The following is a 55,711-nucleotide window of genomic DNA, read 5'->3' as shown; positions in this document are numbered from 1 at the left end:
CGTGTTGGTCCGTGAGAACAGCATCGCCGTGCGGCCCGCCTTGGCCTTGGCGTCGGCGTCGGCTTCCACGATGCCCAGCGCGATCTTCTGGTTCGGCCAGATGAACACCCAGACGTTGAAGAACATCACGGTGGCGAGCCACATGCCCATGCCGATGAAGATGTGGCCGACGTCGGCGAAACCCTCGGTCGCGCCGAGCGTGAAGGCCTGGACAAGGTAGCCGCGGTTGAGGGCGAGGATCACACCGGCGACCCAGGTCAGCAGCGCGGCCCAACGGAACCAGAACAGCGCCTCCGGGGCGATGAACTTGGAGACCGCCGGCTTCAGCTCGGCCGGGATCTTGGCCATCTGCGGGATCTGGACGAAGTTGAAGTAGTACAGCAGGCCGATCCACATGATGCCGCAGAGGACGTGGATGAAGCGGAACACCGCCTGGAAGAAGATGGCGTCGGCCGAGCCGTAATGGCTGAAGTAGCCGGCGATGATGATCAGCGCGAGCACGAAGCTCACGAGGATGGTGTTGCGAAGATTTGCGAGTAGTCCAGCCATGGGTATGCCTCTACGATTCCTGCCCTGACGCTTAGCTATACGCAGTTTCACCGGAGGCTGCTAGTTGCCCGACACGCTCTCCACAGCGCCAAAAATCGCCTCCAGCTTGGCTGAAATCTCAGGGGGCAAAGGTGGCGCATGGATGGCGGCGATATTGGCCTTCAGATGGTCGATGCTGCCGGTGCCGGTGAGGATGACATGGGCCCCCGGCTCATGGCGGCAGAAGCGGTAGGCGGCCTCGACCTCCGAGCCGATCTCCAGATGATCGCGCAGGAACTTCAACGGATCGGCGGGATCGACGCTGCCCGCCACCACCTCGCCGCTGGCCAGCAGTTTGGCGACGGTGTCGCGCAGGGCCTCAGGGTTGCTCAGCGCCCGGCGCACCGCGAACATGATCAGCGTGCCGATATCGTGGGCCAAGGCCTGTGGGAACACCGTGCGCCGCGCGGAGGGGTTCAGCAGGTTGAAGCCCACCATGGCCACGTCGAACAAGGCCTCGGGCATGGCGCGGGCCAGCATGGCGTGGCGAGTGTCGGCGCCAAACGCCTCGGTGACGCCGATGTGCCTGATCTTGCCCAAGGCCTGCTGGCGCTTCAGCTCCGGCAGCAGGGTCTCCACGCAGGCCTCGTAGTGAGGCAGCGTCACCCCATGCAGATTGAACAGATCGACATGGTCGGTCCCCAGCCGCTTAAGGCTGCCCTCCAGGCTCTCGGTGAGGGCGTCTGGCGTGATCAGCTCCCCGTCGCGACCAGGACCGCCGCCGGTGGGGCTGGCCTTGGTGGAGATGAAGACCTCGCCTCGGCGCCCCTTCACGCCAAGGCCCACGGCCTCCTCGGTGCCGTACAGCCGGGCGGTGTCGATGAAGGTGATCCCGAGGTCGATGGCGGCGCTGACCACGCGCGACGCCTCCTGTGCGCTCGCGCCGCCGGCCATGCCCAGTCGGGAATGGCCGCCACAACCCAGCCCCGCGGCGCTGACGATGGCGTTGGTTCGGCCCAGCCGGACGGTCTGCATGGCGGCTCTCTACCTGAAAGAAGAGCTTAGATCGCGATCAGGGCGGCGGCGAGCCTGCGGCCTTCGGCGGTGAGCACATTGTACATCCGCGCCGCCGTGGGGGTGTCCATGAACTCCAGCCCGATGCCGGCCGCCGACAGGGCCTCGCGCACCGCCTTGGGCGGCAGGGCGTTGGCGGCCCCCATGCCCAGAAGCACGAACTCCACCTCCCGCAGGCCGGCGTCCAGCACCGCCGACAGGCTCTCGGGAGTCAGCTCAGCGAGGCTGGCCACCGGCCAGGCCTGGGCCAGGTCCTGGACGATCAGCACCGAGCCCTCGTGGCGCGCGCCCGACAGACGGAACCCGCCGTCGCCATAGGCGTCGATGGAGGGCGCGTCGCGGGCCACGATCTAGACCCTTTCCGGGTCAGGTTGAATCAACCTGACCGGATAAAAAGGGTCTACCTTCTTGAATTTAGAGCATGTCCGGGCGGCGAACCGGTGCCCACTTGCGCCTGACATGCTCTAAGGCCGCGCGCCCGCCGGCTTCATCGGCTCGGCCGCGTCGTCGCCGCGCTTCACACCCCACAGCAGGATGATCGGCAGGGCGACATAGATGGAGGAATAGGTGCCGATGATGATCCCGAAGACCATGGTGAACACCAACGGCAGCAGGACGGGACCGCCCAGGACGAGCGCGCCGGACAGGGCCAGGATCGCCGTCGAGCCGGTGATCAGGGTGCGCGACAGACGCTCGTTCTCGGACTTGTTGATCACCTCGGCCAGCGGGGTTGTCTTGTACTTGCGCAGGTTCTCGCGAAGCCGGTCAAAGGTGATGACCTTCTCGTTCATGGAATAGCCGATGACCGTCAGCAGGGCCGCGATCGAGGTCATGGAGAACTCGAAGCCGGTGAACGACAGCACCCCCAGGGTCAGCAGCACGTCGTGGAACACGGCCACCACGGCGCCGAGGCCAAACTGCAGCTGGAAGCGGAACCAGATGTAGCCGAGCATCAGCACCAGGGCGATGCCGAGCGCCATGAAGCCGCCCTGGATCAGCTCGCCGGAGACCTTGGCGCCGACCACCTCGACCTTCTTGAACTGGATGCCCGGGAACTCGGCGGCCAGCGCGGTCTGGATCTTGGTGGCGCCGGCCACCGCATTGACGTCCTCGGCGGTGCGGAACGACAGCATGGCGCCGTGGCTGTCACCCAGGGCCTGGACCTTGGCGTCCTCCCCCCCCGCGGCGGCCAGCGCCGTGCGCAGCTTGCCGATGGGCGCATCGCCCGGCGTGCGGATCTCGATCAGCGACCCCCCGACGAAGTCGATGCCCATATTCAGGCCCTTGGTGAAGAAGGACACGCCCGAGAGCACGATGAGGATCGCCGAGAGCACCGCCGCATAGGGCGCGAGCCCCACGAAGTTGAAGTGGAATTCCCGCGGGAGAAGGGTGATCAGGGGCCAACGCATGCGCATAACCTTCAAACGATCGGCAGGGTCTTCGGCTTCGTGGCGCGGAACCACCAGCCGATGAGCAGTTGAGTACCGACCACGGCGGTGAACACCGAGGTGATCACCCCGATCAGCAGGGTCAGGGCGAAGCCGCGGATGGGGCCGGCCCCGAACTGGAACATGATCAGGGCCGAGATGGCGCTGGTGATGTTGGCGTCGAGGATGGACACCAGCGCGCGCTGATAGCCGTGTTCGAGGGCGGAGATCGGAGATCGGCCCGCATGGGCCTCGTCGCGCACCCGTTCATAGATCAGCACGTTGGCGTCGACCGCCACGGCCAGGGTCAGGATCAACCCCGCGATGCCGGGGAAGGTCAGGGTGAACTGGAACAGCGACATGATGCCGAAAATCAGCAGCATGTTGACGATCAGGGCCAGCGCCGCGAACACCCCGAACAGGCCATAGGCCAGCACGATGAACACGATGATCGCGACGGCGCCGACCGCGAGCGAGATGGCGCCGGCCTTGACCGCGTCCGCGCCCAGTTCGGCGCCGACGGTGTTCTGCTGCTCGACGTTCAGGGGCGCCGGCAGCGCCCCGGCGCGGAGTAGAACCGCCAGGTTGTTGGCGCTCTCGGCAGTGAAGTTTCCGCTGATCTGGCCCGAACCGCCGGTGATGGCGCCGTTGATGACCGGCGCGGAGATCACCTTGTTGTCCAGTACGATGGCGAAGCGCTTGCCGATGTTCTGGGCCGTGGCGTCGCCGAACCGGCGGGCGCCCTGGCCGTTGAAGCGGAAGTTGACCACGGCCTGACCGGTCTGGCTGTCGAAGCCCTGGTGGGCGTCGGTCAGCATCTCGCCGGTGACGAGCGCGCGCTTCTTGATCAGGATCGGGGCGCCGCCCTCTTCGTAGGGCAGCAGTTGCGAGCCCGGGGGTACGCGGCCGGCGGCGGCCTCGGCCGGGGTCACGCTGTCGTCCACCATCTGGAAGGTGAGCTTGGCGGTCTGTCCGATGATGTTCTTGAGCTTGGTGGGATCGCTCTCGCCGGGCGCCTGGACCACGATGCGGTCGACGCCCTGACGGCGGATGTCCGGCTCCTTGGTGCCCAGCTCGTCGATCCGGCGGCGGATGATCTCGATGGACTGCTCCACCGCCTTGCCGGACTCGGCGATCAGCGCCTGTTCGGAGAAGACCAGGCGGATGCGCTGGTCGCCGCTGGCGCTGATCGTCACGTCGCGGCCGCTGGTGGCGCCGGCCATCGGCGCGCCGACGTTCTTGCGCAGCAGGTTGGTGGCTTCGGTCAGTTGCGCGGGATCGGTGATCCGCACGGAGACCGCGCCGTCCACCTGGCCCAGATCGGTGAACTCGATCTTGTCCTCACGCAGGGTGGTGCGGACGTCCTCGACGAGGTTGGTCAGCTTCTCGGCGCGCAGGGCCTTGGTGTCGACCTCCAGCAGCAGGTAGGACCCGCCCTGGAGATCGAGGCCGAGGTTCAGCTTCTTGTGCGGGAAGAAGCTCGGCAGGCTGTCGAGCGTCTTCTGAGGAAGCACGTTGGGCAGGCTGAACAGGAGGCCGAAGATCACCGACAACAGGACGGCGATCGTTCTCCAGCGCGACGGAGCGATCATTTACGGGGCTCTCAGGCCTTGGAATCGTTGGCCGGGGCGGGCTCGCCCTTGACCCGGACATCGGAGATCATCGACTTGACCACCTTGACGCTGACGCCCTGGGCGATCTCGACGCCGACTTCCTTGTCCTCGACGCGGACCACCTTGCCGATGACGCCGGAGTTCAGCACGACGATGTCGTTGCGCTTCACGTTGGAGATCATCGCCTGGTGGGTCTTCATCCGCTGCTGCTGCGGGCGGATCATCAGGAAGTAGAACAGCACGACCAGGCCGATAAGCGGCAGGAACTGCATCAACATTTCCTGCGGGCCGCCGCCGGCGGCGGCGCCGGCGGTCTGAGCGAAGGCGGGGGTGGCGAACATGGTCTCTCCGAAGTTCGTCATCGGGCCGGCGAAAAGCCGCCCGTTTTGAAGTCGGCGGAAGCTATGCGTTCGCCCTCGGTTTTGCAATGGAACGGCAGGCCCGCTAAGCACCAACGCCATGGATTCAGAGTTGAAACCCGTTCTCGAACGCATCGCCGCCGCTCTGGAGCGCCTGGCGCCCCCTCCCCGCGTCCCGCCGGTCTTCGAAGGCGCGCGGCTTTTCCGGCACGATAGCGCCTCCCACGCCTTCCATCCGGCCCCGGACTACGCGCTTCCGCTCGACGCCCTGGTGGGCGTCGACCAGCAGAAGGCCCGCTTCCTGGAGAACCTGCAGCGGTTCACCAGGGGGCTGCCGGCCAACCACGCCCTGCTGTGGGGGGTGCGCGGCACCGGCAAGAGCTCCCTGACCAAGGCCGCCTTCATGGCCGTGGTCCAGGATGCGCCGGACCTGAAGCTGGTGGAGGTGGACCGCGACGAGGTCACCGCCCTGCCCGCCCTCTTCGACACCCTGCGCGCGCGGCCCGAACGGTTCGTCGTGCTGTGCGATGACCTATCGTTCGAAGAGGGCGCGGCCGCCGCCAAGGCGCTGAAGTCGGCCCTGGAGGGCGGGGTCTCCGGGCCGCCGGCCAATGTGCTGTTCGTGGCCACCTCCAACCGCCGCCACCTGATGCCGCGGGCCCATGCCGAGGACCGCGGCCTGATCGCCACGGCCGAGGACGCCGAGGAGGAGGTCAGCGTCTCCGACCGGTTCGGCCTCTGGATCGGCTTCCCGCCGATGGACCAGGCGACCTATCTGGAGGCGGTGACGGCCTATGCGCGATCCCACGGCCTGATTGTCGCCGACCTGGAACGCCGGGCCCTGCAATGGGCGCAGCTGCGCGGCGGCCGCTCCGGCCGCGTCGCCTGGCAGTTCATCCGCGATCTGGCGGGGGAACTGGGCAAGACCCTGCCGATGTGAGGCGCTCTTTTCCTCTCCCACTTGTGGGAGAGGAGGTGGGACTACCGTCCCAGCACCAGCTTTGGATCGATCGGCCGGGCCCGTTCCGTCGGGGCCGGGGCGAAGCGGACCTCGAAGTGCAACTGGGGTTCGGAGACCCCTCCGCTGGCGCCCACCTGGCCGATCTGCTGACCCTGGACCACCTTCTGCTGCATCTTCACGTCCACGCGGGCGAGGTGCCCATAGGCCGTGACCCAGCCGTCGGCGTGCTTGATCAGCACCAGATTGCCGAAGCCGGGGACCTGGTCGCCGGCATAGACCACATCGCCGCCTGCGGCGGCGCGCACCGCTTCACCGGCGTTGGCGCGGATGTTCAAGCCGTCGTTGCGCTGCCCCGTCCCCTTCGGACCGAAGTCCGAAATGATGTCGCCCCGCAGCGGCCAATTGAACCGGCCCCGGCCCTGGGCCTGGATCTGGGCGTCGGTGAGCGGCCCCTGGTTGGCGGCCGGCGGGATCGGGAAGGTGCGGTTGGGCTGGGTCGGCGGCGGAGTGACCGGCCGCCTGTAGTCGTTGTTCGACGGCGGCGGCGTCACCGGCTGCGAGACCGGCGGCGAATAGGGCCGGTTCGGCGCCGGCATCTCCGGCGGGGTGTCGCGGCGCGGTTCGGCCGGCAGGGTCACCGTGGTCTTGGTGGTCTCCTTGACCGGGCCCTTGTCCTTGTAGCCGTCCGGCAGGGTGATCTTGCGGCCCGACTTGATGGAGTCGCCGACCTTCATGTCGTTCTCGGCGGCCAGCGCCTTGGGGGTCACGTTGAAGCGCTTGGCGATCAGGGTGATCGTGTCGCCCGAGCCGGCCACATAGGCCTTCACGGTCGTCTTGGGGCCCTTCAGCTTGTCGCCCTTGTGCAGGACGTAGGGCTCCTTGAGCTTGTTGTCCTCGGCCAGTTGCTTGCGCGTGGTGTCCATGGCGCGCGCGATGGCGTCCAGGGCCTGTCCATCCTTGACGGTATAGATCTGCGCCGGTCCGGCGACGTCCACCAGCTTGCCGGTGACGAAGGTCTTGGTGGTGGTCGTCGTGGTGGTGCGCGGCGGCTCGCGCTGCGGTTCCAGCCCGGGTTGGACGGCCGGCGGCGGCGTGAAGCTCGGCTGCCGCTGCGGCTGCGCGGGCGCCTGGGGCTGGAAGGTCCCGGGGGCCGGCGATTGCATCCCCGTGCCGGGAACCTGGACGCGGACGGTGACCGTGGTCGGGCCCTTATCCTTGAAGCCCTCGGGCAGGATCAACTTCTTGCCGGAGGTCAGCGGCTTGTCGACGCTCATGTCGTTGGCGTCGGCGATGGCCTGGCCGGTCACCGAGAAGCGCCGGGCGATGGCGTAGAGGGTGTCACCCTGCCCCACCACATAGGCCTTGGCGTCGCTGGAGGGACCCTTGAGCACCTTGCCGGGCTTCAGGACGTAGGGTTCCTTAAGGTCGTTGTCTTCGGCCAGCTGTTTGCGGGTCGTGCCCATGGAGCGCGCGATGGCGTCGAGGTTGTCGCCGCTCTTGACCGTATGGCTCTTGGGCGGGCCTTCGGCGTCCACCACCTTGCCGGTCACCGTCTTGCGGACGACGTCCTGCATGACCGGGGGCTGGTAGGTCGGGGGCGGCTGGTAAGTCGGGGGCGGCTGGTAAGTCGGGGGCGGCTGATAGGCCGGCGGCGCGGTATAGGGCGGCGTGGACGGCGTCACATAGGCCGGGCCATTGGGCACGGGGTCGAGCGGACGGCTGTCGACGGGTCCGCTGTAGGGGCCGGCCTGCGGGGCCGGCTCAAGCTCGGGCGCCGGCTGCGTCGGGACGCCCTGGTCGCCAGGGGCCGGCAGACGCGTCGGATAGCTCGGCCGCGCCACCTGGGCGTCCTCGCCGAACGGCGTATAGGTCGTGCAGGCGCTGAGAGACGTCGCCGCCAACAGGATCAAGGCCGTTCGGGAATAAGAAAGCGTCATCGCCGCTCCGCTCTATGGGTTCGGAATCAGTCGAGGCGTCGGAGTTAATGATGGGTTAAGGAGCCCGCCATCGCCAACCCACAAACTCGTAAGAATGTGGACGGCTAAAGCTCTCTGGCCACGCCGTCCAGCAGAGGCACGAACCGGACATCGGTCAGAACCTCGATGGTGAAGCCGCCCTTGCCGTCGCCGGTATAGCGTTTCAGGCTCTGGACCGGCCCCTTGCCGATCGGCGCCACCAACACCCCCGTTGGTTTCAATTGCGAAAGCAAAGCCTTGGGCTCATCTGGCGCCGCTGCTGTGACCAGAATGCGGTCGAAAGGCGCCTGCTCGGGCCAGCCCAGCCCGCCGTCGCCGAACCGGGTGATCACATTGGTGAGACCCAGCGTCTTGAAGCGCGCCTCGGCCTCGCCCATCAGGGTCCGGTAGCGCTCCACCGTATAGACCAGCCGCGCCAGCTTGGAGAGTACGGTGGTCTGATAGCCCGACCCCGTGCCGATCTCCAGAACCCGGTCGCGTTTCTCCAGGCCCAGGGCCTGGGTCATCAGGCCGACGATGAAGGGCTGGCTGATGGTCTGGCCGCAGGCGATCGGCAGGGCCGAATCCTCCCAGGCCCGTTCCTGGAACAGGTCTGGCGTGAACAGATCCCGCGGCGTCGACTCGATGGCGTTCAGCACGCCGGCGTCGCTGACCCCCTGCGAACGCAGACCCAGGATCAGGCGCGCCAGCCGCGTTTCGGGCGAGTCCTTCTCCGGTTTGACCATTGTTCCTGTCACCTACGCCTTGGGCGGGACGCCGCCCAGCACACTCTTCAGACGATGAACGGTCTCAAGGTGAGTCAGGTCGATGTGCAAGGGCGTGACGGAAATCTTTCCGTCGTAAATCGCTTTCAGGTCGGTTCCAGCGGCGGGGGACGACCGCTCCTGCCGGAAACCCATCCAGTAGTACTCGCGGTTGCGCAGGTCGGTGCGCTTCTCGGCGTGGCGCACATTGATGTCGCGGAAGGTCTGGCGGGTGACCTCGACCTCGGTGATCTCGTCCACCGGCCTGGCTGGAAAGTTGACGTTGATGATCACGTCCTTGGGCCAGCCGGTCTCCACCAGCTTCCTGATGATGCCCGGCGCGAACCGCTCAGAGGGCGCGAAGATGTCGTCGTTGCCGGTGGGCCAGCCGGTCTGGGACAGCGCGATGGAGGGGATGCCCATGGCCATGCCCTCGATGGCGCCGGCCACGGTGCCCGACAGCGTCACATCCTCGGCGAGGTTGGCGCCCCGATTGACACCCGACAGCACCAGGTCGGGCTTGGCGCCCTCCATCAGCTCGGAGATGGCCAGCATCACGCAGTCGGTCGGCGTGCCGCTGGTGGCGAAGCGCCGTGCGTCCAGCTTCCGCACCCGGACCGGGTCGGACAGGGTGAGCGCCCGGCTGGCGCCGGACTGCTCGTATTCCGGCGCGCAGATCCAGAGGTCGTCGGAGAGGACCTTGGCGATGTTCTCCAGGGCGACCAGGCCTTCGGCATGGATGCCGTCGTCGTTGGTCAGCAGGAGTCTCACGCCGCGCCGCCGATGTGGGTCAGGCCCGGCAGGTAGGGATGCAGGGCCTGGGGAATGGCGATGCGGCCGTTCTCGTCCTGATAGTTCTCCATCACCGCCACCAGGGTGCGGCCCACGGCCAGGCCCGAGCCATTCAGGGTGTGAACAAAGCGCGTGCCCTTCTCGCCGGCCGCCTTGGTGCGGGCGTCCATGCGGCGGGCCTGGAAGTCCCCGCAGTTGGAGCAGGAGCTGATCTCGCGGTAGCGCCCCTCCGACGGCAGCCAGACCTCAAGGTCGTAGGTCCGCCGGGCCGAGAAGCCCATGTCGCCGTTGCACAGCTTCATGGTCCGGAACGGCAGCTCCAAGGCCTTCAGCACCGCCTCGGCGCAGCCGACCATGCGATCATGCTCGTCTTCCGACTTGTCAGGCGCGGTGATGGAGACAAGCTCGACCTTGTAGAACTGGTGCTGGCGGATCATGCCGCGGGTGTCGCGGCCCGAGGCGCCGGCCTCGGCGCGGAAGCTGGGGGTCAGGGCCGCGAGCCGCAGGGGCAGCTCCTCCTCCGGGGTGATCTGCTCGCGCACCAGGTTGGTCAGCGAGACCTCGGCGGTGGGGATCAGCCAGCGGATGTCAGAGGCCTCCGCCAGATCGCGGGGTCCGAGAGCCCGCGTGTTCTCCAGGCCCGGAATGGCCACGAACTGGTCGTCGGAGAACTTGGGCAGTTGGCCCGTGCCGAACATCGCCTCGCTGCGCACCATCAGCGGCGGCGAAACCTCGGTATAGCCGTGTTCCTGGGTCTGGATGTCCAGCATGAACTGGCCCAGCGCCCGCTCCAGCCGCGCCAGCTGGCCCTTCAGCACCACGAACCGCGCGCCGCTCATCCGGGCGGCGGCCTCGAAGTCCATCAGGCCGAGCGCCTCGCCCAGGTCGGCGTGGTCCTTGGCGCCGCTGATCGCGTGGGGCTCGCCCCAGCGGCGTACCTCGACATTGTCGTGCTCGTCCTTGCCGGTCGGCACGTCGTCGGCGGGGATGTTGGGCAGGGCTGAGAGCAAATCGAACAGCTCGCCGCTGGCGGCCTTCTCGGCCTCCGCCTGGGCGGCGCCCGCGCCCTTCAGGCTCTCGACCTCGGCCAGCAGGCGCTGGGCCTCGGGTTCGTTCTTCTGGGCCTTGGCCTGGCCGATCAGCTTGGACAGTTCGTTGCGCTTGGCCTGGGCGGTCTCGGCGGCGGTCTTGGCGCCGCGCACCTTGCCGTCGAGCTCGATCGCCTGGGCCGCGGCCCCGGATCGTCCCTTCGCAGCCCAGGCTTTCTCGTAAAGCTCAGGGGTTTCGCGAATGGCTCGAATGTCGTGCATGGGGTCCGCCGTGGGGTAAGCGGCTTTCTCTAGAGCGCGCCGTCCCCTGGGCCAAGCCCCAGGGTCAGCGCCAGGCTGGAATTGGCGGGATCGAGAACCGATCCAATTCCAAGATCGTCATCCTCGGGCTCGTCCTGAGGATCCATGATCTCCGCGGCGCCGCAGAGGGCGCGAGGCTCGCCGCCGAGGGCCATCTTCTCGGCCGAGTCTATGGATCCTCTGGACGAGCCCGAGGATGACGGTCAGAGGGGAAAGTCGAGCGATATGCACCGCCCGGCCCGCCGTCTAGACCAGCGCCACGTCCGTCCCAGCGTCCTCGCGGGCGCGGCGGCGGTCGATCAGGGCCACGCACCAGATCGAGATTTCGTAGAGCAGGATGATCGGGGTCGCCAGCAGGGTCTGGCTGATCGGATCGGGCGGGGTCACCACCGCGGCCACCACGAAGATCCCCACGATGGCGTAGCGGCGGCCGGCCCGCAGCTGCTTGGAGTCCAGGATGCCCGCCATACCCAGCAAGGTCAGCACCACCGGCAGCTGGAAGCACAGCCCGAAGGCCATCAGCAGGGTGGTCACCAGGGTCAGGTAGTCCGACACCTTGGGCAGCAGTTCCACCGAGATCGCGCCGACGCCGACGATCTGCTGGCTCAGCGAGAACCACAGGACGAAGGGCAGGATCATGAAATAGACCAGCGCCGCGCCCAGCGCGAACAGCAGCGGGGCGGCGATCAGGAACGGCAGGAAGGCGTGCCGCTCCTTCTTGTAGAGACCCGGCGCCACGAAGCCGTAGATCTGGGCGGCCAGCACCGGGAAGGTCAGGATCACGGCGCCGAAGCCCGACAGCTTCACCTTGGTGAAGAAGAACTCCAGCGGCGCGGTATAGACCAGCTTCAGCGCGCCCGAGGCCAGGTTCGGAACCTCCTTGAGGCCCACCAGGGCGAGCAGCAGGTCGAAGGGGCCGGCGGAATGGGCCTGGTTCGGTGGCGTTTCCTTCAGATGCAGGAACTGCATCACGCTGTCGACGAAGCCGACATGGACCGCGCCCTGCTCGGCGAGGCGCTGGGCGGCCATCAGCTGGGCGGCCACCTGATAGGGGTGCAGCAGCAGGTAGTAGATCTGGGTCGAGAAGGCGAAACAGACGGCGAAACCGATGGCCAGGGCGCCGACACAGACGATCAGCCGGGAGCGAAGCTCCACCAGGTGGTCCAGCAGCGGGGCGCGGGAGGCCTCGATCTCGTCATCGACATCGCTCAAGAGACCGTTCCCTTCGCGGGCCGGGCGGCGGGCGGCTTCTTGGCCGCCACAGCCTTGGGCTTGGCGGCCGCCCTGGCCGCCGTGGTCTTGGCGGCCGATTTCGCAGCGGTGGTCTTGGCGGGCGTGGGCTTCGCGGCGGCCGCCTTGGGCGTGCGCGCCGCCCTGGGCTTGGCGGCTGGGATCGGGGCCGGCGTCACCGCCTCGGCCACCTCAGCCTCGCTGGCATATTGGTGGCTCATCGGCGGATGGAACTGGATGCCGGCGCTCTGCAGGCTGTCGCCGATCTCGTTGAACACCTGATTGATCTCGACGTTGGACGCCTCAGAGGCCGCCTGGTCGGCGATCTGGCCGCGGCGCATGGCCTCGACCTCCTTGCGCAGGTCGTCCAGTTCGGACTGGCGGGCCATCTCGTCGAAGCTGGCGCGGAAGTCGTCGGCCATGGAGCGCAGGCGCGCCACGAACTGCCCCAGCTTGCGCAGGAGCATGGGCAGATCCTTGGGCCCCACCACGATCAAAGCGACCGCGGCGATGACCAGCAGTTCCATCCCGCCGACTTCAGGAAGCATGCGCCACGCCTAAACGATGAAAACCCACGCCGATCAGGACCGGCGTGGGCGGAATTTCCGGAACGGCAGCCGACTAGCTGCGGGCTTCGTCTTTTTCGCTGGGCAGCGGCTTGGTGGTCGTCGTGGTGGCCACCTCGTCGCCGTCCTTCAGGCCGTCCTTGAAGGCGCGGATGCCCTTGGCGGCGTCGCCCATGATGCCCGACAGCTTGCCGCGGCCGCCGAAGAGCAGCAGCACGACCACCGCGACAACGATCCAGTGGATGGGCCCGAAAGCACCCATGACTTAACTCCTTTGCGCCTGCGCCCGGGGAGGGACGCGCGCCTGTTGCGATATTCCAGCCGAATATAGTCGTTTAGGTGACGGCGCGCCAATCGGTTCGCAAGTGTTCTTGCGTAGCCGGAATGACATGTGAGTTCCTTCTCCCCTTGCGGGGCAGAATGAGGGGTCGCGAGAGCAATCGAACCAAAGATCGTCATCCTCGGGCTCGTCCCGAGGATCCATGATCTCCGCCTCTCCGCAGAGGGCGCGAACGTCGCCGCAGAGGCCCACCTGCGCCACGGCGTCTATGGATCCTCGGGACGAGCCCGAGGATGACGATCACGGAGGGGCAAGCGCCCCCACCTTCGATCGGTCTCCGACGGGCCCCGTCCTCAAGCGGACAAGAACGCCTCACCCATCAGCTCACCTCTTCCTCCCCGAGGAAGTCTGTATGGAATTCGGGCGCCGCGTCGTCGTCCAGCGGGTCCTCGTCGGCCTCCAGTCCGCCCCCCGGATTGGGAATGGCGAAGTCCGGCGGCAGGTCGAGGCTCAGCAGGCCTGCGGCCTTCATCTCGGACATCCCCGGCAGGTCGGCGAGCGCCGCCAGGCCGTAGTGCTCCAGGAAGGCGTCGGTGGTGCCGTAGGTGACGGGGCGACCCGGCGTGCGGCGGCGGCCGCGCATCCGCACCAGGCCCAGCTCCAGCAGCACGTCCAGCGTGCCGCGGCTGGCCTGCACGCCGCGCACGGACTCGATCTCCGCCCGCGTCACCGGCTGGTGGTAGGCGATGATGGCCAGGGTCTCCTGGGCGGCCTTGGACAGCCGGCGGGGCTCCTCCCGCTCCTCGGTCATCAGGAAGGCGAGATCGGCCGAGGTCTGGAACCGCCAGCGGTCGGCGACGCAGACCAGCTCCACCCCCCGGCCCTCATAGGTCTTCTGCAGGGCGGCGATGGCGGCCTCGACGTCGGCATTGGCCGGCAGGCGCTTGGCGATGTCGTCCAGGCTCAGGGGCCCCGCGGCGGCGAACAGCAGGGCCTCGACCTGGCGCTCGGCGGGGTCGGTCACGCGGCGGCTCCCCGGCGGGCGCGCAGGAAGATGTCGGCGAAGGCCTCCAGCTGGCGGGCCTCCATGGCGCCTTCCTTCACCAGCTCCAGGCTGGCCGAGAGGGTGGAGGCCACATAGGACGCGCGGCTCGGTCCCGTCTCGGCGCTGGGCCGCATCGGCGCGATGCCCTGCAGCGAGGTCCAGCGCGACAGGTCGGGCAGCATCTCGCGCAGCCGCTCGCGGGCCTCCTCCAGCGGATAGGCCTGGGGCGTACGCGGCGTGTAGTGGCGCCCCTGCTCCTTCTTCCGCTGGGCGATATAGGCGCTCATCAGGCCGTAGAGGTCGCCCTCCAGCCGGTTGGACGGGATGATCTGGATGGCCTGCGGGTCGCCGCGCAGGAAGACCTCGCGGCCCAGCTGCGGCCCGTCGCGCAGGGTTTCGGCGGACTTGCGCATGGCGTCCAGCTTGGCCAGGCGGAAGGCCAGCTGTGCGGCCATCTCCTCGGCCGGCGGCTCCTCGGCCTTGGGCCGCTCGGGCTTGGGCAGCAGCAGGCGGGATTTCAGGTAGGTCAGCCAGGCGGCCATTACCAGATAGTCGGCGGCCAGCGAGAAGCGGATCCGCCGCGCCTGCTGCACGAAGGCCAGGTACTGATCGGCCAGCTTGGTGATCGACAGCTTCATCAGGTCGACCTTCTGGCTGCGCGCCAGGGCCAGCAGGACGTGCAGCGGACCTTCGTAGCCGTCCAGGTCGATGATCAGGGCTTCGCCGTCCTCGGCCGCCGTGGTCGCCGCCTCGAAGTCGAGATTGGGCTGAAAGGTGTTGCTCAAGACCAGCGTCCCTCGAAGGCCGCGTCGAATCGGGCGCGGGCTTCGGCAGCATCAAAGGGCTCGGGCACGCGGGCGATGCGGCCCAGCGCCGCGCGAGCCCGCTGGGCGGCGCGGCCGGCGAGCGGGCGCGTGCCGGCGATCACCGCGGCCATCTCAGCCATGTCGCCATTGCAGTGCAGGACCACGTCGCAGCCGGCCGAGAGCGCGGTCTTGGCGCGCGTGGTGAAGTCACCGCCCAGCGCCTTCATGGAGAGGTCATCGGTCATCAGCAGGCCATCAAAACCGATGGCCTTGCGGATCACCGTGCTGATGACCCGCTTGGAGGTCGTCGCGGGCCCGCGCGGATCGACGGCCGTGTAGACGACGTGGGCGCTCATCGCCATCGGCATGTCCGACAGCACCCGGAACGGCGCGAAGTCGTGGGCGTCGAGGTCCTCGTAGCTGGCGTCCACCACCGGCAGGTCGTGGTGGCTGTCGGCCATGGCCCGGCCGTGTCCGGGGATGTGCTTGATCACCGGCAGCACCCCGCCCGCGATCAGGCCCTCGCAGGCCGCTCGCCCCAGCTGGGCGACGCCCTCGGGTGTCTTGGCATAGGCGCGGTCGCCGATGATGTCGTGGGCGCCTTCGCTCGGCACGTCCAGCACCGGCACGCAGTCGACATTGATGCCGAGCGCCGACAGGTCATGGGCCAGCAGGCGGGCCCCCAGGCGGGTGATCTCCCGGCGCAGCAGGAGATCATTGGCCGGAAGCTCACCATAGGCGCGGCCCGGCGGATAGCGCCGCCAGTGCGGCGGCCCCAGGCGGGCGACCCGGCCCCCCTCCTGGTCGATCAGGATCGGCGCGTCCGGCCGCGCCACGCAGGCGCGCAGGGCCTCCGTCAGCGCGCGGACCTGGTCAGGGCTCTCCACATTGCGCTTGAAGAGGATGAACCCCCAGGGACGCACATCGCGGAAAAAGGCCTGCTCCTCTTTCGAAAGGGTCAGGCCCGCGCAGCCGAGGATGGAGGCGCTGATGCTCACTTCACGAAGCAGCTCTTGCCCGCGGCCTTGAGCTGATCGCAGAAGGCCGTCGCGTCCGCACGGCTCGCGAAGCCGGTGACGGCGGTACGGTAGAGGGTGGCGCCATCCTTCTGGATGGCCTCGACCCGCTTGCCCTTGCCCGCCGTGGCGCCCGGCGCGATGCGCGCGGCGTCGCTCCAGCCCTTGTCGGCCAGGGCGGAGGACGAGAAGGCGCCGATCTGCACCGAGGCCGCGCCGCCGGCCGTAGCCACGGGCTTCGGCGCGGCGGGGGTCGGCAGGTTGGGCTTGAGGGCCGGAACCGGCTTGGGCTCGGGCGTGATCGGCATGGCGGCGACCGGACCGGTCTGCTGCGGCCTGGCCACTGTCTGCGGCGGGATGGCGGCAGGCTTGGCCGCGGGTGCGGGCGTCACCACCACGGCCGGCGCGGGCGCGCGAGCGGCGGGCTGTTCCGGCGGGGCGGTGAAGTTCGGGGCGGCCGGGGCGGCGGCGCCCTCCGACGACTGATAGATCTGCAGGCCGGCGGCCGGGTCGACCGGCTGCTCCTCGGCCGGCGCGGGACCCTTGATGGCGCCGACCGGGGTTCCCACCGCCTGCGGCGCGGCGCCGGCCTGGCGCACGCCCGAGCGGTAGAAGACCACGATCGCCACCACCAGGCCGATCAGCACCAGGGCCGAGACGATCAACATCATCGGCGCCGGGCGGCTTCCCCGCACCGGCTGGCGCGCATCGAAGGACAGCGGCGCGTCGGTGGGCGGCGTATAGGCTCCGCGGTCGGGGTTGGTCATCAAAGGCTCCCAAGGGAATCAGTCAGCGCGCGCGAAACGAATCGCACGGCGTCAGCGGCAGTCTATCGAAGCGCGGCGGGCTTCGAACCGCCTCGGGCGCCTAATTCCAGACGTCGAGGTGGAAAAGCCTGCGATGCTCTTCGATGGCGAAGCGGTCGGTCATGCCGGCGATGTAGTCGCACACCACCCGGGCGCGGCCGGCGTCGTCGCGGTTCTGCGACCGGGCGAACCATTCCGTCGGCAGGACGTCGGGTTCGCTCATGAACAACTGGAACATCTCGGCCAGAATACGGCGGGCCTGGGAGCGGGTGCGGTTCACCTTCCAGTGCCGGTACATGCGGGCCATCAGGAATTCCCGCAGCCGGCCCAGGTCCTCCAGCATGTCGCGCGAGAAGGCCACCAGGGCGTGGTCCAGGTGACGGACCTCGTCGGCCGACGAAACCTTGGACGCCGTCGCCCGCCGGTTGGTCTCGGCCAGCACGTCGTCGATCATCGCCCCGATCATCCGGCGCACGGCCTCCAGGCGGATGATGCCGGGGTCGAGGTCGGGATATTCCTTGTAGACGCCCGCCAGGATCGGCCCGATCAGCGGCACGTCCAGCAGTTCCTTCAGGTGGAACAGCCCCGCCTGCACCCCGTCGTCCACGTCGTGGTTGTTATAGGCGATGTCGTCGGCCAGCGCCGCGCACTGGGCCTCGGCGGACGCCCAGGTATCCAGGCCGAGGTCGTACTCGGCGTCAAATTCGGTGATCGCCTTCCAGGACGGCTGGCTCAGCTTGGCCGTCACCGGGCCGTTGTGCTTGATGATCCCTTCCAGGGTCTCCCAGGTGAGGTTCAGCCCTTCCCAGCGCGGATAGCGCCGCTCCAGCTTGGTGACCACCCGGAAGGTCTGCACATTGTGGTCGAAGCCGCCAAACGGCTCCATCTGCACCTGCAGCTCGTCCTCGCCCGCGTGGCCGAAGGGCGGGTGGCCGAGATCATGGGCAAGCGCAATGGTCTCGGCGAGATCGGCGTCCAGCCCCAGCGCCGTGGCCAGCGAGCGCGCCACCTGCGCCACCTCCAGAGAGTGGGTCAGGCGGGTGCGGAAATGATCGCCCTCGTGGGCCACGAAGACCTGGGTCTTCTCCTTCAGCCGCCGGAAGGCCGTGCAGTGGATGATCCGGTCGCGGTCGCGGGCGAAGGGGGTGCGGTTACGGCTCTCGGGCTCCGCGACCTTGCGGCCCAGGGAGAGGGCCGGGTCTTCGGCGTAGGACGCGCGGGGCGGAACCGTCAAAGCCATGTATGCTCGCAAAAATCGGAAGGCCTCTTGGTGTGAAGCCCTGGGACCCTCATATAGTCCACACAGGACTTTTACGCATCATGACCACATCCGACCTCACCCTCTCCCCGACCGCGGCCCAAAGGCTGCATGACCTCAGCAAGGCCGAGGGTCATCCCGTCATGCTGCGCGTGGCGGTGGAGGGCGGCGGCTGCTCGGGCTTCCAGTACCAGTTCGACCTGGTCAGCGAGCCCCAGTCGGATGACCTGCGGGTCGAACTGGACGGCGCGGCGGCCCTGGTGGACGAGATGAGCCTGATCCTGCTCAAGGGCTCGGTGATCGACTATGTCGACGAACTGGCCGGCGCCGAATTCCGCATCCGCAATCCCAACGCCAAGTCCAGCTGCGGCTGCGGCGTGAGCTTCTCGATCTAAAAACCTCCGCTCATCCCGGCGAAGGCCGGGACCCAGATGCATCCACGGCGCTCAGGATTCCTGGCGCAGGTCGAGACTTACGACCTGGATCCCGGCCTTCGCCGGGACGAGCGGGTTTAACCTACCGCCCCCGCGCCCAACTTCGGCGCTGCTGGATCAGGAACGACCAGAGGCCCAGGCCGCCCAGGGCCGCCAGGGCGACGCCGCCCAGGAACACCAGCAGCTCATAGAGCCTGCCGCCCACCGAGGCGGCGTGGATCGGATAGACCGCGTTCTGGAACCGCACGCCGGGGCCGTAGGCCTGGGCGTCCGCCGTGCCGATCACCGTCGACGTCGCCGGATCGATATAGACCAGGGTGCGGCCGTTCGGGTGCCACTCGTTCGGCTGCTTAAGGCGGATGGCGGCCGGCGCGCCGGGTTTGGCGGGCCAGCTGGCCAGCCGCAGGGTCGCCTGCGGGAAGGCCGCCTGGGCGGCCGCCAGCGCCACCGGCCAGTCGATATTCCCCTGCCCCGCCCTGGGCGGTTTGGGCGCCTCGACGCCGCCGGGCGCCAGCCTGACCAGCAGGGCCTTGCTGGCGTCGTTGAAGATGATCATGCCGCCGGTCAGGCACAGGACGAACACCGGGATGGCCATCAGAATCCCCAGGTCTCGGTGCGACGACACCAGGTCCCGCCGCGCCAGGCTCCTGGGCCAGACCTTGCCGGCGAAGCTGCGCCAGGCCGGGAACCAGACGATCACCCCGGTGAGGCAGAGCACGGCGCCGGCCAGCCCCGCGACGCCGACCACCGTCTCGCCGCCCTCCCCTGACAACAGCCGGTGGTGGGCCTCGAACACCCATTGCTCGAGGCGCGCAGATCCCTTCCAGCGCGCCACGATCGTGCCGTCGGCGGCGGCGTAGGCCATGCCGTCGTCCTTATAGGTCAGCCTGTGGACGCCGAGACGCGGTCCGGCGAACATCATGCTGCGCGGCGACCCTTGCCCCTCCACCGCCTCGGCCGCGGCGCCCAGCACCGCGGGGGACGGCGTCACCACCATCCGCGCCTCCGGCACCGTCAGCTTCACCCAGTCCTCGCGCAGCACCAGCAGCGAACCGGTGAGGCCCAGGATCACCAGGATCAGGGCGAGGATCGCGCCGGCCCAGGCGTGCAGGGTGCGGATCAGACCCATCAGAAGCTCTTCACGATCCCGACGGTGACCGCGCGGCCCTGACCGGCGAAGTAGCGGGTGTTGTCGGTCGGGTTCGTCGTGTCGCTGTTATAGGTGATGTACTGCTCGTCCAGCAGGTTGCGGACGCCCAGGCTGACCACGCCGAACGGGGCGTTCCAGGCCGCCACCGCGTCCAACAGTTCATAGCCCTCGAAGTTGTTGGCCACCGGCTGGCCCTGGAAGTCGCGGGCCTCGAAAAACTGCCCCTGCAGGCGGAAGTCGAAGTCGCCATACGTGGCGTCGGCGGTCAGGGTCAGGCGGTCGGGCGAGATGTTGGCCCCGTCCAGGTCGGCGTCGACGCGGCCGTCTCCATTGGTGTCGGTGCGGCCCTCCAGGTGAGCATAGGCCGCGCCCAGGGTCAGCCAGTCGGCAGCCTTCCAGCGCAGGGTGGCCTCGACGCCCTCGATCTCGGTGCGCTGACGCTGCACGTCGAAGGTGCCGCCGGCGTTCAGCACCAGCAGGGCGCCCCTGTCCGACGACGAGGTAAACCAGGCCAGCGACCCGTTGACCGGTCCGTGTGAGAACTCCACCCCGAGCTCGACATTGTCGGAGACCACCGGATTGACGTCCAGATAGGTGTCGATGTCCCGGCCCGGGGTGTTGATGGCCCGCAGCACCCGGCCCACGTCGGGCATGGTGAAGCCCTGGGCGTAGGAGGCGTAGGCCGTGACCCCCTCGATGATCCGTACCGTGCCGCCGACATTGCTCAGCACCTCGGTGAAGCTGGGCTCGCCGCCGCTGACCTTGGTGTTGCCCGAGGAGGCCAGGGTCGTGAAGTCGCCCACCTCAAGGGTGGCGTTCTCCTGGCGCACGCCGGCCGACAGATGGATGCGCTCGCCCCAGACCGCCTGGTGCGCCTGCAGGAAGGGCGACAGGCTCTTATAGGTGGTCTTGGGCACCCAGACCCGGTTGGTCAGCACCAGTTCCTGATAGGTCTTGTCCTTCAGGCCATCGAGACCCACCAGCACCTTCAGGCCGGGGACGGCCGCGAAGCCGCGCTCGTAGTCCAGCTTGAAGCCCTGCTTCTGGGAATTGTTGGCCGACTGGTCGAACAGGGTGTTGATGGGGGCGATCCGCACGTCCTGGAACGTGCCGGTGATCGAGCCTCCGAACACCCCGTGATAGTCGTGGGCGAAGGCCTGGGCGGTCAGGGCGCCGCCAAACAGGTCGCCGTCCTTGTAGGTGACCGACGCCGAGGTGACCTCGTTGGCCGGGGGCTTGCCGCGCTGGACGCCCTTCACGGCGCTGGCCGGCAGGCCGGTGGCGCGGTTGCCGTTGACCAGCACGTAGTCGTCGCCCCCCTCCAGCTCGAAGTGGTTGACCATGGCCTCCAGGCGGCGCTCGTCGCCGAGATCCAGGCCGGCCTTGCCGAACAGCGACCAACTGTCGGAATTCTGCAGCTCGCCCTGGGTGGCGTCGATGCCGATGCGGCGGCCATCGGCGTCGAAATAGCCGCCGCGGCGCTCATAGGCGGCGCCGGCCACGACGTCCCAGGCGCCGAAGTCGCGGCCCGCCAGGCCGGCGGCCTTGTAGCTGAAGCTGTCGTTCAGATTCCCGTCGTCGAAGCTGGTCTGGGCCAGGACCTTTCCGGTCCAGCCCTGCCCGGACTTCGGCGTGGGGGCGGTGACGTAGTTGATCACCCCGCCCGTGGCGCCGACGCCCTGGATGGCGTTGGAGCCGAACACCACCTCGACGCGGTCGATGAAGAAGGGATCGATGGTGAAGCCGTCGCGGCTGTCGTCGCGCAGCGGCGTCGATTGCGGAACCCCGTCCACCAGATACAGCGGCGAGCGGCCGCGCAGGGTTTCGCCGGCCCCCGAAAGCTTCTGCCGCGTCGGCGAGAAGGACGGCGCCAGGGCCGAGACCACCTCGACCGCGCTCTGAGCCAAGGCCTGCTGCAGGCGCAGATCGTTGGCGCCGATGATCTGGATGGTGGAGGGCACGGTGGCGCGCGGCGCGTCGAAGCGCATGGCGGTGATCACCAGTTCGTCCACCGCCTTGTCCTCCGGGATCATCACCTGAGCCTGCGCCGGAGCGATCGCGGACAGGAGGGCGAGCGCGGTTCCTCCAAACAAGACGTTGCTCAGGCGGGTCATCGGCTGTTCCATTGTTGCGATTAAGTCTCAATCGCTCTCATGGCAGAGCGGGTCTGGCGGGTCAACCGAAGGCCGCCGTGGCCCTTAACATCCTCGCCTAGCGACCCGCGTCTAGCCTGGAATGAACTGCAGGATCGCCGCCAGCACCGTCAGCCAGGCCAGCGGCGCGGCCATGGCGGCCCAGGCCAGCGGTTCCTTGTCGCGCTTGAACAGCACCCAGGCGCCGAACGGCCCGATCAGGCAGACGATCCAGAACAGGACCATCATCAGGAAGGCGATCCAGGCCAGGGGGTTGAGGATGTTGCCCTGGTGGTCGAACACCAGCGGCGAGAACAGCGCCCCCACCGCCCCGAACGGCGCCAGGGTCAGGCAGAGCCCCGTCGCCACGCCCATCCAGATCATCCGCGCGCGACGCGAAAGCTGCGGTCTTTTTCGGGGGGCCCCTGACATGGGCGCAAGGTCCCCATCCGACCCCCGCCCGTCAAACTGAATCGCCGGTCGGGTGGTCATAGGTCGCGCGTGAGGTTAGCGGACGCTTGTTCGCCGGGCGCTCAAGAGGCTAGACCGGGACAGACCCCACGCCGAAGGACGCCCATGAAGATCGCCACCTGGAACGTCAACTCGGTCAACGCCCGCCTCGAGACCGTGCTGCGCTGGTTCGAGGAGGTGTCCCCCGACGTCGCCTGCCTGCAGGAGATCAAGTGCGTCGACGAGAAGTTCCCCGCCGAAGCCTTTGAACGGCTTGGCTATAACGTCGCCGTGCACGGCCAGAAGACCTATAACGGCGTCGCCCTGTTGTCGAAGACCCCGCTGGAAGATGTGCGCAAGGGCCTGCCCGGCGGCGACGGCGACGAGCACGCCCGCTACATCGAGGCCGTGGTCTCCGGCCCCAATCCGGTCCGCGTGGCGTCGATCTACCTGCCCAACGGCAACCCCATCGACACCGAGAAATTCCCCTACAAGCTCAACTGGATGGCGCGCCTGAACGCCCACGCCCGCGAGCTGCTGGCCTATGAGGAGCCCCTGGTCCTCACCGGCGACTTCAACGTCATTCCCGAGCCCCGCGACGCCGCCCATCCGGAGAACTGGACCAAGGACGCCCTCTTCCAGCCGCAAAGCCGGGAGGCCTTCCGGGCCCTGAAGTGGCTGGGCCTCACCGAGGCCTTCATGGCCATCGACGGCGCGCCCGAGAGCTACACCTTCTGGGATTACCAGGCCGGCGCCTGGCAGCGGAACAACGGCATCCGCATCGACCACGCCCTGCTCTCCCCCCAGGCCGCCGACAGGCTGCTGTCCTGCGTCATCCACCGCGACGTCCGCGGCTGGGACAAGCCGTCGGACCACGTTCCGGTGGTCACCGAGCTCGACCTCTAGCCGATGAGCCGCCGCGCCTTCATCCTCGGAGGCTCGGGCCAGATCGGCCGGGCGACAGCGCTCAATCTCCTGGACGCCGGCTGGGACGTCACCGTCGGCCAGCGCCACGGCGAACTGCCCGCTGTCCTCCAGGGCCGCGTCACGGTCACAGCCCTCGACCGCGCGGACGACACCGCCCTAACCGACGCGCTCTCCACCCCCTTCGACGCCGTCATCGACACCGTCGCCTACAGCGCCGCCCACGCCCGCCAGTGGCTGGCCCTGCAGGACCGCCTCGGCGCCCTGGCGGTGATCTCCACCGGAAGCGTCTATGTGGACGACGAAGGCCGCACGCTGGGCGACGGCGCCCGCTACCCGATCCCCCTGCGCGAGGATCAGCGCCGCATCGCCCCCGGCGAAGCCGACTATTCCACCAACAAGGTGGCCATGGAGGACGCCCTGCTGGCCGGCGCCCGCGTGCCGCTCAAGATCCTGCGGCCCTTCGCCGTCCACGGCCCCGGCAGCCGCGCGCCCCGCGAATGGTGGTTCCTGGCCCAGATCCTGCGGGGCGCGCAGACCATCCCCCTGGCCTTTGACGGCCAGAGCCAGTTCCACACCACGGCGACCGCCAACCTCGCAGAACTGACCCGCCTCGCCCTGGAGCAGCCCGGCGTCCACGTCCTCAACGCCGCCGACCCTGAGGCCCCGACGGTGGCTGAGATCGGGCGGGACATCCTCACCGCCATGGGCTCGAGCGCCGCCCTCGCCCCCTTTCCCGGCCCGCCCAAGGGCTGGAAGGGCCGCACCCCCTGGAGCGTCGAGGCGCCCCTGGTGGCCGACATGAGCGCCGCCGCCGCCCTCGGCTACCGCCCCGTCACCGACTACGCGACGGCTGCGCCGGCGCTGTGCGCCGCCCTGGTCGAAGAGGCCCGCGGCAAGGATTGGCTTACCGCCTTCCCCGGCCTGGCCGCCTATCCGCCACAGATGTTCGAAGCCCCACCGGCGAAATAGCGCCGCCCTGTCAGCAACGGTTCAGCTTGCGAAAGCTTAACTGGCGAGATCGAGGCGGCGTGGTTAAGACGCCGCTCGCAACATGAAAGACCTCGTTATGCGTCCGCTTCTCCCCGCCACCTTCGCCCTGGCCCTGATCGCCGCCCCGGCCTTCGCCCAGGACAGCGCCACCGACGCCTCGGGCGCCTCGGCGGCGACCTCGCAGGCCGTGGGTCTGTTGGCCTCTTCGGGCGTGAAGACCGCCGTGGGGGTGTCGGCCGTGCCGGCCAGCGTCGCAGCCACCGGCTCCATGGTCGCAGGCTCGGCGGTGATGGCCAGCGGCGCGGCCTCGGTCGGCGTCGGCGGCGCGGTCTCGGAGGCCGCGACGGACTCCGGCAGGCTGGTGGTGGACGACAAGGTCGTGGTCTCCCCCGATCCGGCCCCCGCCGTGCCCTACGACACCCCTGCCCCGGCCAAGAAATGAACCGCCGCGCCCTGATCGCCGCCAGCCTCGCCGCCCTGAGCGCCACCGCGGCCCTGCCCGCCGCCGCCCAGGATTCTTCGGCCAACGCGGTGGCGCCCCACTTCACGGCGCCGGAGGCCGCGGCCTTCTCAAAGCAGGTGGAGCGCGACCTCGCCGGCCGCGGCGCCAAGCTGGCCATGGTGTTCCGCACCGGCCGGCCGCGCAGCCAGCTGCCGGAGGGGATCAGCTACACCCACGGCGCCTTCTGGGTGTACCGCAACATCAAGACCGCCGATGGCCAGACCCAGCAGGGCTACGCCGTCTACAACCTCTATGCCGGCGACGGAAAAGCCTGGCCCAAGATCGAGAGCCGGCTGGTCCAGGACTATCCCTTCGACTTCACCCGCGGCTCCACCGTCGACGACATGGCCGTCATCATCCCCTCGCCGGAGATGCAGCGCCGGATCATCGCGGTGATCGACAGCCCCACCTATCAGGCGGTCCACAACCGGCACTATTCCCTGGTGGCCAATCCGTGGAAGCGGACCTACCAGAACTGCAACAACTTCATGCTCAACGTCATCGCCGCGGCCATCTGGCAGACCAGCAACCCCGACCAGATCACCGCCGACCTCAAGGCCCACTACAGGCCGACCCTGGTGAAGGCCAATGGCGTGCTGCGCCTCTTCGGCCCCATCGCCGACCAGCGCCTGCGCACCGACGACCAGCAGGGGCCGATCCGCACCGCCACCTATGAATCCATCGCCGAATTCATGCGTGAAAACAACATGCTGGAAGCGACCTATTCCATCAACTACGCGCGCTGATCGTTCGCTTTTCGCCCGGCCCGAACACCGCTAGCGTTCGGGCATGAACGACGTCGTCCGGCTTCTGTTGATGTTGGCCCTGGCCGGGACCGCGGTGACCTTCGCGGGCTCCTTCGCCATCTGGTTCTTCGATGAGGACCGGCGCATCCAGCGCGCCCTCAAGCGCGTGCTGAAAGGCGAGCCGGAAGCGGTGCTGGTGGCGCGTGGCCGGGGCCGGGGCGTCGGGGTCAACTTCGCCACCGGCCTGGCCGCCGTCGCCTGGGACGCCGGGGCCTGGTGCCTGGTCTACCGCATCGACGAGCTGATGGGCGCCGAGCTGATCATCGACGACCAGGTGGTGGCCCGCGCCCACCGCGACGAGCCCCGCCGCGCCCTGGACCAGCGGGTCAGCCATGCGGCCCGCGTCACCCTGCGGCTGATCTTCGACGACCCCCAGCACCCCGACTTCGAGCTCGACCTCTGGCTGACCGGCGACGAGAACCGCCGCGTCGCCGCCTCTCCCGGCGCCGCCGTGCTGGAGGCCAACCGCTGGCTGGCCCGCGCCGAGGCCATCCTGCGCCGCCCCAGGGCCATGACCCCCGCCGCGGCCGCCGCCACCGCCGTCACCGCGCCGCTGGCCCCGCCGCCGCCGCCGCCGCCGCCCCAGGCCGAACTCCCCCTCCCCCCGCCCGCGCCCCGCGCCGGCTCCGACCCCCCGCCCTGGGAAGACGACGACTTCGACGGCTTCGAGCCCGACGACGAACGGTAGCCAACCCGTTTCCTTCTCCCCTTGCGGGAGAAGGTGGCCCTGCGGAGCAGGGTCGGATGAGGGGTCGCGTTGACCTTTCAAGACAAACTCCGCTCATCCCGGCGAAGGCCGGGACCCAGATTCACCCTGAGCGGTACGAGATGCCCCCCCGTTCGCCGTTCGGACTCGCATGAGATCGGAGCGGGTTTCACCTGGGTCCCGGCCTTCGCCGGGATGAGCGGATATGGTCAGCGCGCCCCCTCATCCGACCGGTCACCGACCGGCCACCGTCGAGAGCGAGCCGGGCTACTCAAGCCCGGCTATGCCGTTCGCCAACGATTTGGCGAACTGCCGCTCTCGACCCCGCAAGGGGAGAAGGAAGTTCATCTTCCTACCCACCGGGTCGCCGCCGAAACTTGACACTGTAAATTTATAGCCTCACCCTCGCCTCAACCTTGAGGGAGGTTTCCATGGCCAGCCTGATCGCCGCCGCCACGTTCTTCGTCCTGCTGCACCTACTGGTCTCCGGCACCCGGGTCCGCGACGCCATCGCGGCCAAGATCGGCGACGGCCCCTATATGGGTCTGTTCTCCCTGGCCTCCGTCGCCGGCCTTGCCTGGCTGGGCTTCGGCTATGCCGCCGCCCGCAATGCTCCCTGGAACGCGTCCTACTGGGACATCACGCCGGCCACCCGCCACGTCCAGCTCGGCCTGATGCTGATCGCGGTGATCTTCATCGTCGTGGGCCTGACCACCCCCAACCCCACCAGCGTCAAGCAGGAGGGCGCCCTGGACCGGCCCGACGTGGTCAAGGGCATGCTGCGCATCACCCGCCACCCCTTCCTGTGGGGCGTGGCGCTCTGGGCGGCCGGTCACCTGATCGTCAACGGCGACCGCGCCGGCATCGTGCTGTTCGGCGCCATGCTGGCCCTGGCCCTGTTCGGAACCGCCAGCATCGACGCCAAACGCAAGCGGGCGCTAGGCCCCAAGTGGCACGCCTTCGCCACCCAGACCTCCAACATCCCCTTCGCCGCCATCCTGTCGGGTCGCCAGTCCCTGAAGATCGGCGAAATCGGCTGGTGGCGCATCGCCGTGGCCCTCGTCATCTACGCGGCCCTCGCCTTCGGGCACCCCTACCTGTTCGGGGTGGCGGCCCTGCCTTAACGGCCATTCCTCCCCCAGGCCGAAGGCCGTATCGGGGGAGGTGGATCGGCGCTCGCGCCGAGACGGAAGGGGCTAAGGCCTCACCGCGCCTTCTATCGAACGGGATGAATTGGCCAGGCCCTAGCCCCCTCCGTCACGCGCATAGCTGCGCGCGCCACCTCCCCCGACCCGCGCTGCGCGCTAGGGGAGGAATTGCTCAGCGCGAACTTCACGCCCGCCTGCGCGTGCACTGGTGCGGTGTCCACCAGCGGCGCAGCGAGGTCCCCTTTGGATCCCAGATCGCTGGCTCTCTGCAGCTTTCAAGTCGGATCGTACACCAGACACTGCGCGGACATTCAGGCCTTCAGCAGCTTGGAACACAGGAGCTCAGGCGATCGACCGCAGCCCCTTGGCCTTCACCAAGCTCAGCAGCTTCAGCGACGGTCCGTCCGGCCGCTTCTCGCCGCGTTCCCACTTGCTGACCGCATCCTTGCGGACGTTGAGATAGCTCGCGAACACCGGCTGGGAGACCTGCTCGCGCTCCCGCAGCGCCTTTATCTCGTCGGGCGCCATGGGCGTCACCGGCGTCAGGCACAGGGCGTCGAACTCGCGCATGGTCGCCTTGTCGATGACGCCGGCGCTGTGCAGGCCGGCGGCGGTCTTGTGGACCGTGCCGAGAATGCCACTCTCAGTCTTGCCTGCCGTCTTGGCCATCGCTCGTAACCTCTGCAATCTCACCGGCGGCGCTCGCCACGTCCAAGGCCGCGGCGTCGAAGCCGAGGAAGGTGGCGGCCAACATCTTCAGCGCCTTGAGCTCCTTGGCCGTGACGTTGGCCTTCTCGTTCTTGGCGAAGCCGTGGACGAAGAAGATGTGTCCGCCGACCTTGAACAGTATGATCGTCCGAAAGCCGCCGGACTTGCCGCCGCCTTCGCGGGCGATCCGCTGCTTGAAGACGCCGCCGCCGAGATCGGCGTCCCATCGACCGGACGCCACGGCCTTGGCTGCTTCGAGCAACCCCGCGCTTCCCAAATCCGCCTTGCGGGCGAACCTCGAAAATTCCTTGGTCTTGTAGACGCTCATCGGATCATGACGCCCTGCTAAATGTAGCCCTAAGGGCTATACTTTTCAAGTACGCTATCGCACCACTACCGCGCTTAGCCGTGTGAGGTTCACCCCAGCGCGAAATCCACGCCCGCGCGCGCATGCACCAGCGCGGTATCCACCACCGGCGCCGTCACGTCCCCCGGCGCCAGCAGCAGCCCGATCTCCGTGCAGCCGAAGATCACGCAGTCAGCGTCGCCCGCCTTGGCGATCATGGCCAGGACCTCCGCCTTCGAGGCCGCCGAGATCACCCCCTGGCAAAGCTCGTCATAGATGATGGCGTGCAGCCGGTCGCGGTCGGCCTGCTCCGGGACCACCGCCTCAACGCCCTGAGCCGCCAGCCGCCCGCGATAGAAGTCCTTCTCCATCGTGAACTTCGTCGCCAGCAGCAGCGGCCGCGAACAGCCCGCCGCCTTCACAGCGTTCGCCGTGGCGTCGGCGATGTGGATGACCGGCACGCTCACCGCCGCCTGCACCTGGTCAGCCACCAGATGCATGGTGTTGGCGCAGATCAGGATGGCCTGCGCGCCCGCGCCCTCCAGCTGCTTGGCCGCGTCGGCCAGCACCGCGCCCGCCTGGTCCCAGTCGCCGGCCGCTTGCAGCGCAGCGATGCCGGCGAAATCCACCGACCACAGCAGTAGTTGCGCCGAGTGAAGTCCGCCCAGCCGCTCGCGGACCAGGCGGTTGAGCTCCGCATAGTAGAGCGTCGTGCTCTCGGCGCTCATCCCGCCCAGCAAGCCCAGCGTCTTCATCGCGATCTCTCCAGGGTCACAGCTCCAAGATGCTCCCCTTCTGGGGGAGCTGGCGCGAAGCGCCTGAGGGGGACTTTGACTCTCGTGTTGCTGAGATGAAGGTCAACTACGTTGATCCCCCTCCGGCACGGACCTGCGGTCCGCGCCACCTCCCCCACATCGCGCCAAGGCGCTGGGGGAGGATCTAAGTCACGCGACCGCCCACCAGCCTCAGAGATCCGCGTAGACGTGGGTTTCCCCCGCCGCGCCGGGATGGGTCACCGCGCCCTTGTGGGCGGGGCCGACGATCTGGGCGTACTTCCACAGGGCGCCGGAGTTGTAGTTGGTGACCTTCGGTTCCCAGTGACGGCGGCGGTTCTCCAGCTCGATGGGATCGACCTCCAGGTCGAGAATGCCGGCGTCGGCGTCGATGTTGATGATGTCGCCGTCCTGGATCAGGGCGATGGGCCCGCCCAGCTGGGCCTCAGGCCCGATGTGGCCCACGCAAAGCCCGCGCGTGCCACCGGAGAAGCGGCCGTCGGTGATCAGGGCCACCTTGTCGCCCCGGCCCTGACCCGAGAGCGCCGCGGTGGTGGACAGCATCTCGCGCATGCCGGGGCCGCCGCGCGCGCCCTCATAGCGGATCACCAGGACGTCGCCGTCCAGGTAGTCGCCGGCCTCAACGGCGGCGAAGCACGCGTCCTCGCCGTCGAAGCAACGGGCGGGCCCACGATGGCTGCGGTGGCTGGTCATGCCCGCCACCTTGACGATTGAGCCGTCGGGGGCGAGCGAGCCCCACAGGCCCACCACGCCGCCGGTGGGGGAGAGCGGCTCACTGACCTTGCGGATCACCACCTGGTCGTCGCGCCATTTCACGTCCTTGACGTTCTCGGCGATGGTCTTGCCGGTGATGGTCATGCAGTCGCCGTGGATGAAGCCGCCCTCCAGCAGGGTCTTCAGCAGCATGGGCATGCCGCCGGCCTCCCCCATGTCCTTGGCCACGAAGCGGCCGCCGGGCTTCAGGTCGGCGATGTGCGGGGTGCGCTGAGCGATCTCGGCGAAGTCGCGCAGGGTGAACTCGATGCCGCACTCGTGGGCCATGGCCGGCAGGTGCAGGCCGCCATTGGTGGAGCCCCCGGTGGCGGCCACCACGGCCGCCGCATTCTCGAAGGACTTGCGGGTGACGATGTCGCGCGGGCGCAGCTGCTCGGCGATCAGGCGGACCACCGTCTCGCCCGAGGCCACCGCATAGGCGTCGCGGCTCAGATAGGGCGCGGGTAGCGAGGCCGAGAGCGGCAGGGCCAGGCCGATGGCTTCGGACACGCAGGCCATGGTGTTGGCGGTGAACTGGCCGCCGCAGGCGCCGTCAGACGGACAGGCGTGCTGCTCCAGGGAGCACAGGTCCTCCAGGCTCATCTTGCCGGCCGAGTGCATGCCGACGCCTTCGAAGACGTCCACCACCGTGACGTCGCGGCCCTGCCACGAGCCGGGCAGGATGGACCCGCCATAGAGGAAGACGCTGGGCACGTTCAGCCGCAGCATCGCCATCATCATCCCCGGCAGGGACTTGTCGCAGCCGGCGATGCCCACCAGGGCGTCATAGCCGTGACCGCGCATGGTCAGCTCCACGGAGTCGGCGATGACGTCGCGGCTGACCAGGGACGAGCGCATCCCCTCGTGACCCATGGCGATGCCGTCGGTGACGGTGATGGTGCAGAACTCCCGCGGCGTCGCGCCGGCCGCCTTCACGCCTTCCGACACCGCATGCGCCTGGCGCATCAGGGCGGTGTTGCAGGGCGCGGCCTCGTTCCAGCAGGAGGCCACACCGACGAAGGGCTGGGCGATCTCGCGACTGCCCAGGCCCATGGCGTAATAGTACGACCGGTGCGGGGCCCGCGCCGGGCCCTCGGTCACGTGGCGGCTGGGAAGGTTCGACTTGTCCCAGGTTCCATCGGGCTTGCGGGTCATGGTGGCGGCCTCCGTTCAACGAGCTCTTTCCGTACCGGGCGGGGGGCGGCGTTGGAACCCCGCATGGTCATGAGCGCGAACTTGGGCGAAGCTCTGGCTGGGAGGACATCGACATGGACGACGCCATCGCACGCGGCGCGAAGAGCCCATCTCTGCGCGAGGACACCATCGGACAGGCCCTGGCCGAGGCCGCCCGCCGCTGGCCCGACCAGGAGGCGGTGGTCTCCGTTCACCAGGCGATCCGCTGGACCTGGCGGGACCTTGACGGTCACTCAACGGCCATGGCGGCCGGACTGCTGGCGCTGGGCCTCGAGCCCGGCGACCGCATCGGCATCTGGTCTCCCAACAAGGCGCAGTGGAGCCTGACCCAGTTCGCCGCCGCCCGCGCCGGCCTGATCCTGGTGACCATCAACCCCGCCTATCGGCTCTCCGAGGTGGAATACACCCTGAACAAGGTGGGGGTTAAGGCCCTGGTGGCGGCCGAAAGCTTCAAGACCAGCCTCTACGCCGACATGATCGACAGTCTGGCTCCGGAGATCGCCTCCAGCCAACCCGGCCAGATCGTCTCGGCCCGCCTTCCACAACTTAAAACTGTAATACAGATCGGCGGCGACTTAAGGTCGGGCTGGCTGCCCTTCGAGGCCGTTCCTGGTCTCTCCGCGACGGCCGACATGTTGCGGCTCGCCGCCATTGAGCCGACCCTGAAGGCGACCGACCCCATCAACATCCAGTTCACCAGCGGCACCACCGGCCTGCCCAAGGGCGCGACGCTGAGCCACCGCAACATCCTCAACAACGGCTTCTTCGTGGGCGAGGCCATAGGACTGATGGCCGGTGACCGCCTCTGCCTGCCGGTGCCGCTCTACCACTGCTTCGGCATGGTGATGGGCAATCTGGGCTGCCTGACCCACGGCGCGGCCATGGTCTACCCCTCCGACGGCTTCGATCCCGTCGCGGTGCTGGAGGCCGTCCAGGCCGAGCGCTGCACCGGCCTGTTCGGGGTGCCCACCATGTTCATCGCCACCCTCGGCCACCCCGACTTCGACACCTACGACCTGTCGTCCCTGCGCACCGGCTGTATGGCCGGCTCCCCCTGCCCCGTTGAGGTGATGAAGCAGGTGATCGGGCGGATGCACATGAGCGGCGTCACCATCGCCTACGGCATGACCGAGACCTCGCCGGTCAGCTTCCAGAGCGCCCAGGACGACCCGATGGACCGCCGCGTCGGCACCGTCGGCCGCGTCCAGCCGCACCTGGAATGCAAGGTCGTCGACCTGGAAGGGAACACGCTGCCGCGCGGCGAGACCGGTGAACTGTGCACGCGTGGTTACTCCGTGATGCTCGGCTACTGGGACGACGCGGAGAAGACCGCCGAGGCCATCGACGCCGACGGCTGGATGCACACCGGCGACCTCGCGGTCATCGACGCGGCCGGCTACGGCAACATCGTGGGCCGCATCAAGGACATGGTCATCCGCGGCGGCGAGAAAGTCTACCCCCGCGAGGTGGAGGAGTACCTCTACCGCCATCCGAAGATCGAGGACGTCACCGTGGTGGGCGTCCCCGACCCCCGCTTCGGCGAGGAGCTCTGCGCCTGGATCCGCCTCAGGCCCGGCGAGACCGCCACCGAAGCCGAGGTCACGGACTTCTGCCGCGGCCAGATCGCCCACTACAAGATCCCCCGCTACGTCCGCTTCGTCGACGCCTTCCCCATGACCGTCACCGGCAAGGTGCAGAAGTTCCTGATCCGCGACCAGATGATCGCCGAGCTGGGTTTGACGGTGGCGCAGACGGCCTAGTTGAACTCCGCGCCGAAACGGGCTCGTATCCGCCCCGCTTTTGGGGGGCGCGAACATGGCCATTGAGATGACGGCGGAGGCGCCCGTGCGCGCCAGGGACCGGCTGAAGTCGATCCTGGCCGGGTCGGCGGGCAACCTGGTGGAGACCTACGACTGGTTCGTCTACGCCGCCTTCGCCCTCTATTTCGCCAAGGTGTTCTTCCCGGACGGCGACCAGACCGCCCAGCTGCTGAACGCGGCGGCCGTGTTCGGGGTGGGCTTCTTCGCGCGGCCGGTGGGCGCGTGGCTGATGGGCCTTTACGGCGACCGGGTGGGACGCAAGGCGGCCATGGTCGCCTCGGTCAGCCTGATGTGCTTCGGGTCACTGATCATCGCGCTCTGCCCCGGCTACGCCCAGATCGGCGTCTGGGCGCCGGTCGTCCTGGTCACCGCCCGCATCCTGCAGGGCGTCAGCATGGGCGGCGAGTACGGCACCAGCGCCACCTACATGTCGGAGATGGCCGGCCGCACCAACCGCGGCTTCTGGTCGGGGATCTTCTACTCCACCCTGATCGGCGGCCAGCTGCTGGCGGTGGGCACCCTGGTCATCCTGAGCGCGGTGCTGTCGAAGGACGACATGCAGGCCTGGGGCTGGCGGGTGCCGTTCTTCATCGGCGGCGCCCTGGCGCTGGCTGTGTTCTGGTTCCGGCGCGGGATGCATGAGACCCCATCCTTCCATGCCCGCACCGGCGAGCGCATGAGCACCTGGAAGCTCATCTCCACCCACCCGCGCGAAAGCCTGCTGGTGATGGGCCTGACCGCCGGGGGGACGCTCGGCTACTACACCTACTCGACCTATATCCAGAAGTTCCTGGTCAACACCTCGGGCTTCTCCAAGGACACCGCGACAGCCATCACCGCCTGCGCCCTGGTGGTGTTCATGCTGGCCCAGCCGCTGCTTGGCGCCCTGTCGGACCGGATCGGGCGGCGCCCGCTGCTGATCGCCTTCGGGGTGGCGGGCGTCACCCTGACCTGGCCGATCCTCTCGACCCTGGCCGGGACCCGCGACCCCCTGGCAGCCTTCGCCATCACCGCCGGCGCCCTGTTGATCGTGGCGGCCTATTCGTCGGTGAACGGGGTGGTGAAGGCCGAGCTCTTCCCCACCGAGGTTCGAGCCTTGGGGGTCTCCCTGCCCTATTCGCTCGCCAACGCCCTGTTCGGCGGGACGGCGGAATATGTCGCCCTGTGGTTCAAGTCCAAGGGCCACGAGACCTGGTTCTTCACCTACGTCACCGTGGTGATCGGGGCCTCGCTGCTGGTCTATGTCTTCATGCGCGACACGCGCAAGCACAGCCGCATCGTCGAGGACTAGGGTTCGACGTCGAAGGCTTTCGGGGGCTCGCCGCGCTGATGGCGTGCCCAGGCTATGGTGTAGGCCGCCTCGATGTGGCGTCGGGTGAGGTCGGTGTCGAACAGTGGCGCGGTCTGGACGCTCGCGGCCAGCCGGGCCTTGAGGTCCGCCAGCCGCGCCGGCTGGGTGGCCAGCTCCAGCGCCTGGGCCTCATAGGCCTCCAGGCTTTCGGTGATCAGCTCGGGCAGGCCGACCGCTTCCAGCAGGCTGACGGCCACCCGCGCGGCGAAGCCCTGGCCCGCGCAGGTGACCAGCGGCAGGCCGACCCACAGGGCGTCGCTGGCGGTGGTGTGGGCGTTGTACGGCAGGGTGTCGAGGAACAGGTCGGCCAGGCGGTGGCGAGCCAGATGGGCTTCCGGCGTCACCTTGGGCGCGAACACCAACCGGCCGGGATCGACGCCGCGGGCCTGGGCCTGCGCCCGCAGATTACGCACCACGGCGGGGTTGGATTCCAGCAGCCACAGAACGCTTCCCGGAACCTGGTTCAGCAGTCGCATCCAGACGCTGAATACCGCAGGGCTGAGTTTGTAGTTGGCGTTGAAGCAGGCGAACACGAAGGCGGCGTCCGGCAGGCCCGCCTCCCTCCGCGTCGGGGTTTGCGGCGGCACGACCCGGTCGTGGTCGTTGACCTGATAGCTGTGGGGCAGGCGGATCACCTGCTCGCTGTAGAATTGCTCCGCACCGGCCGGGATCACGTGCCGGTCGGCGACGATGTAGTCGATGAAGTCGGCGCCCATGGTCCCGGGATGGCCCAGATAGTTGATCTGGATGGGCGCCGGACGGCAGGCGAAGATGCCTGGCCGGCAGTGGGTGGTGTAGCCGTTCAGGTCGACGACGATGTCGGTCTCCGCCGCCCGGATCATCCTGGCCACCTCCAGGTCGCTGACCTGGGCGACATCATGGAAGACGGGGAAGGCCGCGCGGATGCGCTGACGCTTGGCGTCGTCGGATCGGGGGCCCAGCGCATAGCCGGTGATCTCGAACCGCGTCTTATCATGCCGGTCGAACAGGCCCGCGATCAGGTGAGCGACCGCGTGGTTGCGGAAGTCGGACGACACATAGGCCACCCGGATGCGGTCGTGGGCGTAGGTCTCGCCGGTCCACAGCGGCGGCGGCGGCCGGGCGAACCGGGCCTTGGCGTGGATCTGGGCGCAGGCCAGCTGCACGGCCGGGTCGTCGGAATGGGACAGCACACTGAAGGGCAGGTCGGCGGGCTCGCCGCCCCCGATGCGGTGGGCGATCTCCCAGGTGGCCAGTTCGTAGTCGGACCAGTCGCAGATCTGCAACTGCTGGAAGAGCTTGGCCCCCAGGATCTCGGGCTGTCGCTCACCCAAGGCCAGGGCGCGCTGATAGCCGGCCACCGCCGCCTCGGCCTGTCCCCGGGCGCCCAGGACATTGGCGCGGTTGACCACCGCCAGGCCATAGTTGGGATGGATCGCCAGGGCCTGCTCGTAGCTGGCCAGGGCCTCGGCCTGGCGGCCCAGGCGCGACAGGGCGTTGCCTCGGCAGTTCAGGGCGTCGACATCGCGAGGGTCGATCGCCAACGCCGCCTCGAACGCCCGCACCGCCTCGGCGACCCGCCCGAGCATGGCCAGCACCTTGCCGGTGGCCACATGGGCCGAGGCCTGGCCAGGATTGTTGAGCACCGAGGTGCGCCAGAGCGACAGGGCGGTGTCGTACTGCCCCCGCCCCTTGAGGATCAGGCCCAGGTTCAGCAGGCTTTCGGGATGCACCGGGGACCGCGCCAGCACCGCGCGATAGAAGCCCTCAGCCTCATCCAGCTGCCCAAGGCCGTGCAGGCGGACCGCCTCGCGGAAGTTGGCGACGGGGTCCCCCGCCGCCGGCTGAGGCGGCGGAGACTCGTTATTCATCGGGATCCTAGAGCGCCGCTTCGACCGCGGCGGTGACTTCCTGCGCCAGCGGTTCGGTGCGGGGACCGAAGGCGCGGATCAGCTTGCCGTCCTTGCCCACCAGCAGCTTGTGGAAGTTCCAGGCCGGGTCGGCGGACTCGCCCAGCTCGGCCAGGGCCCACTTGTAGAACGGGTGGGCGGTGTCGCCCTTGACGTCTTCCTTGGAGGTCAGCGGGAAGTCGATGTTGAACTTCGTCTCGCAGAAGTCCTTGATCTCCGCCTCGGTCCCCGGCTCCTGGCCCATGAACTGGTTGCAGGGCACGCCCAGCACCACCAGGCCCTTGTCCTTGTAGTCGGTGTAGAGCTTCTCCAGCCCCTCGTACTGCGGGGTCAAGCCGCAGGCCGACGCGGTGTTCACCACCAGCACGACCTTATCCTTGTAGGTGGTCAGCGGCAGGGCCGCGCCATCGATGGACTTGAACGAAAAATCATAGGCGTCGGACATGGCGTGTTCCTCCAAAAGATTGCGTGCAGGCTAAACCGCTTACCCGGCGTCCTCCAACGCCTGTTCCACCGCCAGGGCCAGGTCAAGCGCACGGGCCGCTTCCTCGCCGGTGACGACGGGGCGCGGAGAGTCGCCGCGCACGGCCGCCAGGAAGCCCGCGACGCTGGCCCCCAGGGGGTCCTTGGCGCCCGGCGTGTCGGCGAAGTCCGGGTTGAGCGGGAAGCCCGTAGTATTGCGGAACTCCCGGGTCAGGAAGTCGATCTCCAGCTCGCCGGAGGGATAGACCACCTTCATGGTGCGCTTGCGGGCCGGCGCCATGCGCGAGGCGTCGAACACCGCCAGGAAGCCATTGTCGAAATTGACCTCGGCGCGGGCCTGGTCCCAGCCGCCGCTGAAGTCGCGGACCCCCGTGGCCTCCACCGCCAAAGGCTGACCGGCGCTGAGCGACAGGGCCAGGTCCAGGTCGTGGATCATCAGGTCCAGCACCACCGAAACATCCAGGCTGCGCTCCGACGGCGGCCCGTGGCGCACCGCCTCCAGCCGCAGGGGCTGCTCGGGCACATCGAACAGGCCGATGGCTTGGAAGACCACCCGCTCCTGGTGGCCGCAGGCCAGCACCAGCTTGCGCTTGGCGGCCGCCTCGATGATGCCGTCGGCGTCCTGCAGGCTGACCGCCAGGGGCTTTTCGACATAGACCGGCTTGCCGGCCGCCAGGGCCGCCAGCGCGCCTTCCGCGTGATAGCTGCCCGGTGAGGCGACGGTGACGACATCGACCTCGGCGAGGAACGCCTCTAGATCGGCGAAGCCCTTGCCGCCATGGCTCTGGGCGATCTCTTCGGCGCGGGCGGTGTGATGGGGATCATAGACGGCGGCTAGGCGCGCGCCCGGCTGGTTGGCGTACTGCCGCGCGTGATAGCCGCCGAACACCCCGGCCCCGATCACGCCGCCCCGCAAGATTTCCGCCATGACTCACTCCGAAAGCTTGCCTGCGCTTACATGCAGTGGGCGCTGGACGCCACCGGCCCGTCGGATTAAACGTTCGTTTGAAATCTGCTTACGTCGTAAATCAGAACCCGCCGCCACGAAGGAAACGCCCATGACCACCTCGCGCGAAATCCGGCTCAAGACCCGCCCCGTCGGCCTCCCCACCGCGGCAAATTTTGACCTGGTCAGCGTCGACCTGTCGGCGCCCGGGCCTGGCGAGGTTCAGGTGCGCAACACCTGGATGACGGTCGATCCCTACATGCGCGGCCGCATGAACGACGTGAAGAGCTACACCCCGCCGTTCCAGCTCGGCGAAGTGCTGCAGGGCGGCGCGGTGGGCGAGGTGATCGCGTCCAACGACCCCAGCCTCAAGGTCGGCGACCTGGTGCAGTCGGGCAACGGCTGGCGCGAGGCCTTCAATGCCCCGGCCTCCACGGTCCAGAAGCTGGAGACCCACGGCCTGCCGCCGGAAGCCTTCCTCGGCGTCGCCGGAATGCCTGGCCTGACCGCCTATGTCGGTCTGCTGAAGATCGCGGCCCTGAAGCCGGGCGACGTGGTCTTCGTCTCCGGCGCCGCGGGCGCGGTGGGCTCGGTGGTCTGCCAGATCGCCAAGCTGAAGGGCCACAAGGTCATCGCCTCGGCCGGCGGCGCCGAGAAGGTGAAGTTCTTGAAGGACGAACTCGGCGTGGACGTGGCCATCGACTATAAGGCCACCCCCGACCTCACCGCCGCCCTCATGGCCGCGGCCCCCGAAGGCATCGACGTCTATTTCGAGAACGTCGGCGGTGAGCATCTGGAGGCGGCCCTCAACGCCGCGGCCCCCTACGCCCGCTTCGCGATCTGCGGAATGATCTCCCAGTATAACGCCACCGCGCCGGTTCCCGGGCCGCGCAACATGGCCCTGATCATTGGCAAGAACCTGCGGCTGGAGGGCTTCATCGTCTCCAACCACTGGGACATGATGCCCGCCTTCATCAAGGACCTCGCCGAGTGGTCGGCGGCCGGCAAGCTGAAGTGGAAGCAGACCGTCAAGGAAGGCATCGAAAAGGCGCCCGAAGCCTTCCTGGGCCTCTTCAGCGGCGACAACTTCGGCAAGATGCTGGTCAAGCTCTCCTAGCCGGGCAGAGCCGGTCAGCCCCAGCGCTGCATTCGGGGAGGTCACCGGCAAGACGCGCTTTTGTGACGTTGGCCGGGTGGAAGGGAAGGTCTACAAGCCTCCCGACTTCCCCTCCCCGGAGCGTAGCCTTGTCCCGCCTATTCAGCGCCTATGTGATCGTCGACTGGAGCGCGGCGGCCAAGCCGTCCACGGGCGCAGATTCCGTCTGGATCGGCGTCGCCAAGCGCGACGTCCGCTTCCGCCTGACCTTCGAGAGCCACAACCCGGCGACCCGGGCCGAGGCCGAGAAGCTGCTGGCCAGCATCCTGGACGACTTCAAGAAGCGCTCGGAGCGCGCCCTGGTGGGCTTCGACTTCCCGCTGGGCTTCCCGCGCGGCTTCGCCAAGGCCCTGAACCTGGCCGGCGAACAGCCGTGGCGCGCGGTCTGGGATCAGCTCGACAAGATGGTCAAGGACAAGGCCGACAACACCAACAACCGTTTCGGCGTGGGTTCGGAGATCAACCGGCGCATGACCGGCGGCCCCTTCCCCTTCTGGGGCTGCCCGCCCAAGGATGCGCTCACCACCCTGCAGCCCAAGCGCACGCGGGCCCATGGTCCCGATGACCTGCCGGAGTTCCGGCACGCGGACCTGGCGGCCAAGGGCGCGGCCTCGATCTGGAAGCTCTATTACAACGGCTCGGTGGGCGGTCAGGCGATCCTGGGCATCCCGGCGGTGCGCCGGCTGAAGCTGGCGCGCGGCGAGGCGGTGAAGGCCTATCCCTTTGAGACGGGTTTCAAGGCGCTGACCGAGGCCGACCTGGACGGCGTCGAGGTGGTGGTCACCGAGGTCTATCCCAGCCTCTACAAGGCGCAGGCCCTGCCCGGTGAGGTCAAGGATCAGGCCCAGGTGCGGGTGACCGCCGAGCACTTCGCCAAGCTGGACGAGGCGGGCAAGCTGGGGGCCCTGTTCGGGCCGTCCAAGACCGCCGATCCGGCCGTGGTGGCAGACGCCGAGTCCGAGGAAGGCTGGATCCTGGGGGTCGAAGCCTAGGCGGCTTCGGCGGCCGGTCTAGCGCGGAGGCGGGGCTGGGGCCGGAAGCGGCGCTGGCCCACCCTGCGTTCGGCGCGGGGCGTGCGATGATGCTCCAGCCAGACAGGCCCCCAGACGGCGAAGGCGCCGATGGCGTCGGCCAGTAGGTCGCCGAACTCCCCGTCCCGGCCGGTCAGGATTTGGGCCACCTCGATGGCCGCGCCCGCAAAGATCGCGAGACAGACCAGGTCAAACCGCCGACGCTGCGGGAAGCCCGCGAACATCAGCAGGGTCAGGCCGTAGAAGGCCAGGAAGTGGGCGGCCTTGTCCCAGGGGACCAGGGCTTTCTCGGCGCCCTGGAAGGGGCCGATCATAGCGATCAGGCAGGCCGGACCCAGCGTGGCCATAAGAACGCGCGCGGTCGCCTTGGATGTGAAGCCGTTGCTCATGTGGCCAAGCTGTAGCGCAGCGTCGTGAAGACTCAGTTGACGGGCTAGCGGTCCCTAGTGCTCAGCCACTGGAAACGAGTCAGCAGCAGGCCCGCCGACAGGAAGCTGGCGGCCACCACGGCCCAAACGATGCCGTTCAAGCCCATTCCCATCGGGATCGCCAGCCACCAGGCGAGCGGCGCCATGACAAGCGCATAGCTGGCCAGATGGGTGAAGGTCGGGATCCACACCTCGCCGCGCGCCCGCAGCGCCTGGGCGGCCACCACCTGGACGGCGTCGGGGATCAGGAACAGGCAGGACAGCGCCACGGCGGGCGCCGCCATGGCCAGCGTCAAGGGGTCGTGGGTATAGGCCCCGGCGATCAGCCGCGCGCCCGGCCAGACGATCAGGCTGATCAGCAGGCCGAAGACCGCTGTCACCCCGAAGGCGATGGCGCCCGCACGGTTCACCGCGGCGGTGTCGCGCGCGCCATAGGCCCGGCCCACCAGCACCGCAGCGCCGGTCGACAGGCCCAGCGGGACCATGAAGATGATCGCCACAACATTCAGGGTGATGGCCCAGGCCGCCACCGCCAGGCCGCCGATCCAGCCCGCGATGACGTTCATGCCGGCGAAGGCGGCCACCTCGAAGAAGTTGGAGGCCCCGGCGCCATAGCCGATGCGCCGCTGCTCGGTCTCGGCGGCGAGGTCGGGCTCGGGCTTGGTGAAGACGCCCAAGGCGCGGCTGTCGGACATGCGGGCGATATAGATCAGCAGGACGATCGCCAGGAAGGTCCGCGCGCCCGTGGTCGCCCAGGCCCCGCCGACGGCGCCCAGCGGCTCCAGGCCGAAGGTTCCTGGCACCAGCAACAGGTCCAGGGCCAGGTTCACGCCATTGGCCAGCCACATCATCACCGCCGCGGGCTTGGGCCTGCCCTGCCCCTCCAGCCAGAAACTGGCGGCGACGCTGAAGGCGTAGCCCGGCATGGACAGGGCGAAGATGATCAGCGGCTTTGACGCGCCATCCGCGAGGTCCTTCTCCAGGCCGAGGATATGCAGAAAGGCCGGACCGCCGGCGATCAGCACCAGGGTGGAGACCAGCCCTATCCACAGGCTGTAGCTCAGCCCCCGGCGCAGCACCGCGCCGGTGATCTCCGGCCGGCCCTGGCCGTTGGCGCGCGAGGTCATCACCTGGATGCCGCTGAGCAGACCCACGGTCATGGTGACGATGACGCTGGTCGGCGCCCAGGCCATGGCGTGATAGCCGAGCTCGGTCGCCGAGTAGCGTCCCACCACGATGGCGTCGGATAAACCCATGCCCATGATGCCCAGGCGCGACAGCACCACCGGCCAGGAGAGCTGCAGCAGCTCGGCCAGTTCGGTGCGGACGACATTTGCGCGCCCTCCCGTCGGGGAGTTCGCGGGGGCCGAGGGTCCGGCCATGGGGATCACCATTTCAAAGAGGGGCGGAACCTGCCGCCACCCTCCTCGCCTCGCAAGCGAAGCTTGACCCGAGGGGTCAGATTCCTGGACCCCGGTGATAACAATGGCACATCCGCAATGGCCGATCCGCGTCGTCGGGGGTGGACCTGCGACCCAGCAGCGCATCGTGGCGCTGGACCCCGATCCTTAGGACTACCTACGGACTTTAGGCGGCAACCTCAGGTCACCCCCCAAGCGAAACAAGACAACCGTGACCTCCAAGACGCCCTCCCCCAGGCGAAATCTCGAACCCCTCTGCGCCAGCGCCGCCGATCTCTACGCGCCGGCGGCGCGCGAGCAGATCGGCCGCGTGCTCGAAAATTGGCTGGCGGCCAACCAGGCCACCCCCTTCGAGCTGCTGCATCGCCCTGATCTGATCCGCAAACTGGAAGCCTCCAGCCGCGACCTGCAGCATGCCTTCCAGAAGATCGCCGTGCCCCTGGCCCTCGCGCGCGGCGCCAGCGTCCATGAGGTCATGCGCGGCCTGCATGCCGTGGCCGACCAGGCGATCGCCCGCATCCTGCGCGACGAGAAGCCTGGCCTGCTGGCGGAATTCGACCTGGGCGGTTTCGCCGGAGCCTGCGCCTCGACCGAGCCCGCATTCGGCTATCGCGTCGCCGCCGGGATAGCCGCCTATATGGCGGCCGCCGAGGACTGGGGCGGCAAGGTGGAGCGCGCCCTGGACCTGGTGGTCGCAGCCCCGGCCGATGGCCCTGCCCGCGCGTTTGCCCTGAGCCTCCTGGAGCCGGCCTTACAGGACCTCTGTGGGTCGGAGGCCGGCCTCGCCCAGTTGATCGGGGGCGATCTGGAGCTGGGATGCTTCCTGCTCGGCCTGGTGCGCCTGGCCCATGGTAGGACCATAGACGCCATCATCGCGGTTCATCCGACGCTTCGGCAGCTGGTGGCCCCCCTGCCCGCGCCCGGCGCCCGCCTGGCGCGCCACATCGAGAACGGCGACTTCAACGCCCTGCGGCTGGCCCTCAGCCGCCGGGTCCTGGCCGACCTCGACACCAAGCGCCGCCTGCACCCGGGCAGCGGCATGGGCGAGATCGCCGCCGTGCGCGGCCTGGCCGTGGCGCTGACCGCCGCCTGCGGTCCCCTGCTGCCCGCCGAGGATGTCGCCGAGGCGATCCTGCGCCGCTCCGAGCGCCTGGTGGAACCGAACTTCGTCAACACCCTGCTGCACGAGCAGAACGGCCTGGTGGCAGGCCTCGACGCCTTGATGACGGTGTTGGAGAGCGTCACCGGAGACGCCAACCGGCGGCGCGCTGTGCGCTTTGTCGAGGCCGCCGTCCTGACCCCGCCATTCAAGGCCGACCTGCTGAATAGCGCGGGCGGGGCCGTCGCCGCCCTTCTGGTGCTGGCGCGCACCTGGCGTCGGCTGGCGCGGGCCGGCGCCGGCGTGGTGGGGACGCAGGACCTGCTGGACGGCATCGGCCAGATCGCAGGCGCCATCAACCTCGAGGGCGGCGTGATCGCCGACCTGGCCGGGAGCATGACCCCCAAAGCCAGGAAGCTCGAAACCCTCCAGGCCATGGCCAATGGCGAGACCGCGCCGCCTGGCCCCGCCGCCCGTCACGCCGCCGACGCGATACAGCGTCTCGGCGTCACCGGGGATCAGGCCGCGAGTTAGACCGCGGCGCGCAGGGCCGCGTCGACCCGGTCTTCCTTCAGCTTCTCGGCCACCAGGAAGGCCAGCTCCAGGGCCTGTTCGCCATTGAGCCGCGGGTCGCAGTGGGTGTGGTAGCGGTCGGCCAGGTCGCCTTCGGTGAGCGCGCGCGCCCCGCCCAGGCACTCGGTGACGTTCTGGCCGGTCATCTCCAGGTGCACGCCGCCGGGGTGGACGCCCTGGGCCTTGGCGATCTCCACGAAGCTCTTCACCTCGGCCAGGATGCGGTCGAAGGGACGGGTCTTGTAGCCGTTGGTGGCGGTCAGCGTATTGCCGTGCATCGGGTCGATAGCCCAGACGACGCTGCGGCCCGAACGCTTGGTGGCCTCCATCAGGCGCGGCAGGCGGGCCTCGATCTTGTCGGAGCCGAAGCGGCCGTAAAGGGTCAGCCGGCCGGCCTCGTTCTTCGGGTTCAGCACATCGATCAGACGCAGCAGTTCGTCGGGCTCGACGGTCGGACCCACCTTCACCCCGATGGGGTTCTTGATGCCGCGGAAGTATTCCACGTGGGCGCCGTCCAGCTGGCGGGTGCGCTCGCCGATCCACAGCAGGTGGGCCGAGGTGTCGTACCAGTCGCCCGAGGTCGAATCGACGCGGGTCATGGCCTCCTCGAAGCCCAGCAGCAGGGCCTCGTGGGCGGTGAAGAACTCCACGCGGTGCAGGTCAGGCTGGCTCTCAGGCGTGACGCCGATGGCGGCCATGAAGGTCAGGGCCTCGCTGATCTTCTCCGACAGCTCGTGGTAGCGCGCGCCCTGCGGGCTGTCGTTGACGAAGCCCAGGGTCCAGCGGTGGATGTTGTAGAGGTCGGCGTAGCCGCCGCCGGCGAAGGCCCGCAGCAGATTCAGGGTCGAGGCCGACTGCGAGTAGGCCTGCAGCAGCCGCGCCGGATCGGGGATCCGCGAGGCGGCGTCAAAGTCCATGCCGTTGATGATGTCGCCGCGATAGGAGGGCAGCTCGACGCCGTCGATGGTCTCCACCGGGGAGGAGCGTGGCTTGGCGAACTGGCCGGCCATGCGGCCCACCTTCACCACCGGCTTGCCGCCGGCGAAGGTCAGCACGACGGCCATCTGCAGGATCAGGCGGAAGGTGTCGCGGATGTTGTCGGCATGGAATTCCTTGAAGCTCTCGGCGCAGTCGCCGCCCTGCAACAGGAAGGCCCGACCATCGGCCACCTCGCCCAGCAGGGTCTTCAGACGACGCGCCTCACCGGCGAACACCAGGGGCGGCATGCCACGCAGGGTCTGCTCCACACCGGCCAGGGCCGCCGCATCCGGATAGTCGGTGGGCAAGTGCTTGGCGGGCTTGGCTCTCCAGGAGGCCGGCGTCCAATGTTCGGTCATCTCAACAACTCCGTCCCCGCCTGGTCTCGCGGGCCGGCGTTCTTACTCCGAGAACACCGCCGCCGTCGATGGCCGGGGAGCCACAGACGCGCGGGCTTTCGCGTGGGCGGGTTGACGCTGCAGGCCCGCACAGGCAAGGGCGGCCAGCGACCCCACCGCCAGCCACCACTCCTGCCAGACCCCGAAGGAGACCGCGCTGAAGGTCAGATAGGCCATGGCGGTGGCGCCCGAGATGGCCAGGGCGGGGTCGCGGGCCTTGCGGCCCATCCCGGCCAGCAGGGCGACCCAGAAGACGGCGGCGGCCATGGCCCCGATCAGGCCCAGTTCCAGCCAGATCTGCAGAGCCGAGTCGTGGGGGTGGAGCTTGATACCCGGATTGAACATGCGGCTGGCGTCCAGACCCCAGCCGCGCAGGGGGTGGTCGCTGATCCAGTCGGCGGCGTGCCGCCAATAGCCCATGCGCTGGGACCAGGAGAGCGGGACGTCCTTTTCCAGCACGTCGTACCAACCCGACCGCCTCACGGCCCAGACAATGGCCGGCGCGCCCAGGAAATAGACCGCGCCCACCAAAGCCAGGGCCCTGGGGCCCCAGGTCGGCCAGGCCGCCGTCGCCAGTCCGGCGATCACACAGACCACCAGGGCGATCAGGGGCGCGTCGTAGCCGAGGGTGACGGCTGGAACCACCAGCCCCAGCACCATGGGCGCGACCAGCCAGGGCGCGCGCACGACGCGCACGGCGGAAAGCGCGGCGGCCGGCGCCAGCATGGCCAGGATGAACAGGCCCTCAGCGGCCTTGGCGATCCCCAGGTCGGGCCGGATCGGATCATGGATGGCGTCGCGGACGCCGCGGTAGAGCGCCGCGCCGGTCAGGCCCTCGATCAGCAGGATCAGGCCCAGCAGCGCCGTCCCCCAGGCCAGGACATGCAGGGCCACGGTCCGCGACCGGGGCGCCGCGGCCCGCGCCGCGCAGATGGCGGCGAAGAACACCACCGTCTCGGCGATCAGCTTGGCGGCGGTGGACTCTCCGAGGTCCTTGGCGGTGAAGGGGCTCCAGGCCGAGGATCCCGCGGCCCACAGCACAAGGGTGACGATGGCGATGCCGACGGGCCGATCTTCCTCCTCGATCCGCAGGGCGGGCAAGGTCAGCACACCCATGATGGTGAGCAGAGGCGCGAAGGCGAGCGGCGCCAGCCAGCCGATGATCGGCGTCAGGGCCAAGCCGCCCGCCATCACCCAACCGCACCAGGCGGCGAGCTTGGGGCCTGGCTGGGCGGTCCGGCTCACGCGGCGCTCAGACCGGCCGGCACGTATTTGTCGCGCATGGTGACAAGTTCCTCGGCCAGGGTCGGATGGACGGCGCAGGTGGAATCCCACTGGGCCTTGGTGACCCCCATCTTCACGGCGATGGCGGCCATCTGGATGATCTCCGGAGAGTCAGGCCCCACCACGTGGCAGCCGACGATCTTCTGGCTGTCGCGGGCCACCACCAGCTTGATCAGGCAGCGGTCGTCGCCGCCGTAGAAGGTGGTCTTCATCGGCCGGAAGCGGGACAGGTAGATATCGACCTTGCCGTGCTCGTGGCGCGCATCGGCCTCCGATTGGCCCACCGAGCCCACCGGCGGCTGCGAGAACACCGCCGAGGCCACCATGTCGTGATCGAAACTGGTGGGGTTGTTGTAGAACTCGGTCTGTGAAAAGGCCGCGCCCTCGCGGATCGCCACCGGGGTCAGGTTGATCCGATCGGTGACGTCGCCCACGGCCCAGATGTTGTCGACATTGGTCTTGGAGAACCTGTCCACCATCACCGCGCCGCTATCGGCCAGCTTCACGCCGGCGGCCTCCAGGCCCAGGCCCTTGGTGTGAGGCTTGCGGCCGGTGGCGAACATCACCTGCTCGGTGACGACGTCGAGGCCGCTGGACATGTGATTGACCAGGCCCGCGTCGGTCTTCTCGATGCTGGCGTGCTCGCAGCCCAGGATGATCTTGATGCCCTTCTTCTTCATCTCCTCGGCCAGATGGCTGCGCACGTCGTCGTCGAAGCCGCGCAGGATGTTGGCGCCGCGATAGACCAGCGTGGTGTCCACCCCCAGGCCCGCGAAGATTCCGGCGAACTCCACGGCGATATAGCCGCCGCCGGCAATCATGATCGACTTGGGCAACTGCGGCAGGTGGAAGGCCTCTTCCGAGGTGATGGCGTGTTCGATCCCGGGCAGGTCGGCGGGGCTCCAGGGCCGGCCGCCGGTGGCCACCAGGATCTTGTCGGCGGTCACCACGCCCTTGCCGACGATCTCGACGGTGTGGACGTCCTTCAGGGTCGCTCGGGCATGGACGATCTCGGCGCCGGCGTTGCTGAGGTTGGTGACATAGATACCCGACAGCCGGGCGATCTCGCGGTCCTTGGCCTCCAGGAACTTGGACCAGTCAAAGGTGGACTGGCTGGGAGACCAACCATAGCCCTCGGCCACCTTGGCGTAGCTGGCGAACTCCGAGGCGTAGACCATGAACTTCTTGGGCACACAGCCTCGGATGACGCAGGTTCCGCCCACCCGGTGTTCCTCGGCCACCGCCACCTTGGCGCCGGACATGGCCGCCAGCCGCGCGGCGCGCACGCCGCCCGAACCCGCGCCGATGACGAAGAGATCGTAGTCGTAGGTCGCCAAGAGAAACTCCTTTGAAGCGTCGCCGCCAGAAATGGCGATCAGATCGCCCGGCGGGAACACGTCAGTTCAAATAAACCTACGGCTCTACAGAGACGACGCCGTCGGCGGTTCCCACCAGGGCGAGGTCGGCGAGATCCAGGAACAGGCCGTGGTCCACCACCCCGGTGACGCTCTTGAGGACCGCGGCAAGCAGGGCGGGCTCCTCGATGCGGCCACAGGCGGCGTCATAGATCACATTGCCGCCGTCGGTGCGGACCGGCGCGCCGTCCTTCATCCGCAGGCGGGGGGCCACGCCCAGGTCGCATTCGGTCAGGGCGTCGCAGATGCGCAGCATGGTGGTCTCGTGCCCGAAGGCCACCACCTCGATGGGCAGGGGGAACTTGCCCAGCACCGGCACGCGCTTGGCGGCGTCGGCGATGACCACGCAGCGCTTCGACGCCTCCCAGACCAGCTTCTCCCGCAGCAGGGCCGCGCCGCCGCCCTTGATCAGGGACAGGGCCGGGCCGATCTCGTCTGCGCCGTCGACGGTGAGGTCGATGGCTTTCGCCTCCCCCAGCTCCTTCAGGCGGATGCCCAGGCTGGCGGCCAGCTCGGCGGTGGCCAGCGAGGTGGAGACCGCCACGATGTCCAGCTTGCGGGCGGCCAGCGCCTTGACGAACCAGGCGGCGGTGGAGCCGGTGCCCAGGCCCACGGTCATGCCGGCTTCGACAAAGGCCGCGGCGGCCTCGCCGGCGGCGCGCTTCTGATCGTCTGCGTTCATGGCTTTGACATAGGCGAAGGCTGGATTTCCCGCACCGCTATTTCTTGGCCTTCTGGGCGATCTTCATGGCCCGGAAGCGCGCGGCCCAGCCGTCCTTGTTCTGCTGCGGCGCGCGCGACAGCGCCAGGGCGTCGGCCGGCACGTCGGCGGTGACCACCGAACCCGAGCCGGTCATCGCGCCCGCCCCCACCCGCACAGGCGCCACTAGGGCGCTGTTGGAGCCGACGAAGGCGTTCTCGCCGATGTGGGTCTCGTATTTGTCGAAGCCGTCATAGTTGCAGAAGATGGTGCCCGCCCCGATGTTGGCTTTCGCGCCCACGGTGCCGTCCCCCAGATAGGACAGGTGGTTGGCCTTGGCGCCGGCGCCGACCTTGACCTTCTTCACCTCGACGAAGTTGCCGATGTGGGCGTCCTCGCCGATGTCGGCGCCCGGCCGCAGCCGGGCATAGGGGCCGATCAGGGCGCCGGAATGGACGATACAGCCCTCCAGGTGGCTGAAGGCGCGGATCACCGCCCCGGTCTCCACCGTGACGCCGGGCGCAAAGACCACGAACTGCTCGACCTGCACGCCGGGGGCAAGCTGGGTGTCCCAGCTGAAATGGATGGTCTCTGGCGCCGCCATGGCCACGCCCTCGGCCAGGAAGTGGGCCCGGGCACGGGCCTGGAAGATCGCCTCGGCCTGGGAGAGCTGCATGGGGGTGTCGGCGCCCATCACCGCGTTTTCCGGCGCGAAGTTGACCCGCACCTTCTTCTCCTCGGCCGTGGCCAGGCCGACGATGGAGGTGATGTAGTACTCCTGCTTGCCATTGTTGTTGTCGACGCGGTCCAGCCAGCCGAACAGGGCGGCGCGGTCGGCGCAGTACATGCCGGCGTTGCAGGCCTTGACCGCCAGTTCCTCGGCGGTGGCGTCCTTGGGCTCGACGATGCGGATCACATGGCCGTCGGCGCCCAGGATCAGGCGGCCATAGAGCAGGCCGTCCACCGGCTTGAAGCCCATGATCGCCAGGTCGGTCCCAGAAGCGCGCAAGGCGAACAGCGGGTTGAGGTCGGCGGCCTGCAGCAGCGGGCAGTCGCCGTTGGTCACCAGGACGTCGCCATTGAAGTCGGCGAGCGCAGCCTTGGCCGCCAACACGGCGTGGGCGGTGCCCAGCGGCGGGTCCTGCACGGCGACCGCGCCCTCCCCCAGCCGCTTGACCACCAGGGCCCGCACGCCGGGGCTGTGGTCGCCCACCACCACGATGATCTTCTCGCAGCCCGCGGCCTCGACGGTGTCGATCACCCGGTCCAGCAGGGTGCGCCCGCCCACCTTGTGCAGCAGCTTGGGGACCGGCGACTTCATCCTGGTGCCTTGGCCAGCGGCGAGGATAACAGCGGCGCGTGCAGTCATGGGGCAGGGTCCTGGAATCGGCGAAGACATTGCAATCTCGCGGCGTTTAGCCGAAACGGCGAGCGCTTTCGATGGAGCCTGCGCCGTGCCCGACCTTACTCCACTTGCCGGCGCCACCATCGCCTTCGATCTGGACGGCACCCTGGTGGACTCCGCCCACGACCTGATCGGCGCCCTCAACGTGCTGCTGGAGCAGGAGGGGATCGCCGCCCTGCCCCTGGCCGAGGCGCGTCCCTTCATCGGCCATGGGGCGAAATGGCTGCTGGAGCGGGGGTTCACGGCCCAGGGCCATCCGGTGCCCGGCGACCAGATGCCCGCGCTCTTCGACCGCTTCATCGCCCACTACAGCGAACACAGCGCCGACCTGACCCGGCCTTTTCCGGGCGTGGTGGACTGTCTGACGGAGCTGAAGGCGGCCGGGGCCAAGCTTTCAGTCTGCACCAACAAGCTCACCAGCCTGTCCGTGCCGATCCTGGAACGCCTGGACCTGGCGAAATTCTTCGACTCGGTGGTGGGCGGCGATATGCCCCCCGCGCCCAAGCCCGACGCCCGCCACCTGGCCATGGCGGTGGCCGCCGCCGGTGGCCAGATCGAGCGGGCGGTGATGGTGGGCGACGCCGCCACCGACGCCGGCGCGGCCCGCGCGGCCGGGGTTCCCCTGGTGCTGGTGAGCTTCGGTTACACCGAGACCCCGGTGGCCGAACTGGGGGCCGATATCCTCATCGACCACTTCGATGAGTTGACGGAAGCGTGCCTGCGGCTTCTCACCGCTTGCCCGGCGTGAAGCGGCGAGCTATAGGCGCATCCCTTCCGGAGGATGCGTAGCTCAGCGGGAGAGCACCTCGTTCACACCGAGGGGGTCACAGGTTCAATCCCTGTCGCATCCACCACTCCTTTCTCCACATGACGGCGAGGATGCCCCGGGCAAGCGCCCGAGAGGGGCCGATACGGCATGAACCGCGAACCTCGCGAGAGGCTCACGGCCCAGGCCGCCGGTGCGGCTCCGAACTAGAGTTTGCGGCCGAGGTGCTTCTCCACCTGGCGCCGTTCCCAGCCGCCATCGAGGAACGGGACGAACCCGAACACCGAGGCGCCGTGGGCCAGGACGCCGAGGCCCCAGCCCAGGGCGGGCCAGACGAACCAGAGGTACTGCGGGTAGCCCGCCAGATTGATCCCCGCGAGAATAGGGATGACGATCAGGTACTGGGTCAGGTGGACATAGAAGCCCTTCACCTTGCGGACATGGGAGAGGGCGAGGGCTTCGTCGGGACGAATATTGGACTGCAGGGGGTCCATGGCAGGCTCCTTGAGGCGGTTGAGATCAATCTCGAAGACGGCCGCCAGGGCCTTCATCGACTCAAGACTGCCGGGCTGGCCGCGCTCGAGCCGCTGAATGGTCCGCACGCTGAGGCCCGAGACTTCAGCCAGCTGTTCCTGGGACCAGCCCCGTTGCAGCCGCAGTTTCTGGATCAACATGTGCGTCCTCCTCCGAGATCGCTCCAAACCTGGACCGACGCGCCATTCCGCCGCCACGTCAGCAACCCGTCAACCGCCCGACCGCATACCGCCGCTGAGGCGACACCAGGCCGACATCGAGGCGACAGGGCGGGGCGCCGCCCCCCCCGCGGACGCCCCGGATGCAGGCTTCCCCGGCGATGACCCTTCCAGCGCCGCGCGCCACGGGCTACGAACCTTTCGTGGCTTATCGACTCGCAATTTTCGACTTCGACGGCACGCTCGCGGATTCCTATCCGTGGTTCACCAGCGTCCTCGATCACATGGCGGCCCGGCATAAGTTCCGGGCCATCGACGCCGAGGAGCGGGAATCGCTGCGCGGCGCGAGCGCGGGCGTGATCATGAAGAGCCTGGGGGTCTCCACCTGGAAGCTGGCGCGGATCGCCAAGGACTTCCGGGCCATGAAGAAGCAGGCCTCCTCCGGCATCCCCCTGTTCCCCGGCATTCCCGAACTGCTGCGGGAACTGCACGCCAAGGGCGTGGTGCTAGCCCTGGTGAGTTCCGACACCGAGGCCAGCGTGCGGATCGGCCTGGGGCCCGAACTCTCGGCCCTGTTCGTCCACTTCGATTGCGGGGCTTCGCTGTTCGGCAAGGCGCGGAAGTTCCGCCGGGTGCTGCGCAAGCTGTCCATGACCAAGGCCCAGACGATCTGCATCGGGGACGAAGACCGCGACGCTCGGGCCGCCGACAAGGCCGGAATCGACTTCGGCGCGGTGACCTGGGGCTATTCCACGCCCGAGAGCCTGATCGCCCACGATCCGAAGCTGACCTTCGCCACCGTGCGGGATATCGCCGCCATCGCGGGTTAACGGCGGGGCGCGATCCGCGTCAGCGCCCAATCGTAGGGGTAGGCCAGCACCTCGCGGGCCACCATGCGCAGGCAGTGTCTGCGGGTTCCAGCATAGCCCTTGCGCACCGCGCCCACCCGACTGGCGACGCCGGCGGCCCGCAGCAGCATGCGGACGCGGGGCACGTGATAGCCGTCGGTGCAGACTACGGCCCCCTCCAGCCCCTCGGTCCGGATGAAGGCGGCCGCGGCGGCGACATTCTCCATAGTGTCGCGGCTCTGTTCGTCGAGGGCGATGCGGGCGGGATCTATTCCTGCCTGGATAAGCAGGTCGGCCATGAGGCTGGCCTCGGAGGGACCATGACGTCCAACCCCGCCGGAGCAGAAGACCAAGGCGTCAGGCTCATCGCGCGCAGACTGCCGCCCGTAGGCGATGCGCCGACGCAGGGAGGGGCTGGGTCCACCGTCCGGCCAGACCGCCGCCCCGAAGATCACGATCGCCCAGGCCATGCCGCCAGGATGGCGGACGCGGGCCTCGCGAGCTAGTCTGCGTTCATCGGCGGGCTGTGCTGTTCGATGAGGTCCTCACGCTCGGCCTTGCGGACAGCGCCGCGCACGTTCAGGCGGGTGAGGACCTCTGTCTCGCCATAGCGGGCGTGAGCTTCGTCGAGGGCCGCCTGCCAGTCGCGGGCCGACAGGCACTCGGTCTCGCCGGCGAACAGGATGCTGGCGCCCCTGGGGGTCACCTGGGCGATAACATAGTTGGCCCCGACCGGCGGCAGCGAGCGCTCCTCTTCGAGGGAGGAGTAGCGGTAAACCGATCCGGACTTGCCGGCGAAATCGATCTGGCGGGTCAACGGGACGCTCCCGGCAGCTGGACGACTGAACATGACCCCCTGATACCCGACCGAATTGGGCGAAAGATAGGCTCTGCGCGCAATCGGCGATCACCAGAACGAGAGCGCCCCCAAGATCCTGGGCCAATTCACGGAACAACCGGCGCCATAAGGCGTTCGGCGACTGGGGTGGGCTCTGCTAGGCTCGGCCTTCGACCCGGGCTCGACTCAATCTCCGAGTGAGCTCCTCCAGGAAGGCGCAGACCAACCAGCCTATGGAACGACCGGCCGATTTCACTGTCAGAGACGCGCGACACCAGGGCGTCATCGAACTGACCGGCGACTGGACCGCGGCCCTGATCGGACCAGCGGCCAGCGGCCTGCGCGACGAGCTGGCTGGACGCAGCGCCGTAGATCTCGATCTCACCAAGATCGGCCGCATGGACACCGCCGGCGCCTATGCCGTGATCCAGGCCTCGGGCGACAAGTTCGACGCCGCCCGGGTAAAGGCTCGACCCGAGACCCAGCGCCTGATCGAGCTGGTCAGCCACGCGGCCCTGCCCAAGCCCGCGCCCAAGGCCAAACCCCGCGGCTTCCACGAGTTGACCATCCGGATCGGCAAGGGCGTCGTCGACCTGGCCAAGGAAATCTTCGACACCCTGGTGTTCGCTGGCCACCTGTTGGTGGTGCTGTTCCGGGCGATCCTCAATCCCAGCCGCATCCGCTGGGCCGCCTGCGTGTCGCTGGCCGAGCGCGCGGGGCTGGACGCCATCCCGATCGTGGCCACCACCACCTTCTTCATCGGCGCCGTCGTGGGCCTGCTGGGCGCCAACATGCTGCGGCAGTTCGGGGCCGAGGTGTTCGCCGTCGAGCTGATCGGCATCGCGGTGCTGCGCGAGTTCAACATCCTGATCACCGCGGTCCTGCTGGCTGGCCGTTCAGCCTCATCCTTCGCCGCCGAGCTCGGCTCGATGAAGATGAACCAGGAGATCGACGCCATGAAGGTGATGGGTGTCGACCCCTTCGAGGCCCTGGTCTTCCCGCGCTTCGCCGCCCTGCTGTTCACCATCCCGCTGCTGACCTTCGTGGCCACCCTGGCGGGCCTGGCGGGCGGCCTGCTGGTGACCTGGTCGGTGCTGAACCTGGGGCCGTCCTTCTTCCTGCAGCGCATCGTCGACAATGTCGGCATCAACCAGTTCTGGATCGGGCTCTCGAAAGCCCCAGTGATGGCCGCCGTGATCGCCGGCATCGGCTGCCGCCAGGGCCTGGAGGTGGGCGGCGATGTCGAATCCCTGGGCCGGCGGGTGACGGCCGCGGTGGTGCACGCCATCTTCGCCATCATCCTGATCGATGCTGTGTTCGCCCTGGTCTATATGGAGTTCGACATTTGACCGTCGAGGCCGAGGACCATGTCCTGACCGAGGACGAGCTGCCCGAGACCGGCCCCGCCATCGAGGTGAAGGGCCTGGTGTCGAGGTTCGGCGACAACGTCATCCACGACGGCCTGGACCTGGTGGTCCAGCGCGGCGACGTGCAGGGCGTGGTGGGCGGGTCCGGCACCGGCAAGTCGGTGCTGCTCAACACCATTATCGGCCTGAAGTCCCCAGACGGCGGCACGGTCCAGGTGTTCGGACAGGACATCCAGAACGCCTCGCGCCGCAAGTGGTCGGCGGTCGAGCGCAGCTGGGGCGTGATGTTCCAGCAGGGGGCCCTGTTCTCAAACCTGACGGTGCGCGAGAACGTCGCCGCGCCCATGTATGAGCACACCAAGATGCCCAAGCGGGTGATCATGGAACTCGCAGAACTTAAGATCGCCCTGGTGGGCCTGCAGCCCGAGGCCGCCAATCTGAAACCCGCCGAGCTGTCGGGCGGCATGCGCAAGCGCGCGGGTCTGGCGCGGGCCCTGGCGCTGGATCCAGAGCTGCTGTTCCTCGACGAACCGACCGCGGGGCTGGACCCTATCGGGGCGGCGGCCTTCGACGAACTGATCAAGGACCTGTCGGACAGTCTCGACCTGACGGTCTTCATGATCACCCACGACTTGGACAGCCTCTACGCGATCACCGATCGCGTCGCGGTGCTAGCCGACAAGAAGGTGGTCGCCAACGCCCCGGTGGCGGACCTCGAAAAGTCCGACCACCCGTGGATTCGTGAATACTTCCTGGGACCTCGCAGCCGCGCCGCGACGGGCTCGGCGAAGAAAGCCAAGACGGTAGGCTGATGGAAAAAGACGCCAACTACGCCCTGGTGGGCCTTTCGACCCTGATCCTGTTCCTGGGGATGGTGATCTTTGGTGTGTGGCTGGCCAAGGTCCAGTTCAGCCGGGACTACCAGCTGTACGACATCGTCTTCCAGGGCCCGATCAACGGCCTGACCCAGGGCGGTGAAGTGCGCTTCAATGGTATCAAGGTGGGCGAGGTCACCAAGATCGAGCTGGCCCGTGACAATCCCAAGAACGTGGTGGCCCGCGCCCGCGTCACCTCCGACGTGCCGATCCGCGTGGACTCCGTGGCCACCCTGGAGCCCCAGGGCATCACCGGGGTGAACTATATCCAGATCAGCGCCGGCACGCCGTCCAAGCCGCTGCTGAAGGACGTCACCGCCGAGGGCAAGGTGCCGGTGATCCGAAGCCAGCGCAGCACCCTGTCAGACCTTCTTGAAGGCGGCGGCACGGTGCTGAGCCGCACCGTCGAGGCCCTGGACCGGGTCAACAAGGTGCTGTCGGACCAGAACGTGAAGACCTTCTCCGCCGCGCTGAGCGACACCCAGGCGGTGACCGCCGAACTGCGCGAACGCAAGGCGGTGATCGCCGACGCCCAGAAGGCCCTGCAGAGCATCGACACCGCCGCGCAATCCTTCGCCCAGCTCGGCCAGTCGGGTCAGGAACTGGTGGACGGCGACGGCAAGCGGACGATGAAGAACGTCGCCGACGCGGCCGAAGAGGCCAAGGCCGCGGCCAAGGACCTGCGTCAGATCATGGGCAAGCTGGAGGGTCCCACCAGCGACTTCGCCACCACCGGCCTGCCGCAACTGACCGCCGCCGCCGTGCAGCTGCAATCCACCGCCGAGGCGCTCGAGCGCCTGGCCAACGAACTCCAGACCAATCCCCGGGGCGCCGTCGGCAAGCCGGCCGCCAAGGAAATCGAGGTGAAGCCATGACCCGTCTGCAGCGCCTGATCCGGCTCTCGGCCGTGGCCCTGACCGCCGTGGCCCTGACCGGCTGCATCTCGCTCTTCCCCAAGAGCAAGCCGGCCAACCTCTACCAGTTCGACTACGTCATGCCCGCCGACGCCGCGGCGCCGACGGCTCCTGGTGACCTGTTCGGGGTGCTGAAGCTCGCCAACGGTTTCACCAAGGCCGCGG

57 protein-coding genes and 1 tRNA gene (2 of these 58 only partly in view) are annotated in these 55,711 nt (G+C 68.5%); 20 read left to right on the top strand and 38 right to left on the bottom strand.

What is annotated here, in order from left to right:
* From JKL49_RS08460 to yajC, 6 genes are all read right to left on the bottom strand, one after another.
* Positions 1-549, bottom strand: partial view of a urate hydroxylase PuuD gene (locus JKL49_RS08460; RefSeq protein WP_215339771.1) — the 5' portion only. Its footprint begins 57 nt before the window's first position; only the first 549 of its 606 coding nucleotides appear in the window; its start codon is at positions 547-549; its stop codon lies off the left edge, out of view.
* Positions 550-609: 60 nt separating this feature from the next.
* Positions 610-1,563, bottom strand: a complete 954-nt coding sequence (locus tag JKL49_RS08455; RefSeq protein WP_215339770.1) for an aldo/keto reductase — start codon at positions 1,561-1,563, stop codon at positions 610-612.
* A gap of 26 nt (positions 1,564-1,589) precedes the next feature.
* Entirely contained in the window at positions 1,590-1,949 is a 360-nt protein-coding gene (locus tag JKL49_RS08450) for an MTH938/NDUFAF3 family protein (RefSeq protein WP_215339769.1), read from the bottom strand.
* Between the two features lie 117 nt (positions 1,950-2,066).
* Complete coding sequence (secF, locus tag JKL49_RS08445) at positions 2,067-3,011, bottom strand: protein translocase subunit SecF (RefSeq protein ID WP_215339768.1); 945 nt, start codon at positions 3,009-3,011, stop codon at positions 2,067-2,069.
* Positions 3,012-3,022: 11 nt separating this feature from the next.
* Positions 3,023-4,621: a protein translocase subunit SecD gene (gene secD, locus JKL49_RS08440; protein ID WP_215339767.1), complete on the bottom strand. Its 1,599-nt coding sequence runs from the start codon at positions 4,619-4,621 to the stop codon at positions 3,023-3,025.
* 11 nt (positions 4,622-4,632) lie between these two features.
* A complete protein-coding gene (gene yajC, locus JKL49_RS08435) occupies positions 4,633-4,983 on the bottom strand; it encodes a preprotein translocase subunit YajC (protein ID WP_215339766.1) in 351 nt (116 codons plus the stop codon).
* A gap of 118 nt (positions 4,984-5,101) precedes the next feature.
* Here yajC and JKL49_RS08430 point away from each other — a divergent pair, with 118 nt between their 5' ends.
* On the top strand, positions 5,102-5,941 hold the full coding sequence (locus JKL49_RS08430; protein WP_215339765.1) for an ATP-binding protein: 840 nt from the start codon (positions 5,102-5,104) through the stop codon (positions 5,939-5,941).
* A 41-nt stretch (positions 5,942-5,982) separates the two neighbouring features.
* Here the strand turns inward: JKL49_RS08430 and JKL49_RS08425 are convergent, their stop codons facing one another.
* The 12 genes from JKL49_RS08425 to JKL49_RS08370 form a co-directional block, all read right to left on the bottom strand.
* Positions 5,983-7,899, bottom strand: a complete 1,917-nt coding sequence (locus JKL49_RS08425) for a LysM peptidoglycan-binding domain-containing protein (RefSeq protein ID WP_215339764.1) — start codon at positions 7,897-7,899, stop codon at positions 5,983-5,985.
* A gap of 104 nt (positions 7,900-8,003) precedes the next feature.
* Positions 8,004-8,663, bottom strand: a complete 660-nt coding sequence (locus JKL49_RS08420) for a protein-L-isoaspartate(D-aspartate) O-methyltransferase (protein WP_215339763.1) — start codon at positions 8,661-8,663, stop codon at positions 8,004-8,006.
* Positions 8,664-8,675: 12 nt separating this feature from the next.
* On the bottom strand, positions 8,676-9,452 hold the full coding sequence (gene surE, locus JKL49_RS08415; protein ID WP_215339762.1) for a 5'/3'-nucleotidase SurE: 777 nt from the start codon (positions 9,450-9,452) through the stop codon (positions 8,676-8,678).
* Positions 9,449-10,783, bottom strand: coding sequence for a serine--tRNA ligase (gene serS, locus JKL49_RS08410; protein ID WP_215339761.1), 1,335 nt, complete (start codon positions 10,781-10,783; stop codon positions 9,449-9,451). Before serS ends, surE begins: the two co-directional genes overlap by 4 nt.
* A gap of 285 nt (positions 10,784-11,068) precedes the next feature.
* Positions 11,069-12,034 (bottom strand): twin-arginine translocase subunit TatC, encoded by a 966-nt coding sequence (gene tatC, locus JKL49_RS08405; protein WP_215339760.1) that lies wholly within the window; start codon positions 12,032-12,034, stop codon positions 11,069-11,071.
* Positions 12,031-12,600 (bottom strand): Sec-independent protein translocase protein TatB, encoded by a 570-nt coding sequence (gene tatB, locus JKL49_RS08400; RefSeq protein ID WP_215339759.1) that lies wholly within the window; start codon positions 12,598-12,600, stop codon positions 12,031-12,033. Before tatB ends, tatC begins: the two co-directional genes overlap by 4 nt.
* Positions 12,601-12,673: 73 nt before the next feature.
* Complete coding sequence (gene tatA, locus JKL49_RS08395) at positions 12,674-12,880, bottom strand: twin-arginine translocase TatA/TatE family subunit (protein ID WP_215339758.1); 207 nt, start codon at positions 12,878-12,880, stop codon at positions 12,674-12,676.
* 397 nt (positions 12,881-13,277) lie between these two features.
* The gene (gene scpB / locus JKL49_RS08390; protein WP_215339757.1) at positions 13,278-13,922 is read right to left on the bottom strand and encodes an SMC-Scp complex subunit ScpB; all 645 of its coding nucleotides are present in this window, start codon (positions 13,920-13,922) and stop codon (positions 13,278-13,280) included.
* A complete protein-coding gene (locus JKL49_RS08385) occupies positions 13,919-14,728 on the bottom strand; it encodes a segregation and condensation protein A (RefSeq protein ID WP_215339756.1) in 810 nt (269 codons plus the stop codon). The genes scpB and JKL49_RS08385 overlap by 4 nt, the downstream gene beginning before the upstream one ends.
* Entirely contained in the window at positions 14,725-15,747 is a 1,023-nt protein-coding gene (nagZ, locus tag JKL49_RS08380) for a beta-N-acetylhexosaminidase (protein ID WP_215339755.1), read from the bottom strand. Before nagZ ends, JKL49_RS08385 begins: the two co-directional genes overlap by 4 nt.
* Positions 15,744-16,532, bottom strand: a complete 789-nt coding sequence (gene ftsN, locus JKL49_RS08375; RefSeq protein ID WP_215339754.1) for a cell division protein FtsN — start codon at positions 16,530-16,532, stop codon at positions 15,744-15,746. Before ftsN ends, nagZ begins: the two co-directional genes overlap by 4 nt.
* 100 nt (positions 16,533-16,632) lie before the next feature.
* Positions 16,633-17,811: a deoxyguanosinetriphosphate triphosphohydrolase gene (locus JKL49_RS08370; RefSeq protein WP_215339753.1), complete on the bottom strand. Its 1,179-nt coding sequence runs from the start codon at positions 17,809-17,811 to the stop codon at positions 16,633-16,635.
* Positions 17,812-17,891: 80 nt separating this feature from the next.
* Here JKL49_RS08370 and erpA point away from each other — a divergent pair, with 80 nt between their 5' ends.
* Positions 17,892-18,224, top strand: coding sequence for an iron-sulfur cluster insertion protein ErpA (gene erpA, locus JKL49_RS08365; protein WP_215339752.1), 333 nt, complete (start codon positions 17,892-17,894; stop codon positions 18,222-18,224).
* 121 nt (positions 18,225-18,345) lie between these two features.
* Here erpA and JKL49_RS08360 read toward each other — a convergent pair whose 3' ends face one another.
* The 3 genes from JKL49_RS08360 to JKL49_RS08350 all read right to left on the bottom strand — a co-directional run bounded on the left by JKL49_RS08360 (position 18,346) and on the right by JKL49_RS08350 (position 21,920).
* Positions 18,346-19,392: a PepSY-associated TM helix domain-containing protein gene (locus JKL49_RS08360; RefSeq protein ID WP_215339751.1), complete on the bottom strand. Its 1,047-nt coding sequence runs from the start codon at positions 19,390-19,392 to the stop codon at positions 18,346-18,348.
* Positions 19,392-21,527, bottom strand: coding sequence for a TonB-dependent receptor (locus JKL49_RS08355; RefSeq protein WP_215339750.1), 2,136 nt, complete (start codon positions 21,525-21,527; stop codon positions 19,392-19,394). The genes JKL49_RS08360 and JKL49_RS08355 overlap by 1 nt, the downstream gene beginning before the upstream one ends.
* A gap of 111 nt (positions 21,528-21,638) precedes the next feature.
* Entirely contained in the window at positions 21,639-21,920 is a 282-nt protein-coding gene (locus tag JKL49_RS08350) for a hypothetical protein (RefSeq protein ID WP_249778057.1), read from the bottom strand.
* 201 nt (positions 21,921-22,121) lie between these two features.
* On the opposite strand from JKL49_RS08350, the gene xth reads away from it, so the two are divergent.
* The 6 genes from xth (at position 22,122) to JKL49_RS08320 (ending at position 27,050) form a co-directional block, all read left to right on the top strand.
* Positions 22,122-22,901 carry an exodeoxyribonuclease III gene (gene xth, locus JKL49_RS08345; RefSeq protein WP_215339748.1) on the top strand — a complete coding sequence of 260 codons (780 nt, stop codon included), beginning with the start codon at positions 22,122-22,124 and terminating at the stop codon, positions 22,899-22,901.
* Between the two features lie 3 nt (positions 22,902-22,904).
* Positions 22,905-23,891 carry an NAD-dependent epimerase/dehydratase family protein gene (locus JKL49_RS08340; RefSeq protein WP_215339747.1) on the top strand — a complete coding sequence of 329 codons (987 nt, stop codon included), beginning with the start codon at positions 22,905-22,907 and terminating at the stop codon, positions 23,889-23,891.
* A gap of 97 nt (positions 23,892-23,988) precedes the next feature.
* Entirely contained in the window at positions 23,989-24,354 is a 366-nt protein-coding gene (locus JKL49_RS08335) for a hypothetical protein (RefSeq protein WP_215339746.1), read from the top strand.
* Positions 24,351-25,160 (top strand): DUF2145 domain-containing protein, encoded by an 810-nt coding sequence (locus tag JKL49_RS08330; RefSeq protein ID WP_215339745.1) that lies wholly within the window; start codon positions 24,351-24,353, stop codon positions 25,158-25,160. The genes JKL49_RS08335 and JKL49_RS08330 overlap by 4 nt, the downstream gene beginning before the upstream one ends.
* 43 nt (positions 25,161-25,203) lie before the next feature.
* Positions 25,204-25,908 carry a hypothetical protein gene (locus JKL49_RS08325; RefSeq protein ID WP_215339744.1) on the top strand — a complete coding sequence of 235 codons (705 nt, stop codon included), beginning with the start codon at positions 25,204-25,206 and terminating at the stop codon, positions 25,906-25,908.
* A gap of 449 nt (positions 25,909-26,357) precedes the next feature.
* Complete coding sequence (locus JKL49_RS08320) at positions 26,358-27,050, top strand: NnrU family protein (protein WP_215339743.1); 693 nt, start codon at positions 26,358-26,360, stop codon at positions 27,048-27,050.
* 366 nt (positions 27,051-27,416) lie between these two features.
* Here the strand turns inward: JKL49_RS08320 and JKL49_RS08315 are convergent, their stop codons facing one another.
* The 4 genes from JKL49_RS08315 to ilvD all read right to left on the bottom strand — a co-directional run bounded on the left by JKL49_RS08315 (position 27,417) and on the right by ilvD (position 30,830).
* A complete protein-coding gene (locus JKL49_RS08315; protein ID WP_215339742.1) occupies positions 27,417-27,743 on the bottom strand; it encodes a helix-turn-helix domain-containing protein in 327 nt (108 codons plus the stop codon).
* Entirely contained in the window at positions 27,718-28,110 is a 393-nt protein-coding gene (locus tag JKL49_RS08310; protein ID WP_215339741.1) for a type II toxin-antitoxin system RelE/ParE family toxin, read from the bottom strand. Before JKL49_RS08310 ends, JKL49_RS08315 begins: the two co-directional genes overlap by 26 nt.
* A gap of 89 nt (positions 28,111-28,199) precedes the next feature.
* On the bottom strand, positions 28,200-28,883 hold the full coding sequence (locus JKL49_RS08305; RefSeq protein WP_215339740.1) for an aspartate/glutamate racemase family protein: 684 nt from the start codon (positions 28,881-28,883) through the stop codon (positions 28,200-28,202).
* Between the two features lie 210 nt (positions 28,884-29,093).
* Complete coding sequence (ilvD, locus tag JKL49_RS08300; RefSeq protein ID WP_215339739.1) at positions 29,094-30,830, bottom strand: dihydroxy-acid dehydratase; 1,737 nt, start codon at positions 30,828-30,830, stop codon at positions 29,094-29,096.
* Between the two features lie 113 nt (positions 30,831-30,943).
* On the opposite strand from ilvD, the gene JKL49_RS08295 reads away from it, so the two are divergent.
* Positions 30,944-32,629, top strand: coding sequence for an AMP-binding protein (locus tag JKL49_RS08295; protein ID WP_215339738.1), 1,686 nt, complete (start codon positions 30,944-30,946; stop codon positions 32,627-32,629).
* Between the two features lie 55 nt (positions 32,630-32,684).
* A complete protein-coding gene (locus tag JKL49_RS08290; protein WP_249778056.1) occupies positions 32,685-33,980 on the top strand; it encodes an MFS transporter in 1,296 nt (431 codons plus the stop codon).
* Here JKL49_RS08290 and JKL49_RS08285 read toward each other — a convergent pair.
* From JKL49_RS08285 to JKL49_RS08275, 3 genes are read right to left on the bottom strand one after another with little or no spacing between them, the layout of a single operon-like run.
* Positions 33,977-35,890 carry an O-linked N-acetylglucosamine transferase, SPINDLY family protein gene (locus JKL49_RS08285; RefSeq protein ID WP_215339737.1) on the bottom strand — a complete coding sequence of 638 codons (1,914 nt, stop codon included), beginning with the start codon at positions 35,888-35,890 and terminating at the stop codon, positions 33,977-33,979. The two genes, JKL49_RS08290 and JKL49_RS08285, sit on opposite strands and share 4 nt — an antisense overlap.
* A gap of 7 nt (positions 35,891-35,897) precedes the next feature.
* Positions 35,898-36,374, bottom strand: a complete 477-nt coding sequence (locus JKL49_RS08280; RefSeq protein ID WP_215339736.1) for a glutathione peroxidase — start codon at positions 36,372-36,374, stop codon at positions 35,898-35,900.
* Positions 36,375-36,413: 39 nt separating this feature from the next.
* Entirely contained in the window at positions 36,414-37,340 is a 927-nt protein-coding gene (locus tag JKL49_RS08275; RefSeq protein WP_215339735.1) for a Gfo/Idh/MocA family protein, read from the bottom strand.
* Positions 37,341-37,470: 130 nt separating this feature from the next.
* Between JKL49_RS08275 and JKL49_RS08270 the strand changes: the two genes are divergently transcribed.
* Together JKL49_RS08270 and JKL49_RS08265 are read left to right on the top strand one after the other, a co-directional pair.
* Positions 37,471-38,475, top strand: a complete 1,005-nt coding sequence (locus JKL49_RS08270; protein ID WP_215339734.1) for an NADP-dependent oxidoreductase — start codon at positions 37,471-37,473, stop codon at positions 38,473-38,475.
* Positions 38,476-38,603: 128 nt separating this feature from the next.
* Complete coding sequence (locus JKL49_RS08265) at positions 38,604-39,506, top strand: cobalamin biosynthesis protein CbiG (RefSeq protein ID WP_215339733.1); 903 nt, start codon at positions 38,604-38,606, stop codon at positions 39,504-39,506.
* On the opposite strand, the gene JKL49_RS08260 is transcribed toward JKL49_RS08265, so the two are convergent.
* Together JKL49_RS08260 and JKL49_RS08255 are read right to left on the bottom strand one after the other, a co-directional pair.
* Positions 39,503-39,892 carry a VanZ family protein gene (locus JKL49_RS08260; RefSeq protein ID WP_215339732.1) on the bottom strand — a complete coding sequence of 130 codons (390 nt, stop codon included), beginning with the start codon at positions 39,890-39,892 and terminating at the stop codon, positions 39,503-39,505. The two genes, JKL49_RS08265 and JKL49_RS08260, sit on opposite strands and share 4 nt — an antisense overlap.
* Positions 39,893-39,978: 86 nt before the next feature.
* Positions 39,979-41,355: an MATE family efflux transporter gene (locus JKL49_RS08255; protein WP_215339731.1), complete on the bottom strand. Its 1,377-nt coding sequence runs from the start codon at positions 41,353-41,355 to the stop codon at positions 39,979-39,981.
* Between the two features lie 250 nt (positions 41,356-41,605).
* Between JKL49_RS08255 and JKL49_RS08250 the strand changes: the two genes are divergently transcribed.
* A complete protein-coding gene (locus JKL49_RS08250; protein WP_215339730.1) occupies positions 41,606-43,027 on the top strand; it encodes a hypothetical protein in 1,422 nt (473 codons plus the stop codon).
* Here the strand turns inward: JKL49_RS08250 and JKL49_RS08245 are convergent.
* From JKL49_RS08245 to glmU, 5 genes are all read right to left on the bottom strand, one after another.
* Positions 43,024-44,403 (bottom strand): class II 3-deoxy-7-phosphoheptulonate synthase, encoded by a 1,380-nt coding sequence (locus tag JKL49_RS08245; protein WP_215339729.1) that lies wholly within the window; start codon positions 44,401-44,403, stop codon positions 43,024-43,026. The genes JKL49_RS08250 and JKL49_RS08245 overlap by 4 nt on opposite strands.
* Positions 44,404-44,445: 42 nt before the next feature.
* A complete protein-coding gene (locus tag JKL49_RS21300; RefSeq protein ID WP_215339728.1) occupies positions 44,446-45,687 on the bottom strand; it encodes an O-antigen ligase family protein in 1,242 nt (413 codons plus the stop codon).
* On the bottom strand, positions 45,684-47,063 hold the full coding sequence (gene gor, locus JKL49_RS08235) for a glutathione-disulfide reductase (RefSeq protein ID WP_215339727.1): 1,380 nt from the start codon (positions 47,061-47,063) through the stop codon (positions 45,684-45,686). The genes JKL49_RS21300 and gor overlap by 4 nt, the downstream gene beginning before the upstream one ends.
* A gap of 76 nt (positions 47,064-47,139) precedes the next feature.
* On the bottom strand, positions 47,140-47,823 hold the full coding sequence (rpiA, locus tag JKL49_RS08230) for a ribose-5-phosphate isomerase RpiA (protein ID WP_215339726.1): 684 nt from the start codon (positions 47,821-47,823) through the stop codon (positions 47,140-47,142).
* A gap of 37 nt (positions 47,824-47,860) precedes the next feature.
* Entirely contained in the window at positions 47,861-49,240 is a 1,380-nt protein-coding gene (gene glmU / locus JKL49_RS08225) for a bifunctional UDP-N-acetylglucosamine diphosphorylase/glucosamine-1-phosphate N-acetyltransferase GlmU (RefSeq protein ID WP_249778055.1), read from the bottom strand.
* A gap of 55 nt (positions 49,241-49,295) precedes the next feature.
* Here glmU and gph point away from each other — a divergent pair, with 55 nt between their 5' ends.
* Together gph and JKL49_RS08215 are read left to right on the top strand one after the other, a co-directional pair.
* Complete coding sequence (gene gph / locus JKL49_RS08220; protein ID WP_347340366.1) at positions 49,296-49,994, top strand: phosphoglycolate phosphatase; 699 nt, start codon at positions 49,296-49,298, stop codon at positions 49,992-49,994.
* A 31-nt stretch (positions 49,995-50,025) separates the two neighbouring features.
* Positions 50,026-50,100: transfer RNA gene (locus tag JKL49_RS08215), tRNA-Val, on the top strand.
* A gap of 118 nt (positions 50,101-50,218) precedes the next feature.
* Here the strand turns inward: JKL49_RS08215 and JKL49_RS08210 are convergent.
* Positions 50,219-50,686, bottom strand: coding sequence for a 2TM domain-containing protein (locus JKL49_RS08210; protein WP_215339723.1), 468 nt, complete (start codon positions 50,684-50,686; stop codon positions 50,219-50,221).
* A 221-nt stretch (positions 50,687-50,907) separates the two neighbouring features.
* On the opposite strand from JKL49_RS08210, the gene JKL49_RS08205 reads away from it, so the two are divergent.
* Positions 50,908-51,534, top strand: a complete 627-nt coding sequence (locus tag JKL49_RS08205) for an HAD hydrolase-like protein (RefSeq protein WP_215339722.1) — start codon at positions 50,908-50,910, stop codon at positions 51,532-51,534.
* On the opposite strand, the gene JKL49_RS08200 is transcribed toward JKL49_RS08205, so the two are convergent.
* Positions 51,531-52,022 (bottom strand): YdcF family protein, encoded by a 492-nt coding sequence (locus JKL49_RS08200; protein WP_215339721.1) that lies wholly within the window; start codon positions 52,020-52,022, stop codon positions 51,531-51,533. The two genes, JKL49_RS08205 and JKL49_RS08200, sit on opposite strands and share 4 nt — an antisense overlap.
* A 32-nt stretch (positions 52,023-52,054) precedes the next feature.
* Positions 52,055-52,369, bottom strand: a complete 315-nt coding sequence (locus JKL49_RS08195; protein WP_215339720.1) for a hypothetical protein — start codon at positions 52,367-52,369, stop codon at positions 52,055-52,057.
* A gap of 254 nt (positions 52,370-52,623) precedes the next feature.
* Between JKL49_RS08195 and JKL49_RS08190 the strand changes: the two genes are divergently transcribed.
* The 4 genes in view from JKL49_RS08190 to JKL49_RS08175 are tightly spaced (at most 23 nt apart) and all read left to right on the top strand, a layout consistent with a single transcriptional unit that may run on beyond the window.
* Complete coding sequence (locus JKL49_RS08190) at positions 52,624-53,739, top strand: ABC transporter permease (RefSeq protein WP_215339719.1); 1,116 nt, start codon at positions 52,624-52,626, stop codon at positions 53,737-53,739.
* 23 nt (positions 53,740-53,762) lie between these two features.
* Positions 53,763-54,569 (top strand): ABC transporter ATP-binding protein, encoded by an 807-nt coding sequence (locus tag JKL49_RS08185; protein WP_215342735.1) that lies wholly within the window; start codon positions 53,763-53,765, stop codon positions 54,567-54,569.
* Complete coding sequence (locus tag JKL49_RS08180; RefSeq protein ID WP_215339718.1) at positions 54,569-55,507, top strand: MlaD family protein; 939 nt, start codon at positions 54,569-54,571, stop codon at positions 55,505-55,507. The genes JKL49_RS08185 and JKL49_RS08180 overlap by 1 nt, the downstream gene beginning before the upstream one ends.
* On the top strand, positions 55,504-55,711 hold the 5' portion of the coding sequence (locus tag JKL49_RS08175; protein ID WP_215339717.1) for an ABC-type transport auxiliary lipoprotein family protein. 431 nt of this gene lie beyond the right edge of the window; only the first 208 of its 639 coding nucleotides appear in the window; its start codon is at positions 55,504-55,506; its stop codon lies off the right edge, out of view. Before JKL49_RS08180 ends, JKL49_RS08175 begins: the two co-directional genes overlap by 4 nt.

It is taken from the genome of Phenylobacterium glaciei, from assembly GCF_016772415.1.
GTDB lineage: Bacteria > Pseudomonadota > Alphaproteobacteria > Caulobacterales > Caulobacteraceae > Phenylobacterium > Phenylobacterium glaciei.
This window is presented reverse-complemented; position numbering and strand designations above follow the sequence as displayed.

Bases quoted from the DNA above. Each gene is read 5' to 3' on its own strand.
- JKL49_RS08420 (WP_215339763.1), bottom strand. From the start codon at position 8,663: ATGGTCAAACCGGAGAAGGACTCGCCCGAAACGCGGCTGGCGCGCCTG.
- rpiA (WP_215339726.1), bottom strand. From the start codon at position 47,823: ATGAACGCAGACGATCAGAAGCGCGCCGCCGGCGAGGCCGCCGCGGCC.
- JKL49_RS08280 (WP_215339736.1), bottom strand. From the start codon at position 36,374: ATGTCCGACGCCTATGATTTTTCGTTCAAGTCCATCGATGGCGCGGCC.
- secD (WP_215339767.1), bottom strand. From the start codon at position 4,621: ATGATCGCTCCGTCGCGCTGGAGAACGATCGCCGTCCTGTTGTCGGTG.
- tatA (WP_215339758.1), bottom strand. From the start codon at position 12,880: ATGGGTGCTTTCGGGCCCATCCACTGGATCGTTGTCGCGGTGGTCGTG.
- ilvD (WP_215339739.1), bottom strand. From the start codon at position 30,830: ATGACCCGCAAGCCCGATGGAACCTGGGACAAGTCGAACCTTCCCAGC.
- JKL49_RS08370 (WP_215339753.1), bottom strand. From the start codon at position 17,811: ATGGCTTTGACGGTTCCGCCCCGCGCGTCCTACGCCGAAGACCCGGCC.
- serS (WP_215339761.1), bottom strand. From the start codon at position 10,783: ATGCACGACATTCGAGCCATTCGCGAAACCCCTGAGCTTTACGAGAAA.
- JKL49_RS08335 (WP_215339746.1), top strand. From the start codon at position 23,989: ATGCGTCCGCTTCTCCCCGCCACCTTCGCCCTGGCCCTGATCGCCGCC.
- JKL49_RS08245 (WP_215339729.1), bottom strand. From the start codon at position 44,403: ATGACCGAACATTGGACGCCGGCCTCCTGGAGAGCCAAGCCCGCCAAG.
- JKL49_RS08200 (WP_215339721.1), bottom strand. From the start codon at position 52,022: ATGGCCTGGGCGATCGTGATCTTCGGGGCGGCGGTCTGGCCGGACGGT.
- JKL49_RS08295 (WP_215339738.1), top strand. From the start codon at position 30,944: ATGGACGACGCCATCGCACGCGGCGCGAAGAGCCCATCTCTGCGCGAG.
- xth (WP_215339748.1), top strand. From the start codon at position 22,122: ATGAAGATCGCCACCTGGAACGTCAACTCGGTCAACGCCCGCCTCGAG.
- glmU (WP_249778055.1), bottom strand. From the start codon at position 49,240: ATGTCTTCGCCGATTCCAGGACCCTGCCCCATGACTGCACGCGCCGCT.
- JKL49_RS08315 (WP_215339742.1), bottom strand. From the start codon at position 27,743: ATGGCCAAGACGGCAGGCAAGACTGAGAGTGGCATTCTCGGCACGGTC.
- JKL49_RS08330 (WP_215339745.1), top strand. From the start codon at position 24,351: ATGAACCGCCGCGCCCTGATCGCCGCCAGCCTCGCCGCCCTGAGCGCC.
- JKL49_RS08355 (WP_215339750.1), bottom strand. From the start codon at position 21,527: ATGACCCGCCTGAGCAACGTCTTGTTTGGAGGAACCGCGCTCGCCCTC.
- JKL49_RS08305 (WP_215339740.1), bottom strand. From the start codon at position 28,883: ATGAAGACGCTGGGCTTGCTGGGCGGGATGAGCGCCGAGAGCACGACG.
- ftsN (WP_215339754.1), bottom strand. From the start codon at position 16,532: ATGACCAACCCCGACCGCGGAGCCTATACGCCGCCCACCGACGCGCCG.
- JKL49_RS08190 (WP_215339719.1), top strand. From the start codon at position 52,624: ATGGAACGACCGGCCGATTTCACTGTCAGAGACGCGCGACACCAGGGC.
- JKL49_RS08310 (WP_215339741.1), bottom strand. From the start codon at position 28,110: ATGAGCGTCTACAAGACCAAGGAATTTTCGAGGTTCGCCCGCAAGGCG.
- JKL49_RS08270 (WP_215339734.1), top strand. From the start codon at position 37,471: ATGACCACCTCGCGCGAAATCCGGCTCAAGACCCGCCCCGTCGGCCTC.
- tatB (WP_215339759.1), bottom strand. From the start codon at position 12,600: ATGCTTCCTGAAGTCGGCGGGATGGAACTGCTGGTCATCGCCGCGGTC.
- JKL49_RS08430 (WP_215339765.1), top strand. From the start codon at position 5,102: ATGGATTCAGAGTTGAAACCCGTTCTCGAACGCATCGCCGCCGCTCTG.
- secF (WP_215339768.1), bottom strand. From the start codon at position 3,011: ATGCGTTGGCCCCTGATCACCCTTCTCCCGCGGGAATTCCACTTCAAC.
- JKL49_RS08350 (WP_249778057.1), bottom strand. From the start codon at position 21,920: ATGGGCGTGGCGACGGGGCTCTGCCTGACCCTGGCGCCGTTCGGGGCG.
- JKL49_RS08285 (WP_215339737.1), bottom strand. From the start codon at position 35,890: ATGAATAACGAGTCTCCGCCGCCTCAGCCGGCGGCGGGGGACCCCGTC.
- JKL49_RS08255 (WP_215339731.1), bottom strand. From the start codon at position 41,355: ATGGCCGGACCCTCGGCCCCCGCGAACTCCCCGACGGGAGGGCGCGCA.
- JKL49_RS08290 (WP_249778056.1), top strand. From the start codon at position 32,685: ATGGCCATTGAGATGACGGCGGAGGCGCCCGTGCGCGCCAGGGACCGG.
- JKL49_RS08180 (WP_215339718.1), top strand. From the start codon at position 54,569: ATGGAAAAAGACGCCAACTACGCCCTGGTGGGCCTTTCGACCCTGATC.
- yajC (WP_215339766.1), bottom strand. From the start codon at position 4,983: ATGTTCGCCACCCCCGCCTTCGCTCAGACCGCCGGCGCCGCCGCCGGC.
- JKL49_RS08320 (WP_215339743.1), top strand. From the start codon at position 26,358: ATGGCCAGCCTGATCGCCGCCGCCACGTTCTTCGTCCTGCTGCACCTA.
- erpA (WP_215339752.1), top strand. From the start codon at position 17,892: ATGACCACATCCGACCTCACCCTCTCCCCGACCGCGGCCCAAAGGCTG.
- JKL49_RS08360 (WP_215339751.1), bottom strand. From the start codon at position 19,392: ATGGGTCTGATCCGCACCCTGCACGCCTGGGCCGGCGCGATCCTCGCC.
- JKL49_RS08340 (WP_215339747.1), top strand. From the start codon at position 22,905: ATGAGCCGCCGCGCCTTCATCCTCGGAGGCTCGGGCCAGATCGGCCGG.
- JKL49_RS08425 (WP_215339764.1), bottom strand. From the start codon at position 7,899: ATGACGCTTTCTTATTCCCGAACGGCCTTGATCCTGTTGGCGGCGACG.
- JKL49_RS08260 (WP_215339732.1), bottom strand. From the start codon at position 39,892: ATGGCCACGCTGGGTCCGGCCTGCCTGATCGCTATGATCGGCCCCTTC.
- JKL49_RS08325 (WP_215339744.1), top strand. From the start codon at position 25,204: ATGAACGACGTCGTCCGGCTTCTGTTGATGTTGGCCCTGGCCGGGACC.
- JKL49_RS08210 (WP_215339723.1), bottom strand. From the start codon at position 50,686: ATGTTGATCCAGAAACTGCGGCTGCAACGGGGCTGGTCCCAGGAACAG.
- JKL49_RS08275 (WP_215339735.1), bottom strand. From the start codon at position 37,340: ATGGCGGAAATCTTGCGGGGCGGCGTGATCGGGGCCGGGGTGTTCGGC.
- JKL49_RS08455 (WP_215339770.1), bottom strand. From the start codon at position 1,563: ATGCAGACCGTCCGGCTGGGCCGAACCAACGCCATCGTCAGCGCCGCG.